This window comes from Bradyrhizobium sp. cir1 (assembly GCF_014198245.1).
Lineage (GTDB): Bacteria > Pseudomonadota > Alphaproteobacteria > Rhizobiales > Xanthobacteraceae > Bradyrhizobium.
This window is the reverse complement of record NZ_JACIHE010000022.1, coordinates 55874-108449: the sequence shown is the minus strand read 5'-3', so window position 1 is coordinate 108449 and position 52576 is coordinate 55874. Positions and strand designations below refer to the sequence as shown.

The following is a 52576-nucleotide window of genomic DNA, read 5'->3' as shown; positions in this document are numbered from 1 at the left end:
GTCCAGCGCAGCTCGCACCTGCGGTACGCTCGACCAGAATCCGAGTTCGATCGAGGGAAGCGGCGGCGCCTTTGGCTCGATCAAGGGTTTGCCCATGAAGAACGCGAGGCCCGTACCCAGCACGATCAGGCTGATGCCGATCGCGGTGTCATTGACGCGCTTCACGCTGCACAGCAGGCCATGCAGGAGCCCGAAGGTCGTTCCGGCAAGTCCGGCGGAAAGTACGCCGAGCCACGGCGAGCCGGAGAGGTAGGAGATCGCGTATCCCGCCATGGCGCCGAGCATCAGCGTACCTTCGAGGCCTAGATTGATACGGCCCGATTTCTCGGTGATCAGCTCACCGATGCTCACGAAAATGAAGGGTGTCGACACACGGATCGCCCCACCCAGGATTGCGAGCGGCAGCGCCAGCCAGCCGATTGATGTACTGTCCATGCCTTTACCTCTGCGTCGTTTCTCGGAGTTGTTGCGCAATTGCGTCCGCGACGAGAACGCATGACGATGGAATTGGAAAAATTTTCGCGGTCGGGGGGCCGGCTGAAAATTCAAAAGCGTGCCGACCTGGTTACCGAAGAGATCAAGCAGCTGATCACGCAGAAGAACCTTCGTCCGGGCGACAAGCTTCCCATGGAGAAGGAGCTTCAACGGCTGTTTTCGGTCAGCAAGAGCACAATTCGCGAGGCGCTCAAGTCCCTCGAGGTGCAGGGACTGATCACGATCAGCACCGGCCCGACCGGTGGGGCGACGATCATGGAGGTGCCGCTCGATCGCACTTTTCAGCTGTTGCAGAACTACTTGTTCTTCAAAGAGGTCAGCATGGAGGACATCTATGCGGCGCGACGCTTGCTGGAACCGGAACTGGCTGCCGGCTCTGTGCCATTTCTGTCGGACGAGCAGCTCGATGCTCTGGAGCAGAACATTGAAACGTGCCAGCCGGCCTCGCAGGAGCCGTCTCTTCTGGTTCGTCAACGCCAGGCGGATCTCGACTTTCACGACATCCTGGCTGCAGCAAACCCCAATCCCTTCCTGCGCTTTGCATGCGAACTGATCAACGAGATGCTGCGTCGGCTGGTTGTCTTCAGCACCCAGACGCCTCCGGAAGAGCACACGAGATTCGGATGCGCCAACGTCAAGATTCACACGGAGATCGCCAAGGCCGCCCGCGCGCGCGACAGCGAGCGCGTGCGCGCACTCATGAAAGCGCACATGGAGGAAGCTTCAGAATACGTGAAGCGGTTGGATGGACGACTCGATGGTCGACTGATCCTCGATTCGGAAATGGCGCCGCGCCCGCGACCGCTGTCGTGACGGACGCTACAGAAGACGGCAATTCAGCTCCCTCCGGCGAAGACACTTTGCAGGCAAAGTTGGTGTAGCCGCGGCGGGTTCAGATGAGCAACGATTTCACCAAACCACAACGAACCAGTTCAGCTCCCAAATAAGCGACAGCAATTACCAACCCAACGCGAAGCTGTCGAACCACAACTAGGCTCCGTGAGAGAGGCGCTGCTCTACGATGCGATCGGCCTGCTCCCAGCTGTCAGATACAGGAACAAAGAACTTGATCGTCTGGTCCCAATTTAACCAATACCACTGGCCATCCCGCTTCCGATAAGAATGCCGGTGAACGAAACAGCCCCAAACGGCCTTGCCTGATAGAACTGGAGTTTCCCATGCGCTCCAGTGACCGTAAGCCGTATCACTTCCGGGGCGCACATCGAATACATAATTGCCTGCATAGTGAAGGCAGAAGGTCTGCGCCAAATCTGCGAACAAGTCCTCCATTGCAGGCCTTCCAACGCACTTGAGATCGCCGCTCTCAAAGCAACCGTCTGGGAGGAATAGCGAAGCAAGCGCTTTCGGATTGTAAGCCTCGCCGGTCGAACCACCGGTGTCACAATGCTCGAAGAACTCGACGACCCTCTCACGAAGACGTTCAATATCTTCCAGTCTTGAGATGCGCGCCTCAAGCGACATTGGTGCCCTCACGAGACTCTTGATCCCAGGTCCACAATTTCGAAATTCGCTCTTCCGCCCATCCAACCCGGTAATCGGAAACGAACTTCACCGTCAACTCGGCGCGCGACGTCAACCATTGCGCATTGCGCTTCACGTATGCATCCTTGTAAAGACCAGCCATCAGCATCGGCTTGCCTCCGATTGTTAGCGGCGCCCAGGTCGTCCATCGAGCAGTCGCGCTGCCTCCATCCGGCGATATCTCGATAATCTGGTTCATCACGAAGTTGAGCGAAAACGAGATCTTATTTTTGCACGACGCCAAAAACTCCGACAGCTGAGCGTATCCCTGATAGACTCCAAAATGGAGCGACTCCCAGGTCGCATCCTCAGAAAAGGTATCAAGGACTGCTTGGGCAGGGCCGTTCTCGTTGATCATTGCATCCAGGCAGCGCGCATATTCACACTTGAGCTGTCGAACGGCTTCGATGTCTTCGAGCTGCGCGACGCGACGCTCGCTATCTTCAAGTTTGAGGATCACGAAATTACTCCAGGCAGTGGGCTATCTAAGGCGGACTCGAGAGAATTTGGTGCTCCAGCGTTGCGTTTCCCGCAGATGTGGAAATGCCGCAGGAATTCCGGTTGGCCGGGCCTAGGGCACGGCAAGGCCGACGCGGCCAGCAAGCAGATCCTCACGGCTTACTTCGCCCGTGATGCGACCTTTCTGGATGCTGAGCACGCGATCCGAGAGCGAAGCAATGAACTCGAGATTCTGCTCGACGACAATCATCGAGAGCGATCGGCGCTTCCTCAGCGCGAGCAGCGTCTCGATGATTTCCTCGATGATCGACGGCTGAATACCCTCAGTAGGTTCGTCGAGCAGAATCAATTTTGGATTCGCGCAGAGACATCTTGCAAGCGCCAACAGCTGCTGCTCTCCTCCGGAAAGTGCTCCGCCGGGCCGGTCGAGCAGACGGACAAGTCGCGGAAAGTCCGTAAGCAGGTCATCGATAACACCGAGATCTTCTTTCCGTGCGGCGGCGAGTCCCATCCGTAGGTTCTCACGCACCGTCAGGGTTGTGAATATTTCGCGCCCCTGCGGGACAAGACCAAGGCCCATGCGCGCACGCCCGTGAATGGGAAGTTTGGTGACGTCACCGCCGAGGAACCGCACGACACCGTCCATCGCCGGCAGATGCCCCATGAGAGACTTCAGCAGGGTCGTTTTTCCCATCCCGTTGTGCCCGAGGATGCCGAGATACTCGCCTTCCCCGACATCGAATTCGATTCCAGTCAGGATCGGCACAGGACCGTAGTTTGCGCGCAACCCTTGAACCTCGAGAACGTTCATCATGAGACGACCACCTTCTTGCCGAGATACACGTCGCGTACACGGGCATCAGCCAGGACGTTCTTGAGGGTGTCTTCCATCATGATCCGCCCCTGATGAAAGACGGTGACAGTGCGCGCAATCATCTTGATGAACTCCATATCGTGCTCGACCACGATGATTGCGCGCGCTTCATTGATCTCCCGAATGATCTCAGCAGTGCGCTCCGTCTCTTTGTCGGTCATACCCGCAGCTGGCTCGTCGAGAAGGAGGAGCTCAGGATCACCGGCAAGCACTGTACCGATCTCAACCCACTGGCGTTGACCGTGGGAAAGCTGCCCAACGATGGCGGACTGCTTTTCGGTCAGACGAACTCTCTCCAGAATCTCGTCTACAACAAGGTTTGCCATACGGGGCGTGTTCTTGCGGCGCGCGGATAGCCAGATATTCTCGCGCACGGAGAGGCCGTTGAACACATTCGGGATCTGCGTCTTTATGCCTAGACCGGTACGAGCGATCTCATGGCTCGGCAAGCCTGCAATCGACCTGCCGCGAAAAGCGATCGTCCCTGATGACGGCGTGATTTGCCCGGTCAGCATCTTGAAAAAGGTGCTTTTGCCGGCTCCGTTCGGGCCGATCAGGCACCGCAGTTCCATTTCGCCGAGGTTGAAGTCGACGCTGTCATTGGCAACGACGCCTCCGAAGTTCATTGTCAATTTTTCTGTCTTCAGCAATGGGACAAGTTCTGTCATGTCAATTGACCGGCATGAGGCGTGCTTTGAGCGCTGCCGTGTTCGGTCGTGCTCCGGTAGCGCTTACGCAGTCGCGCAAGACAGAGGAGGAAGGTCGGTGCGACACCTTTCGGCAGCAACAGGACGAAGCCGACGAGAATTGCGCCGAGGACGAGATTCGAGTTGAACGTCTGCTGTGATCCTATCAATGCAACGAGCCACTGGATCACAAAGCAACCTACGATCGGACCGAACAGACTGCCAAGTCCGCCGACGGTGATCCAAATGATGATTTCGGCTGATAGCGAGAGGGAGAAAATTGTTGGCCCGACAAACGCACCCCAATTGACGTAAAGCGCGCCGCCTAGACCTGCAATCGCACCGCCAAGGACAAACACGCCGAGTTTGACCAATCGCGTATCGTAACCGAGAAGAGCGGCGCGAGTCTCGTTCTCGCGCACCGCGACCGCAACGCGGCCGAAACGGCTGACCAGGATCAGCCTAAGCAGCAGATAGACCGCGATTAGCGTACCTCCTGTAACCCACCAGGAAGTCTCGGGAGACAGTGGAATTTCTGGGTGGAAGGGCATATTGAAGGTGGGCACCGAGGGGATCCCATTGAACCCCCCCAGCCGCGCGATGCCGATCCTATACGCTTCTCCTGCGGTCGAATTGACGACATTGAAGAGAATGAGCGTTACGGTGAGTGTAATAACACCGAGATAGACGTCGCTTATCTTGCCGTAGAACACGAAATAGCCGAGCGCTGTTGCAAAGAGTGCCGGAAGAACGACCGCGAGCAGGATTGCGTTTGTCGAGTCACCAAAATTGATGGCCGCTATTGCATAGACATAGCCTCCAAGTCCGAAGAAGGCAGTTTGCCCAAATGACAGGATGCCGCCGAAACCCCATATGAAGGCCACGCTCAGTGCGAGCACGCTCATAGCCGCGAATAGCGTTACTTGCATCAGCGCGAAAAGGTCGAGGTGGAGAGGCAGCAGGGCGACGCCTGTCGCCGCTGCCAGCACCAGAATAGACTGAAGGCCGGCATGTCGCGCATCGGTCATTACGACATACCTTTGAAGAAACGTCCGGAAATGCCCTGCGGCAGAATGCGGATCAGGAGGATCGCCGACAGGAACAGAATCACCTCGCCGTACACTGGGGTCGTGAAGTAGGCACCGAGCTGATTGACGAGGCCAAACAAGCCCGAAGCAGTCAGCGTTCCCGAGATGATCGTGGCACCGCCACCCACCACCGTTATGAAGCATTTCGCTATGAAAGCGGCTCCCATGACGGGGGTAATTCCTGACAATGGCGCAAGCAGCCCCCCAGCCAGTCCCGTCAGTCCGGCGCCGATGCCAAACGTGATCATATAGACGCGGCTGGGATTGACGCCGAGCGTCGCCGCCATGTTCGGATTCTGCATCACCGCGCGGGCGATGAGTCCAAATCGGGTGAAGCGCAGCAGAGCATAGACCAGCGCCATAACGGACACTGCCATCCCGGCCAGGAACAGGGTGTACCAACTCGACCGGTACTCACCGACCTGGAAGCCGCCAAGCGGCGTCGGCACACCGTTCATCGTGTTGCCGTAGATCGTCGTGACAAGTCCGATCAACAGGAGGCTCAGCCCCCACGTTGCGAGCATTGAATCGACGAGCCGCCCGTAGAGAAAGCGGATCAAGCAGCGCTCGATGAGCAATCCGACCAAGCCGACAAACAGTGGAGCAACGATGATCATCGAGACCCAGATGTTCATGCCGGCATTGGTCGCGATCACCGTTGCGTAGGCACCGAGCATAACGAATTCGCCATGCGCGAGATTGATGATCTTCATCATGCCGAAGATGATGGCCAGGCCGACACAGAGCAGGAACAGTGACGCAGCGCCATTTAGAACATCCAGCGCGAGGATGATTGCCAAATCCATGGATTGCTCCGAGAAGCGGGAGATGGAGTGGCGACGCCGGCGAGCCTAGGCGGCGCCAAACCCGAAGGCGTTAGAGCGAGATCTCGTATTGCTTGTTGTCGTTCGGGTTCTTCACCAGATCGCAGACTGCGGCAGTGTCGAGTGGCTGCGCGTCCGGAAAGGTCTCGGTGACGACCCATTTGCGATCCTTCACCACGGCGAGATACGTGTTGCGCGAGACGTGGTGCGTCTTATGATCGACCACTACCTTGCCGCTCGGGCCGTCGAACGCGATGCCGGTCTCAAGCGCTTCGATCACCGGCAACCGCTCGATCGTTTTTGCCTTTTTGACACCCTCCACCCATAGGTTGAAGCCCTCGTAGGTCGCTGCGGCGAGCTCGCTGATATAGGGTATGCCCCGTGAGAGCTTCTTGAGCTTGTCGACGTATGCCGTGCTGGCCGGGGTGGTCAGTTCTTCGAAGTAGCCGAAAGTGCCAATAATGCCGTCGCTTTCGGCCGCGGAAAGGGTTGCTGGTTCATTGAACAGCCCGAAGGTGGTAGAGGCAATTTGAATGCGGTCCTTCATTCCGGCCGCGGCCCATTGGCGGTAGAAGGCAACGTGGTTTCCGCCGACGAGTGCGGAGAGAATCAGGTCCGGTCTTGCGGCCTGGATCTTGGATATAGTCGGACCGAAATTAGTGACATCGAGGGGGAAGAAGTCGACGGATAATGTCTCGCCGCCATTTTCCTTGACGTACTTCTGCATCCATTTGGCGGTGATCTGCCCGTAATTATAGTCGGCCGCGATGATATACACTTTCTTGCCGCCCTTGCTCATCGCGTAGGGCACAAGTTTCGCAACCGTCTGCGCTGGCGTAGTCCCAGTGATGAACATGTTCCGATCGCAGACACCTCCTTCATAGAGCGTGTTGTAGACATAGAGGGTACGAAAGCGATCGAAAGTCGGTCGGATGGCCTCACGGGATGCCGAAGTGATGCCTCCAACGATTACCGATACCTTGTCCCGAACGGACAATTGCTGGGCGTATTGCGAATACAGTTGGATGTTCGACTGTGTGTCGTAGTGGACGAGCTTTAGGGGGCGCCCGAGCAGACCACCAGCCGCATTCACCTCCTCGACCCCAAGCTTGAGACTGTCCACCATTGGCGAGCCCGAGGCCGCCATCGTACCCGACTGATCATGGAGCGATCCGACAAGGATCGGCTCAGCCGCGAAGGCATTCCGAATGAACACGGGGGAAGCGAGAGCCGTGACAGACGCGGCAGCGGCCGTCGAGCGCAAGAAATAGCGACGAGTAAGACTCATGGGGCGAAACTCCGGGTGGGGCGCGGGTGATTAGCTCCATGAAGTTGATATTACAATGATTGAAAAAGCAACTACTTTTCTCAGACGCTAAATTTGAGCTTTCTGGTCCAAAAATGGAAGGAATTCCTCGAAGTTATTTCTTTCCATGCGGCTCAAGATCGATGTAGAGAGCTTATAGAGTCGCAAATAGTTGAAATTTCAAATGTCAGATCGCCCCCTAAACGAGCATTTGTCTCATCTACTGTCCCAAGCGAGCAGGCATTTTGCTCGCCATCTAAATGCAGATGGCATCGCCCTCGATGAGTGGCGTTTGATGAAGGCGCTGTCGGAGCGCCGAGGAATGACGATGCGCGCCATCGCCGATGAATTGGCCCTGAGCGCTCCGACCACCACCAAAATTGTCGATCGCATGGTGCAGGAAGCGCTCGTCTACCGCGCTCCTGATCCGTCCGATCGCCGGAAGGTCGTCCTCTTCCTGTCAGAGAAGGGAGCGGAGCGCCTTGCGGCCCAGAGCGCGCGAGTCAACGAGCAAGAGACCAAGGCTGAAGACGCCTACGGCAACGAGCACGCCGAAAAGCTGAGGGCCATGTTGGAAAGCTTCATACGCAGGATGGAATGAGTGGGGCTAGGGGCTTCGCAACTCTTCCTTCGAAGTGCGGAGTCCATCCCTCGATCGTCGATACTTCTGTCATCGATCCCGCCAAACGAGAGAGAGCATGAACAATTCCGAATCAGGAGCACGCCTAGGAATCCGCTTGCAGGATGTCGACCTGAGCGCGCTAAAGATGCCCTTCCACTCCCAATGGACATACGGTGCGGAATGGAGCAAAGCGCGAATTCTCGCCAGCGACCGCACGGACGCACGCATTGAACAACCTGTGGACGACACTGAAGATCTCAAATTCGAGGTTCACTACAGGTCATGGTTTGGCATCGCCTATTTCGGCCTGGGACGGAAAGCTAGCGCCGAGCAATCGCTCCCAAAGCTTCTGGCAACGCTGGAATCGACGGTTTCCGGGAGGATGAGTGCGGCAGCTGCCGCAAAGCTCGTCATAGGTGACAAGCTCAGCGAGTGCGTATTCAGTGAGTGCGTTTTCGGTGTGCCAATGCCTGGCTCGAAAACCCGCGCTACACGGTCGCCCCGGCAAAACCTTTGTCGCTTGCGGCACTGGAAAAGAGCGCAATGGACGTGCACGGCATCTTCTCAACTGGCACGGCCAATCCCATCATGTGCGAATTGATCGATCCAAGGCTAGACGTTTGGCTTGCCATACAGATTTCTGAAACCAGGCGCGACCAGCACTTTGTCTCTTCCGAACTTGCTCGGCGCGTCTTCACCCAGGTTTTCTTGCTAAAATAGGGGGCAGCATTCTCAGTGCCTAACAACTATAGATTTCGCGAAACACCGAATCGGGACTAGTTGCAGGGGCAAAATCCAGCCGTCTACCGGCACGGAGTTTGCATCTGATCCTAAGCTTTGCCGTAAGCGACTGCAGATAGTTCATTCTGCAGGATGGAAACGGACGGCAAATGGAGAGGGTCGGTTGCATGATCAAGCTTGGTTTGCTCGTAGCCGAAACGGGGGCGACTGCGATCTGGACCCCCTCAGCCATTGCTTGTGCACAACTGGCAGTCGCGGAGCTCAATCAGGCGGGAGGCGTGCTCGGTCGGCACATCGAACTCACCACGATCGACAGCGGGCCTACGGGAGAAACGGCGGCTGAAGCGGCATCCAATGCGGTTGCCTTCGAAGGTATCGACGGCATCGTCGGCATGGTCCCGAGCTATTGCCGTAGACCAGTGACGCGCGCTGTCGGCCGCACAGTACCCTTTATCTATACGCCGCAGTTCGAAGGGTTCGAGAATGACGCGAGAGTTGTGACAACAGGCGAAACATCTAGTCAACTTCTCGCACCGGCGCTTCGGATGTTCCAGGGCGGCCACCGTGACCGGCGCTATTTTCTCTGCGGGAACGACTACATGTGGCCACGTGGAAGTATAACGATCGCACGAGCAATGATTCAGGAAGCGCGCGGAACCATAACGGGTGAAATGTATCTGCCGTTGGGCAGCCGCGACTATGATGAAATTTTGTCCCGTATCGCCTCCACCCGATCCGACGTTGTTCTCCCATTTTTCCTGGGATCCGACGCGATCCATTTCAATCGCGCGTTCGCGGCCGCAGGGCTCACGTCGCGAGCGGATCGCTTTGCCTGCGCCGTAGATGAGACGATCATCTATGGGCTCGCCGAACACGAAACCGAAAACCTCTACATTTCGTCAGCGTACTTCTCCAGCCTTCGATCGCATAACAACGGCGCATTCCTCGAGCGCTATCACACACTCCATGGCGATAGTCCGCCCCCCGCCAACGCTTTTGGCCAATCTTGCTACGAAGGCGTGCATTGCTTTGCGGCTTTGGTCGCTGCGGCCGAGACGACGCGCGCCGACTCAGTTCGAGGTAAAGTCGGCCGCGCGCTTCAAGCGCGCACAGCCCGCGGCAAGAAGGGCGGCACGCTCGCCGGTTCGAGCCAACCGATCTATCTTGGCCGCGTGGACGGCTATGAGGTCTCGATACTCTCCCATCCCGTTTGATTGCCGATTCCGTTCAAGACGAGCCTCGCTGATTTACGGCTCGCCTTGCCTCAGCAATGGGCACACTAATGCGGCCCCTCTGGGCCGACCAGGGCCGCCACCTCGCTATCGTAAATTCGACGACCCGAATAAATTGGCTCGTCCAGTCCAGCGCCATTGCTTCGCCTCAGCCGTCGAGGCACAGCCCGGCAGCCGGCCTTTCCGACTGAACGCGGTTAAAATGATGCCAGAAGTCGCGAGACATTGTTTTCGAAATTGTTGTAGGCATCGACTGACTGAAGGCGATTGATCCGGTCGAGAATACGGCGCCATTGTTGGGCGCGGTGAAGTACACCGTGTCCGCGAAGAGTCAGTAGTCGTGTGAACCGGACAGGCCTGGATGGATACAGGATTTCCTCGACGACCATCTAATAGTTTTTACTGTGGCCACCCGACGAGGCCACTATCAGCGCGTGCGGCGGCGTGCCAAGCGAGATCGTAATGATCGATCTCCAATCCTCCAGCCGCGATAGGCGAGTCCGAAGTCTCCGGAAGAGACGGTTACCCCGCTCTGCTCCCCCGGGACGCGTTTGATATCGCTTATAGGGCGAACGAGAGGCTGGACGGAGTCAGGGGCCAGCCACGGCCAGAAGCAAGCGTCGGCTGCGCGACTGGAAGGGACGCTGCAAACGTACCGACGACGGAACAGCTGCGCTGCAGCGAAGCTTTCCAACTCGCTCGTTGTGGCTGTTCGTTGCTAGTCGTTAAACGCAATGCCTGTTGCAGCTTCACCAGGTGGACCGGGTTCAGTAATTTCGGAACAGTTGCTTCGCGGCTTTTCTCCGGCGAGCACGCCACGGAAGAAGGCCAAGGCATCGGGAAAGGCAGCGTTCAAGCCGCCATTGTGCGTAGCACCGGGATAGGTCTTCCAATTGACGTCGTTTCCAACGGCGCATAGAGCGGCGACCTCCGCATATTGGCGCATCGGCACCAGCGTAGTGTCGGCGAGACCGGTGCCGAGGAGCATGGGCACATGAAGCCTTCTCGCTCTCATGTCGGTGACAGGCGTCAGCCGCGCCAAAACCTGGACCATCGGCTGGACATAGACGTTATCCGCAGTAATGCCCTCCCGACGTGCGACATCTCGCATTTCTGGGGCGCAGCTCTCACGGGCTGCCTTTAGAATTGGCTTACCCTTGTCCGAGACGAGATCGTCGACCGTGGGAGCCCCTTCGGCCAGCGAACCGCCGAGCATCATCAAGGTCGTATAGATAGGGGACGCTATCGCGGTCGTGTCCGGCCTGTATGGTCCATCCGGGAACGTCGAGACGAGTCCCGTAGCCACAGTCGCAAGCAGCGGCACATCTGCAGCGTAGCTTTCCGCAATCATCGTCGCTCCGATCGCGGCACCTGAGCCTTGCGACTGCCCCGTGATAAAGACTTTCGGTGCGATCCTGTCCGGATACGCCGACAACGCGGCTCTCACCGCATCGAGCACAGAGCGGCCTTCCGCCTGCCAGACCAGGTAAGGATGTGGGCCTGGCCCGCCGAGCCCCTGGTAGTCCGTGGCGACAACTGCGAAACCGTTCTCAAGCCATCGCTGGATATAGGTTGCATCACGCGGCTTGTGTCCGGTCCAAGATGGGGCACATGCATCAGATACGCCGAGCGTGCCATGCGCCCAGGCGACCAGTGGCCAGCCGCCCGCCGGTGACTCCCCCTTTGGCAGATAAAGATCACCGGAACGATGCGGGCACTCCACCGCAGATCGTTGGATGTGTATAGGATCCGCTCGGCGCGACCTGCGCTTATGATTTCGGGCTGCGGTGGCACGGCCTCCTGCCGCAGCATCAGCCCCGGTCGTTCCGGCAGAGTGCCGGACCAACGATAAAAAGGTGAAAGGTCCAAATCCCCGACCCTCGCTCCGATCGGAAGTAGGGAGGGCTCGGTTCGCCCCGTCGAGGTTCCAACACCTATGGCCGCTGTGAGCGCAAGAAGCGAAATCGCGACGGGGATTCCACGCATAAGCTTCTCCATCAGTGCTGACGTCGGTTGGTGTCGTGTGTTGACCCATGGCAGCTTGGATCAATAGTTTCCCGGCGGCGCGAAGATCATCAAGACAGGCCTTCGACTAGCGGGCGCTGCAGGTGCCGCGTCATCAGTTCAGCTGCTTCCGGATAGTGGCGGGCTTCCAACAGGTCGAGCAAGCGTAGGTGCTCGCGCACGTGTCGGCGCATGCCCTCACGATCGGCGAAGCTGCGATAGGCGAACAGGCGACGGATCGAGTTCACGCGCTTGAGCGCCTCGAGGAAGAAGGGATTGCCCGCGCCGCGGATGATCTCCTCGTGGAATTCACAGCCGGAGTGAAAGATCTCGCCGATCGTCATCTTCTCGATTTCGCCATCGAAGACCCGCTGTTGGCGCTCGCGCAGGCGTGTGATCACCTCTTGGGGCAGCGCAAAGCCGGGCTGCGCGATCGCCGCCGGCTCGATCACCGCGCGAAACGCCTTGGCCTGCACTTGCGCTTCGGGACTCGAGACCGTCTTCGCGAAACGCCAGCCATAGCCCGGTAAGCGAGCGATCCAGCCCTCGGCGGCGATGCGGTCCAGCAGCCGCTGCAATTCCGCGCGGCTCAGATCATAGCGGCGCAAGAGCTCCGCCTCAGTTACGTCGGGCGGAAGTCGGCTCGCGAGCACGTCGCCTGCGATGGTCGTATAAACTTGCTCGCTGCGCCTGACGGCCGCGAGCGCCGGCTGGACGGCGCCACTGGTTGGATTCTTCGCCAGCACGAAGCCGCGATGGGGTTCGCCGCGCGCCAGCCCTGCCGCTTCCAGTGCCTTCAGGCCGAGCCGGATCGGCGCGCGTGAAAGGTCCAGCGCATCCGCAAGCCTTTGTTCGACCAGGCGGTCTCCGGCCTTCATGCCTTCGCGGCGAGCGAGTGTCATGATCAGACCGGCGAGGTGCTCGGCGCGCTCGGAGCCGTTCTTGTCGCTGCGCTGTCGGGAACTATCGGTGGCTCTCATTGCAGTGCACGCAGGTTTTAGGGCTTGACAGTTTTAGGGCTTGACAGAATGTCCCATGGATTGTTCTTTTATGCAACAATATACAATCAACCCAGGGAGGCCCACATGGCCCGCGAGCCCGATGTCCACATTTGCGAGGTCGCGCCCCGCGATGGTCTCCAGAACCTGGACATCTTCGTTCCGACCGAAGCCAAATGCGCCTTGATCGACATGATCGCGGCCGCGGGCGTCCGCGAGATCGATGCCGGGTCGTTCGTCCCGCCGAAAGTCGTGCCACAATTCGCCGACGTCGATGCGGTGATGGCGCATGCGCTCACGCACAAATCGACCACCATCGGCGCGCTGGTGCCGAACCCGAAGGGCGCCGAGCGCGCCATCGGCGCCGGCGTCGACTCCCTCTATTTCGTCATCTCGGCCAGCGAGACGCACAACCGAGCCAACGTGCGCCGCTCGATCGACGAGCAGGTCGAGGGGTTTCGCGCGGTCCGCGCCGCGATCGACGCTCGGCCGGTGGGGCGGCGGCCGCAATTGATGGGTGCGATCTCCACCTCCTTCGGCTGCTCGCTGGAAGGCGAAGTGAGCGAAGCGGCGGTATGCCGGGTCGCGCGCGCCTTTGCCGAAGCGCGGGCCGACGAGATCGGCCTTGCCGACACCGTCGGTTATGCGACGCCCAAATCGATCCGGCAGATCGTCACCGCCGTGCAGCGTGAGGTCGGAACGCAAATGACGCTGCGGCTGCATCTGCACGACACGCTCGGTGCGGGCCTTGCCAATGCCATCGCAGGCCTCGAGGCCGGCATCCGCCGTTTCGATGCCGCAGTGTCCGGCCTCGGCGGCTGCCCCTTCGCTCCCGGCGCGCGCGGCAACATCGTCACCGAGGATCTCGTGTTCATGCTGGAGCGCATGGGGCTCTCCACCGGCATCGACCTCGACCGCCTGATGCAGACCCGCGAGATTCTCGCCCGCCACATCCCGGCAAACCATCTGACCGGCCATCTGCACGAGGCCGGGATTCCCAAGGTCCTGCGGAGCGCCGCATGACTGCGGCTGCGCACGAGAGGGCATCTGAGCTGCGTCCGTTGGCGGGCGTTCGGGTGATCGAGTTCAGCCAGATGGTGATGGGGCCGAGCTGCGGCCTGATCCTGGCCGATCTCGGAGCCGACGTGATCAAGGTCGAACCGCCGAAGGGCGACCGCACCCGCACCTTCAAGGGGCCTGCCGCCGGCTTCTTTGCGACCTACAGCCGCAACAAACGCAGCATCGCGCTGGACACGTCGGGCGCGCAGGGCCAGGACGTCGCACGAAGGCTGATTGCCAGCAGCGACGTCCTGATCGAGAACTTCCGGCCGGGCTTGTTGAAGCGGATCGGCCTCGACTACGACAATGTCGCGGCCTTCGCACCACGCCTGATCTATTGCTCGCTCAAGGGCTATCTGCCTGGCCCTTACGAGAACCGCCTCGCACTCGACGAGGTCGTGCAGATGATGGGCGGCCTCGCCTACATGACCGGTTTGCCCGACAGACCGATGCGCGCCGGCGCTTCGGTCAACGATGTCATGGGCGGCATGTTCGGCGTGATCGCGATTCAAGCTGCGCTCGCCGAGCGGCAGCGCACCGGCCGGGGCCGCTACATCCAGAGCGCCCTCTATGAGAACAACGTGTTCCTGATGGCGCAGGCCATGATGTGCGAGGTGGTCAGCGGCCAGCCCTCGATCCCGTACTCGATCAAGGACAGCCCATGGCCGGTCTACGACCTCTTCGATACCAGGGACGGCTCAAAACTGTTCGTCACCATCGTCGGCGAAGAACAATGGGAGGCGTTCTGCCGCGCCTTCGATCGCGAAGCCTGGCTTACCGATCCCCGCTTTGCGAGCAGCAACGACCGGGTCGATCATCGCAGCTGGCTGATCCCGGAGATCGCGAAGATCTTCAAGCAATGGGACAAAGCCGATCTCGCTGCGCGGCTCGAGCAGCTCGATCTGCCCTATGCGCCGGTGAACAAGCCCGGCGATCTCTTCGACGATCCGCATCTCAACCGGTCCGGTGGCCTGACCGACATTCGGCTTCCTGACGGCCGCGAGGCCAAGACGCCGCTGTTGCCGATTTCCATGGACGGAATGCGCCTGCCCAATCGCTACGATCCTCCCGGGATCGGTCAGCACAGCGGCGAGATCCTGAGCGAGATCGGCATGTCGCCGGACGAGATCGAAGCGCTGCGGCAGCAGGGGACGATCAAGGTTGCGCCGTCCTGACCGGTCGGCGCAATCAAACAAGATCAAGGGAGGAGCAGCACATGAGCATGAACAGGCGCCAGGCGCTGATCGCGGGCTCCGCATGGGCCGGTGCATCGCTGCTGCCGGGGCAATTGCGTGCGGAGGCCAAGCAGGTCTCGCTCGCATTCGGGCCGGTCTCGCCGGTCTACGCCATCGGCATGATCGCCGAGCTCAAGGGCTACTTTAGGGACGAAGGGCTCGATTCCAAGCTCGTCACAGGTAACGCCGGCACGTTCGGCCGCCAGACCTTGGCGGCGGGGCAGGTGCTGTTCGCGCATGGCGATGCCAGCCATCCGCTCCAGCTCGGTGCGCGCGGCAAGCCCTGCAAGATCCTGCTCGCGACCGAGATGGTGTGCTCCTATGCCAACATCATGGTCCGGCAGGACCTCTACGACAGTGGCATCACTTCGGTCGAGAAGCTCGCGGAGTACAAGCGCCCCGACGGCGCCAAGCCGATCGTTGCCGCGACCGCGATCGGATCGGGCACCTGGGTGTTCGGCACCTATGTGTTCGAAGCGCGCGGGCTCGGCAGCAAGGTGAACTGGGTCGCGGGCGGCGGGCCCAACACGATGTTCCCTTCGCTGCAGACCAAGCAGTTCGACGCCATCATGGCGCCGCCGAGCTGGATCGTCGAGGTCGAGAAGAAGGGCTTTGGCCGGACGATCTACGACACGTCGAAGCCTGGTGTGTTCGACAAGGATTTCGGCGGCACGCTGCCCGTGCTCGTGATCTACGCACTCCAGGACACGGTCGAGCAGGACAAGCCGATGGTGCAGGCCTATGTCAACGCGATCTACCGTGCGATGGCTTTCGTGAAGGCGACGCCGCTTGCGGAGGTGCAGGCGCTGGTCACGCCGAAATATTTCTCAGGGATCGATCCCGATGCGGTCAGCGCCGAGCTCGGCTTCGACAAGTCGACCTGGGCCTATGACGGCGCCATCGACAAGGCTTCGTTCGAACGCGGCGCCAAGCCCTGGTACCGCAAGGGAACGGACATTCCGGAGACCAAATACGAGGATGTCGTCGACATGAGCTTCCTCCAGGCGGCCAGGGCGAAGTACAAATGATCGCCGCGCCAAGCCAGGGCCTGGCGCTCGCGCGCGACGAGGAGCCAGCAGCGGCGGCGCGCACGCGCATTACCGTGAAGGGGCTCGTCAAGCGCTTTAACGCCTCCGGCCGCGAGTTCGTGGCGGTGGATGACGTCTCCTTCGAAGTCAAGCAGGGCGAGTTCGTCGCGCTGCTCGGTCCATCCGGTTGCGGCAAGAGCACCATCCTCAACATGGTCGCGGGGTTGTTGCCGCGTTCGGGCGGACGCATCCTGATCGATGGGGATACGGTCGAGACCGGCAAGGTCAATCCCAGGGTCGGTTATGTCTTCCAGCGCGATACGCTGTTCCCCTGGCGCACCGTGGAGCAGAACATCGGCTATGGGCTGGAGATCGCGGGACTGCCGAAGACCGAGCGCGCCGGGCGCGTCGCTTCGGCGGTCGAGAAGGCCGGGCTCTCGGGTTTTGGGCAGAGCTTTCCGCGCATGCTGTCCGGCGGCATGCGCCAGCGTGTCGCGTTGATGCGCACGCTGATCCTGGAGCCCGAGATCCTGCTGATGGACGAGCCGTTCGGCGCGCTCGACACCCACACCAAGCTCGAGATGCACAAGACGTTGCTGGAGATCTGGGAACGCGAGCGGCAGACCGTGTTGTTCGTGACGCACGATCTCGGCGAAGCCTTGACGCTGGCGAGCCGCATCATCCTGCTCTCGGCGCGCCCCGGGCGCCTCAAGGAAGATTTCGACGTCGCAATCCCGCGTCCGCGTGATCCGGTGGGCGTGCGCGAGACGGCCGAGTTCGGCCGGCTCTATTCCCACATCTGGCATTCCCTCGGCGAAGAATTCCGCCGCACCAGGGCCGACTGATCATGTCCCACAGCCGCACCGTCATCCTGTTCTGGCAATTGGCCATTCTCGCGGTGGTTCTCGTCGTCTGGCAGTGGGGTTTTGAATGGAGCAAGGCGTTGCTGCCGAAGGCCTATGTGCCAAAAATCCTCGATCCCTATTTCATCGCCAAGCCGTCGCTGATCTGGCAGAGTTTCTTGCGGCTCGGTTGCTTTTCCGATGCCGCCGGCTTTACCGCCTGCATCACGGGCAGCGACAATAATCTGTGGCTTGCGACGCTCGTCACCTTGAAGAACACCTGGTGGGGCTTTCTGTTCGGCTCGGCCAGCGGGATCGCGGCCGGCCTCGTGCTCGGCCGATCGGACTTCCTTGCCCGCGTGTTCGGACCCTACATCGTGGCGCTCAACTCGATACCGCGCATCGCGCTGGTGCCGCTCGTCATCCTGATCTTCGGCCTCGGTGACCTCTCCAAGATCGCAACCGCCTGGCTCGTCGTGTTCTTCGTGGTGTTCTTCAACACCTTCGAGGGCACGCGTGCGGTCGACCGCGACCAGATCGCCGCCGCCCGCCTGCTCGGTGCCAGCGAATTCACGGTGCTGCGCACAGTCGTGATCCCGTCCGCGCTTGCCTGGGTGTTTGCCTCGCTCCTGCCGGCCGTCTCCTTTGCGTTGATCGGCGTCATCGTCGGCGAGTTCATCGGCGCCGAACGCGGCCTCGGCAAGCTCATCATCGAAGCCGAGGCGCGCGCCAACGCCAGCGAGATGATGGTCGCCATCTTCGTCATGATGTTCGTCGGCATCCTGCTGGCGATCGCGGTACGCTCGCTGCAATCCTACCTGCTGCGATGGCAACCGCAGTTTGAGCATTAAGGGCGAGGACCACCACCGAGATCTGACTGCCTATTGACGGGTTTGTCGGCCACGCATCGCGGATCGGCAAGGACCGAGGTCGGTATCGTCATCAGCGATTAACCTGATTGCCGGTATGAACGACTTTAAGCTAGCCGAGAGAATCCAGGCGTGCGGCTTGACCGTCCGATCCTGATTGCCTCCGCCTCCTGAGCCGTTCAGCCAGCAAGAACTGCGACACGCCGACTCTCGCGATGCTGAACCAGCCGGAGCGGCACGACACGAACGTGCACACGCTGTGAGATCGGCAGCCTTAGCTCAACAGGTCGCGTGTTCGAGTGCAATGCTGGGAAGCGTGGCGCTCAGGAAGTTTGGCGCGCGCATTGCCTCTGGACAGTCCTGTAAGCCTGTTCTCCAGCCGAACGACCGCATGGTCGACTCGTTTTGCTTCGCAGACACCTCAGCAGATAGGTGACTGCGATTCATCGATGCTTGCAAAGTTCTCATTTGTCGGCCAGTTCCACCTCGACGCAGACTAGCCCCAAAGTCAACGCTCTCGAGCGTTTTGGGGAGGGTACGTGCTTCTACAACGCCAACTGGCGTCCATTCAGGTTGCGGGCGACAAGCCCGGACCCGCGATGCGCCTGCGCTGCAAATCTCGACATAGATGAATTTGTTTCTCTCGGCCCGGTCACCACCGACGGCGTCCGTTCACGCCGGCGGCTGACTAACCAGGCCATGATCACGTGAGAAGCGCTCCGAAGCCGGCTCTTCCGGACTCCGGACGCCCAAGAGGAGGAGGAAGGGATGAAGTTCAGGACGTTTCTCGGCGCGGCCGCAGTGCTAGCGCTGGCTGCAGGTTCGGCGCCGGCTGCAGACAAGGATGCCACCGACACAGCGGTGGAAGCCGCGAAGAAGTACGCGGGCACAACGATCAGCATCGTCTGGGAGGCCGGTCTCCAATCTCTGGACCCGTTGAACTATTCGGGCCCGCAATGGGAGAAGCTCACCGGCATCAAGGTGAAGGTGGTCGAGGTACCGACCGACCAGATGTTCACCAAGATCATGCAGGATTTTAAATCAGGCGCCGGAGCGTACGACGCGCTGAACGTCATCCCATCCTGGATGCCTGACCTGGCGCGCGCAGGCGCGCTCGAGCCGCTCGACAAGTATGTCGACAAGTTCGGCTATCGCGACGAACTGCAGGACATCGCGGCGGCCTATCGCGACAATCAGATGCAGTATGACGGGAAGATCTACGGCTTTCCGGACGATGGCGACGTGATGCTGCTCTACTACCGGAAGGACATCTTCGAGGATCCGAAGATGAAGGACGAATTCAAGGCCAAGTTCGGCTACGAGCTCGCGCCCCCGAAGGACTGGAAACAATTTGACGAAATCGGCCAGTTCATCACCGACAAAATGGCGCCGAAAGTCTACGGCGCTGGCTTCTTCCGTACCGCACCCTATCCGCAATACATGTTCCAGGAACGCTTCCGCATGGAAGGCGGCAAATTCTTCAATGCGGATACCATGAAGGCCACGGTGAATGGCGACGTCGGCCTCAAGGTGTTCAAGCAGATGCTGGCGGAAAACAAGTTCATGCCGCCCGGCGTCGAGCAGTGGAATTTCGTCGACAATCTCGCCGCCTTCCTTCAGGGCACGACCGCGATGACGATCTCCTGGCCGCCCTACGGCCGCTGGGCCGCGGGCTACGGCTCCGGAGAGGACGCTTTGAAGTGGGTGCCGAAATCGCAAGTCGCCGGCAAGGTCGGCTACGCCCTCACCCCTCTCGGTCGCCCCGAGCTCGGCGTCGGTTTCGATCTATCTGTGTCGGCCACCAGCAAAAACAAGGAGGCCGCCTATCTCTTCATCCAGTGGCTGAACAGCAAGAAGACCAGCCTCGAGCGCGTCCAGCTCCCCTATACGCTGCGCGATCCCTTCCGGCTCTCGCACTATGCGAGCGAGAAATATCGTGCGCTCTGGCCTGACGCTGCCGCCTATCTCGACAACATCAAGACGTCCGGGGAGAAGGGCCTGCTCGACCTGTCGTTGCTGCAACAGGACAAGTACGACGAGGCGATGACCAAAGCGATCTCGAGCCTTTGGGCCGGCGAAGATCCCAAGGCCATTCTCGACCGCATGGCGCAGCAATTCGATGCGATCACCGAGAAGGTCGGCATCGAGAACCAGAAGGCCGCCTACAAGGTCTGGGCCGCAAAGCCCGGCGCCTACCCGCAATGATTGGCTGGATACCGCACGGGAGGCATCGCTCTCCCGGCGGTGCCGTTTCCTGGACTGACAATGACGCTTTCCGCAAGTCTCAACGCAGCCGAGCAACGCCGCCCTAGTCGCTTTGGGCGCATGCTCGAGGACCGCCTGCCCTATCTCATCGTCGCGCCGGCCATTCTGATCCTCCTCCTGGTCGGGCTGTTTCCTTTGATCTACTCTCTGATCGTGAGCTTCCAGCGCATCACGATGACCGAGAACGACACCTCCTTCGTTGGCCTCTTGAACTATGCGGAGCTGTTCAGGGATACCCGCCTCTGGGCTTCGCTCGGTCACACCGCCATCATCACCGCGATCGCCCTCCCCTTGGAGCTGTTGGTCGGATTCCTGATGGCGCAGCTCTTCATCGATCGCATGCCGGGCAGACAGATCTTCGTCGCGCTGCTGGTGCTTCCGACGGTGATCTCTCCGATCGTCGCGGGCGCGACCTGGCGCCTGATGTTCGACGTCCGCTTCGGCCCAATTGGCCAGATCCTGAGCTTCATCGCTGGAGAACCGGTCCGGATCCTGTGGACCGTCAATCCCACCTACGTCTATCCGGCGATCATCATCTGCGAGGTCTGGCAGTGGTCGCCGTTCATGTTCCTCCTGCTGCTTGCCGCCCTGTCGAATGTCGACCAGTCGCAGCTCGAGGCCGCGGAGATCGATGGGGCATCGTACCTGCGCGTGCTTCGGGCGATCGTTCTGCCGGCGATCGCGCCCGTGATCGCCGTTGCCTGTCTGATCCGCGGCCTCGATCTCGTTCGCATCTTCGACATCATCTGGGCCCTCACCGAGGGCGGGCCGGGCTCGATGACCGAGACCATCTCGCTTTACACCTATGTGCAGGGCTTCTCGCAATTCGAGACCAGCTACACAGCCGCGATCTCCTTCCTGGTGATTGCGCTGCTGACGCTGCTAACGACCCTAGTGCTCAAGCGCATGGAGCTTGCGCGATGAGGATCGGCAAGCTTCCGGCCAGAAAAGCCCGCATTCTCGCCGTCCGGTATCTCGGCGCCGGCACCGTGACCCTGCTGTTCCTGTTTCCGGTCTACTGGCTGTTCATGATTTCGTTCAAGACACCGGACGAGATCTACCATGTGCCGCCGTTGTGGATTCCCGGCCAGATCCAGTTCTCGAACTATTACGTCCTGTTCAAGGATGGCGACGTCCTGGCAATCCTGAACAGCCTGATCGTCGCCGGCGTCAGCTCCGGCATTGCAATCGTTCTGGGAACACTTTGCGCCTACAGTCTCGCACGGTTCGGCACCGGCGGCGAGAACTTGGCGATGTGGATCATCTCCCAGCGCATGATCCCGCCGATCGCGGTCGTCTTCCCGATCTTCCTGATCTATGTGTATCTCGGTCTCGTGGATGGCTATTTCGGGCTGATCCTCCTCTACACCGCATTCAATCTTCCCTACGTCATATGGATGATGCGGGGTTACATCGTCGACGTTCCCCTTGAGCTCGAGGAAAGCGCGCTGGTCGATGGCCTCAATCGATGGGAGGTGATCTGGAAGGTCGTCTTCCCGATGGTTCGCCCCGGTCTCATGGCAACGTCGGTATTCACCTTCGTGTTCGCCTGGAACGACTTTCTGTTCGCACTCGTGCTCACGCGTACCGAGGTCATCACGTTTCCGGTCATGTTGACGCACTATTTTGGCGGTCAGTCGAATTTCTGGGCGAAGATTGCGGCGATGTCCGTCCTGGGGACGTTGCCGATCTTCGTCGCGGTCTCGGTGATGCAGCGCTATCTCGTGCGCGGCATCTCATTGGGCGCAGTCAAAGGTTAGGGAGAGCAGAGTGGCTGACGTCAAGCTATCCGGCGTGCATAAATATTATGGCAACGTGCACGCAGTTCGGGGTGTCGATCTCACCATTGCCGATGGCGAATTCGCCGTGCTGGTGGGGCCGTCCGGCTGCGGCAAGAGCACGCTGTTGCGAACCATCGCCGGTCTCGAGGATCCGGACGACGGAACGATCAACATTGGGGGCGCAGTGGTCAACGACCTGCGCCCGCGCGAGCGCAACATCGCCATGGTGTTTCAGAATTATGCGCTCTATCCCTATTTGACCGTCGGCGAGAACATCGCCTTCGGTCTGCGCGCCCGCAAGACTCCCGAGATCGAGATTAGGAAGCGGGTTAGTGAAGCCGCCGAGATGCTCGGCATCGGCAATTTCCTGCAGCGCTATCCGCGGCAGCTCTCCGGTGGACAACGCCAGCGGGTCGCGATCGGCCGCGCCATCGTCCGCAAGGCCGACCTGTTCCTGTTCGACGAGCCGCTCTCGAATCTCGACGCCCAGCTGCGCGACGAGATGCGCACCGAAATCAAGCGCCTGCATCACGAGATCACGACGACGATGATTTACGTGACCCACGACCAGGTCGAGGCCATGACGCTCGCTGACCGGATCGTTCTGCTGCGAGACGGACTGATCGAGCAGCAGGGCGCTCCGCTCGAGCTATTCGAGCAGCCGCGTACGGGCTTCGTAGCCGGTTTTCTCGGCTCTCCCTCAATCAACCTCATACCTGGGATCCTCAGAACGGACAATGGCGGAGCAGCAGTTGCATTTCAGGCCGGCGAAGGCTTGAATCTTCCGAGTGCAAAAGCCAGGTTGCTGCGCGGCGCCAATGGCCAACAAGTTCTCGTCGGCATTCGCCCCCAGCATTTCAGCCGCGCTGGCGGCGGACCTCTCCGCGACGGAGTAGTCCCCTATTCGGCCGTCGCAGATCTCATTCAGCCGACCGGGACCCGTACATTTACCACGATCAAAATCGGTGGTGTGGATGCGGTTGCCGAGTTGCAGGCTCATGACGTCAGCAGCCATGGCGAGCGGATCGACCTCGCCATCGATCTCAATCGCGTGGTGCTGATCGATCCGGCCAGCGGCCTGGTCATCGCCTGAGGAGCGCCGACAATAGGAGAACAGGAGGAAGAAATGGCGTCGAGAATGTTTGCCACCGGGATCGGAGCCCCCGAGGGCCCGGTGTGCCTGCCGGACGGATCAATGTATGTCACGGAGATGTCCGCGTCGACCCTTTGCGTTACGCGACTTGATCATCGCGGCAACCGCCGCGTGATCCGGACGACCGGCGGGCGTCCGAACGGATTGACGACTGATGGCCACGGCCGGATCTGGATCGCAGAGGCAGGCCTCAAGGCGCTGATCTGCATCGACGAGAGCGGAAACGAGATCCGGCGCATGCAAGGCGAAGGCGCGGACCGGTTTCTGTTTCCGAATGACCTCTGCTTCGGTCCGAACGGATTGCTCTACATGACCGATTCCGGAATGGCCGCCGAGGATTTCATCAATGGCCAGGCCTTCGTGGACGGTTATATGGATCTCGATTGGGACGGCCGTGTGTATGAGATCGATCCGGCAGCCATGAAGGTGCTCCGCGAAATCGATCGCAAGATTCGTTTCACCAACGGCATCGCTTTCGGTCCCGACGATCACCTGTATGCCAACGCGTCCTTTACCGGCGAAATCTACCGATACGACGTGTTCGGCGAAGCGGCGCCAAAGCGCGTCGTCTTCGGCAACGTCCTGCAACCGGATGTGAACCCCGACTTCAAAGGACCGGATGGAATGGCTTTCGGCACCGACGGTCGGCTATATTGTACCGTCTACAATCAGAAGAACGTCACTGTGCTGGACCGCCGAGGTAAGCTCGCCGATCGCTTGATCCTGGATGGACCGCAGCCGACGAATTGTGCCTTTACGATGGAAGGCAAGAAGTTGCGCGTCACTGAAGTCGGCAAGGGCCAGGTCGAGGAAATCGATATGCCGTGTGACGGCCTGCCGCTGCATCTGCCGAAATTTGCCTGATCAGTGTTCAATGCCGATATCGTGATCATGGCGGGCTTGCTGATCGTACATGTGCTCTGGCGCTCGGTCCTGAGGGACGGATCCTATCCTCTGCGCTGACAAAGAGCTAAAACATAAGCCCCAAAAGTGCGAAGGATTCTCCGGAAAGATGATGCTCAACAATGGGCTAGATCACGATTCATTCCAATCTCATCGCAGTTGTTCTTAGTGAAGTCGCGTCAGCAGCTCGTCCAGCGACTTCTTGGCGTCGCCATAAAACATTCGGGCGTTGTCCTTGTAGAACAGCGGATTCTCGATGCCCGAGTAGCCGGTGCCCTGACCGCGCTTTAGGACCAGCACGTTCTTGGCTTTCCAGACTTCGAGGACGGGCATACCAGCGATCGGCGATGTCGGGTCCTCTTGTGCCGCCGGATTGACGATGTCGTTCGATCCGATGACGATCGCGACATCGGTCGACGGGAAATCGTCGTTGATTTCGTCCATTTCGAGCACGATGTCGTAGGGTACCTTGGCTTCGGCGAGCAGCACGTTCATGTGCCCCGGCAGACGGCCGGCGACCGGATGGATACCGAACCGCACTTCCTTGCGTTTGGCCCGCAGCCGCTTCACCAATTCGGAGACCGGCTGCTGTGCCTGCGCGACGGCCATCCCGTAGCCCGGCACGATGATGACCGATTCGGCATCCTCCAGCATTGCTGCCACTCCGTCGGTATCGATCGCCACCTGCTCGCCCTCGATCGCCTGCGCCGATCCGCCGGATGCGCCGAAGCCGCCCAGGATGACGCTGAGGAAGTTTCGGTTCATCGCCCGGCACATGATGTAGGACAGAATGGCACCCGACGAGCCGACCAGGGCCCCGGTGACGATCAGCAGGTCGTTCGACAAGGTGAAGCCGATCGCCGCGGCAGCCCAGCCCGAATAGCTGTTCAGCATCGAGATCACCACCGGCATGTCCGCGCCGCCGATCGCCATGATCAGATGCCAGCCGACCGCCCCCGCAATGAACGCAACGAGGATCATCGTCCAGATCCCAAAGCCATAGAAATAGAGGATGCCAAGCAGCAGGCAAGCGATGCCGGCCGCGATATTGATGGCATGCCGGCCCGGCAGGATGAGCGCCTTCGATTGAATCTTGCCCGCGAGCTTGCCGTAGGCAACGATCGAGCCTGTGAACGTGACTGCACCAATCAAGATGCCGAGGAACAGCTCGACCCGCATGATCGACAGTTCGACCGGCGTTTTGTGCGCTAGCGTCGCCGCGAAGCCCGATAATTTGTCCGCGCTGCCGTCACTCAGGGCTCTCGTCGCCGCTCCTGCCTCGATGTCGGCGTTCAGCCCTATGAACACAGCCGCAAGCCCGACCAGGCTGTGGAAGCCGGCGACAAGCTCCGGCATCTGCGTCATCTGCACTCTCTGCGCGGCGATCGCACCGCCGACCCCTCCAAGGGCGACCATGATGAGGACCAGCCAGACCGCGCCGACCCCGCCGAGAACCGTCGCAGTTACGGCGATGGTCATCCCGACGATGCCATACCAGATCGCGCGCTTCGCCTTCTCCTGGTTGGAGAGGCCACCCAGTGCGAGAATAAAGAGGACTGCCGCCGTGATGTAGGCGGCTGTGATCAAAGCCGAATGCATATGCCCCCCGATCAGCTCTTCTGGAACATGGCTAGCATTCGCCGTGTCACCAGGAATCCGCCGAATATGTTGACCGACGCCATCAAAATGGAAAACGCCGCAAGGACACCGACGATCAGGCTCGATGAGCCTACCTGCAGCAGCGCGCCCAGAATGATGATCGATGAAATCGCGTTGGTGACCGCCATCAACGGCGTGTGCAGCGAATGCGCGACGTTCCAGATCACCTGGAAACCAATGAAAACCGACAGCGCGAAGACCATCAAGTGCTGCATGAAGGTCGGCGGCGCGACGCTGCCGATCAGGAGCGTGACGATCGCGCCGGCAGCGAGCATCCAGGTCTGACGCCTGCCGGCGGTCCTGAACTCGGCGAGCTCACGCGCCGCCCGTTCCTCGGCGGTCTCGACGACAGCCTTCTTCGGCATGGCCTTGGCGATCGCCTGCACCTTGGGTGGCGGCGGCGGGAAGGTGATCACGCCGTCCTTCGTCACGGTGGCGCCGCGGATCACGTCGTCTTCCATGTTGACCACGGGCACGCCGTTCTTGGCCGGCGTTAGGTCATCCATCATGTGACGGATATTGGTGGAATAAAGCGTTGAGGCTTGCGTTGCCATGCGCGACGGAAAATCGGTGTAGCCGATGATCTTGACCCCGTTCGCAGTCTCGATCGCCTGGTCCGGAACGGTCAGTTCGCAGTTGCCGCCGCGTTCGGCCGCGAGATCGACGATCACAGAGCCAGGTTTCATCGCTTCGACCATATCCTTGGTCCACAGCGTTGGCGCCGGGCGGCCGGGAATCAGCGCCGTGGTGATGACGATGTCCATGTTCGGCGCGAGTTCTCGGAATTTGGCGAGCTGTTTGGCCTGGAATTCCGGTGAAGACGGAGCCGCATAACCGCCTGTGGCTGCCGAATCCTGGGTTTGCTCGAATTCGAGGAACACGAATTCGGCGCCCATCGATTCGATCTGCTCGGCGACCTCCGGCCGCACGTCGAAAGCATAGGTGATCGCGCCAAGCGAGACCGCAGCACCGATCGCCGCCAAGCCGGCGACACCCGCGCCGACCACCAGCACCTTGGCGGGGGGTAACTTGCCGGCGGCAGTGATCTGGCCGGTGAAGAAGCGTCCGAAATTGTTGCTCGCCTCGATCACTGCGCGGTATCCGGCGATGTTGGCCATGGACGATAGAACGTCCATCTTCTGGGCACGGCTGATCCGCGGCACCATATCCATTGCCAGCGCCGTCAAGCCCCTGGTCTTGAGCGCTTCGAGGAGCTCGGTGTTCTGACCGGGATACAACAGCGAGATCACGACCTGCCCGGCATGGCCCATCTCGACTTCGGTCTGCCCAGGAGGACGGATCTTCGCGACGACATCGGCTTGGGCCCAAAGGTCCGCCGCGTCGGCCACCACCGTCACGCCGGCATCGCGATAGGCTTGATCCGAGAAGCGGGCCGCCGATCCGGCTCCTGATTCGATGAGGCAGTCATAGCCGAGTTTCTTCAGTGCGATTGCGGATTGCGGCGTCATCGCCAGGCGCTTCTCGCCTTCGACGCGCTCCCTGGGAGTACCGATCTTCATGGGCGGTTCGTCTTTCCGTTGCTCAGTGACGCGGTGAACAGGATTTTGATCTGGTGCGGGACGATCCCTGGTCAATGGAGCTTGACGTGGGGCTCGGTGCGCCGGTTGATCAGGCGGGCCAGCGTGTTAAGCGTCACCTTTACCAAGCCATGCAATGCGTATTCATGCATTTTATAGAGAGACAGGTACATCATTCTCGCGAACATACCCTCGAAGACCAGGTTGCTGCCTATAAGTGCGCCCAGAATCGAGCCCACGGCACTGAACTCACCGAGCGATACCAGGGATCCGAAGTCCCTGTACCGATAGGCATCTAGCGGCTTGCCCTGCAGAAACCGTGGAAGCTGACAGAAGAGATGCGCTGCCTGCTGATGCGCCGCCTGCGCACGAGGCGGCACGTTGCCGCGCTCCCCCCATGAACAGGCAGCACAATCCCCAATCGCAAAGATGCCGGCATCACGCGTCGTCTGTAACGTCGGGCGAACGACGAGTTGATTGATCCGGTTCGTCTCGAGACCAGCAATGTCTTGCAGAAAATCGGGTGCTTTGACCCCCGCGGCCCAGACGATCAGTTCGGCGGGGATCGTCCGGCCATCCGTCAAGCTGACGCGATCGGCACCAACCTCGGCAACCTTGGCGCCGACCAGCACCTCGATTCCGAGCCTAGCCAGCAACTTCTCGGTCTCCTTCGAAACTCGCTCCGGCAAAGCTGGAAGCACCCGTTCGGCGGCTTCAATCAGCGTAATCCTGATGTCTTTCTGAGGGTCGACCTGGTCGAGGCCATACGCCACCACCTCATGCGTCGTTCGCTGGAGCTCGGCAGCAAGCTCTACACCGGTCGCGCCGGCACCAACGATTGCGACTTTCAGTTGGTGAACTCCCAGCGGCGAAGATTGGGCATGTGCACGAATGCATGCATTGACCATTCTTTCATGGAATAGCCGGGCATCCGCCTGCGTCTCAAGCTTCATGGCATGGTCTGCGACGCCAGGGGTGCCGAAGTCGTTGTTCTGGCTTCCGACAGCCAGCACCAGAACGTCATAATCGAAAGTCCGCTTCGGCGTCACTTCGCGACCTTCTGCATCGAGATGTGGCGCCACCTGTACCTGACGGCGATCCCGATCAATCCCGATCATCTCACCGACGCGATATCGGAAGCCATGCCAGTAGGACTGCGCGAGATAATCGACCTCGTGAGCGCCGATATCCATACTCCCGGCTGCGATCTCGTGAAGCTTCGGCTTCCACACATAGGTGCGGTTTTGCTCGATCAATGTGATTTCGAGCTTTCCTTTGCGTCCATACTTGTCACCAAGACGCGTCGCAAGCTCCAATCCGCCGGCCCCGCCTCCGACGATGACAATCCGGGATTTTTCGAACTGCCGCTTACTCATGATCGCCCTATCCGACCGCGCCCAACCAGTCTACAGCAGGCCAAGCTCCTCTCAAAAACCCCATCCGCGGCAAATCATCCGTCATGTTCGCAATGACTTGCCGCCACAGGAAATCGCCGTAGAATTTCGACCGCCCCAACGAGCTCAAAACGCAACCAGCCATGAGGCCGACCTGCCAATCCGCAATGATGCTTCCTGACGATTGCAATTGGAAACCCTGCCCGCACCAACATCAGATGAAGCGTCGATTGTTGCCTCGGCTAAATCGGAAGCCGTCCGGGGCAGGTGCGATGCTCAATTCGACTTCTGCTTGACGTAGCTGCCCGGCGCCGGCTCGATCACCTGATAAATCCTGTTGCCGGGCTGGGCCGGGGCCGGGACAGTTCCACTCGAATGTCGCCTCAGCCAAGCGCTCCAATCGGGCCACCAGCTGCCGGGCTTCTCTTCGGCCTCAACGAGCCAATCCTCAGCCACGTAGTTCACATCATCGTTTATCCAGTGACTTCGCTTATTGCGTGCCGGCGGATTGATCACGCCCGCCACGTGACCGCTCGCGGCCAGCACGAAGCGTGGCTCGCTGCCGATGATCCGCATCGAACGATACGCAGTCTGCCACGGAACGATATGGTCCTCGCGCGAGGCGAGCACGTAGAGGGGCGCCTTGACCTTGGAAAGATCAATCGGCACGCCACACTGCGTCGTCGCCCTCGGATCCTTGATCTTGTTCTCCACATAAGTGTTACGCGTGTACCAGCAGTACATCGGTCCTGGCAGGCTCACGGTGTCGGAATCCCAATACAGCAGATCGAACGCATCGGGCGGCGCTCCCTTCAGGTAGCTGTCGACGACATAGCGCCAGATCAGGTCATTGGCGCGCAACGTGCCAAACGTGAACGCCAAATCCTTCCCCGGCAGAATGCCACCGTTGCCGATCGTCGCCTCGCGTAACGAGACCGACCGCTCGTCGATCAATAGCCCAATGTCGCCGGCGTCGGAAAAGTCCAGCATGGTCGTCAGCAGGGTGAGACTTGCCAGCTGGTCTTCGCCGCGCCCTGCCAATACCGCCGCCGCGCAGCTAAGAATGGTGCCGCCGACGCAGAAACCCAGCGCATGGACCTTGTCCACATTCGTGACATCGCGCACGATATCGATCGCTTTCAACGGACCAAGAGAGAGATAGTCGTCCCAGGTCAGATACGCCGTCTCGGGGACGGCGCTCCGCCAGGAAATCAGAAACACGCGATGCCCTTGGGCGACGGCGTATTCGACCAGCGAATTATCTTTCCCGAGGTCGAGCAGATAGTATTTGTTGATGCACGGCGGCACCATCAGCAGCGGCGTCTTCTCCACCTCGGCCGTCTGCGGCGTGTACTCGATCAACTGGATCAATTCGTTCTGGAATATGATCGCGCCGGGCGTGATTGCGAGATTGCCGCCAACTTCGAAGGCCGATTCATCGACGCGCGTGATCCGGCCTTTCCTGACGTCCTCGATCAGGTTCATCATGCCTTGCACAAGGCTCGCCGATCGCGTTTCGATGGCTTTGCGGACGACTTCGGGATTTGTCGCCGGGAAATTCGACGGACTGATCGCATCCATAAACTGGCGTGCGTAGAAGCGAAGCTGCAACTTCGTTTTCTCATCGACCTGCGCCTGCTCGACCTGATCGAACAACTGCTTGGCCGATAGCAGGTAGGATTGCCTCAGGAGGTCGTAGAGGGGCGCGGCCTGCCACGCCTCATCTTTGAAGCGCCGGTCGCCGCGTACCGGCTCGATCGCGGGCTTCGCGCCGAGCGTGGCAGCCCTTATGGGAGCCGAGGTCCAGAAACGCCAGAGCTGCATCAGGTACTCGCGCTGCACATCCATGGCGAGCGCAAAAGGTGAAGGCGCCTCGCCTGCCGCCACACTCTTGCCCTGCACTCCCATCGCCGCCGCGAGTGCATCGTCAAACCGCTTGGCCGACTGCTGACCGGCCTGCATCAGCTCCTCCAGATATCCGGACAGATCGTTAGGCAATGTGTCACTGTTCATCTTCCCCTCCAGTCGTCCGTAAGAGAGCCTCTCCAATACTTCTCAGGTGATCCGGATCCTCACCCCTTTTCCACGTGGGGTCATCCGATCTGCTTTTCTGGTCGTTCGTCGGTTGCTCCGGCCTTGTCTACCTCGATAGCTGACTCACGCCATGTATTGGCCGCCATTGGCGGCGATGGTCGCCCCTGTGATGAAGCCCGCGTCCTTCGATGCAAGAAAGACGACACAGCGCGCGATTTCCTCAGGTTCACCCAGCCGGCCGACGGGAATCTGCGGCAGGATGTTCTTGTTCAGCACTTCTTGCGGGATCGCCTTCACCATGTCCGTGGCAATATAGCCAGGACAGATCGCATTGACGGTGATCCCCGAGCGGGCACCTTCTTGAGCCAGGGCCTTCACGAAGCCGATGTCGCCGGCTTTGGCGGCCGAGTAGTTGACCTGACCCATTTGGCCTTTTTGCCCGTTGATGGACGAGATGCAGATCACTCGGCCGAATTTTCGCTCTCGCATGCCGACCCAGACAGGGCGCGTCATGTTGAAGAGCGAGTTGAGGTTGGTGTTGATGACCCCATACCATTGTTCCTTGCTCATCTTGTGGAACATCCCGTCCTTGGTGATGCCCGCGTTATTGACGAGCACGTCGACCTGTCCGATGTCGCCGAGCGCCCTGGCGCACGCGTCATAATCGGACACATCCCATTTGCGGACTTCGATGCCGGTCTCGGCCTTGAATTTGGCCGCAGCTTCGTCATTGCCGGCATAGCTCGCCACGACATTGTAGCCGGCGTCTTTCAGCGCCTTGCTGATCGCTGCGCCAATGCCGCGCGTGCCCCCTGTAATCACCGCTGTACGAGCCATTATTACCTCCGTTGAAACCGTTACCGTTGTGACCGCCGCGATCAGCGCTCCACAGTCAGCGCGATGCCCATGCCACCCCCGATGCAAAGCGTGGCAAGGCCCTTCTTCGAGCCGCGACGCCGCATTTCGTGAAGAAGTGTGACGAGCACGCGTGCACCGGATGCCCCAATCGGATGGCCGATCGCGATCGCGCCGCCATTGACGTTGACGATCGCCGGATCCCAGCCCATGTCCTTGTTGACCGCGAGCGCTTGCGCAGCGAAAGCCTCGTTGGCCTCGACGAGCTCCAGGTCCTTGACCTTCCAGCCTGCTTTCTCCAGAGCCCTTCGTGAGGCAGGGATTGGGCCCGAGCCCATGATCGCGGGATCGACACCGGCGGTCGCCCATGAGGCGATGCGAGCGAGCGGCGTCAGACCACGCGTCTCGGCCGACTTGGCCGTCATGAGCACCACCGCCGCCGCGCCGTCATTGATGCCTGAGGCGTTGCCCGCAGTCACTCCGCCGTCCTTGGAGAAGGCTGGTTTCAGTTTCGCAAGCGAATCGAGCGTTGCGCCGTGACGGATATATTCGTCATTGTCGATGACGATGTCGCCTTTCCTGGTCTTCACCGTTACCGGCACGATCTCCTCCTTGAAGCGGCCGGCCTTCTGCGCGGCCTCGGCCTTGTTTTGCGAGGCGACCGCGAACTGGTCCTGCTCGTCACGGCTTATCTGCCACTTGGCAGCGACGTTCTCGGCCGTATTGCCCATGTGATATCCGTGGAACGCATCGAGCAGCCCGTCCCTCAGCATCGAGTCGGCGAACTTGAAATCGCCCATCTTCACCCCGCTGCGCATGTAGGCCACATGGGGGGCCAAGGACATGGATTCCTGTCCGCCCGCAACGATGATGCTCGCGTCGCCATTGGCAATCTGCTGCATGCCCAGAGCCGCGGCGCGCAAGCCCGAACCGCAAAGTTGGTTCAGGATCCACGCCGTCTTCTCCTGCGGCACGCCGGCTCCCATAGCGGCCTGGCGACCCGGGTTCTGGCCTTGGCCGGCGGCGAGCACCTGACCCATGATCACCTCGTCGACTTCCGCACCGTCGACCTTCGCCCGTTCGAGCGCGCCCTTGATGGCGGCCGCGCCCAGATCGTGAGCAGGCGTGTTGCCGAAGCCTCCGTTGAAAGACCCGACCGCAGTACGGGCCGCCGATACGATCACGGCATCAGTGGACATGAAAATCCCTCTTTATTGCTCTCATCCGGTCGATGTGAGTACGAAAACTGCTTCGCTATTTCTTCTTTTGCGGCGGCAAATCGGTGCAATGGCCTTCGAAGAGCTCGGCCGCCATACCGACGGATTCGCACAATGTCGGATGCGGATGGATCGTCTTGCCCAGATCGGCGGACTCGCATCCCATCTCGATCGCCAGGCAGAGTTCGCCAATGAGGTCGCCGGCATGGGTACCGACGATCCCGCCGCCGACAATCCGGTGCGTCGTCTCGTCGAAGATCAGCTTGGTGAAGCCCTCATCGCGACCATTGGCGATGGCGCGGCCAGACGCGGCCCAGGGGAACACAGCCTTGCCGATCTTGATGCCTTCGTCCTTGCATTGCTCTTCCGTCTTGCCGGCCCAGGCGATCTCCGGATCGGTGTAGGCTACAGACGGGATCTGGCGTGCGTCAAAAAAAGACTTCTCACCTTTTGCTACCTCGGCTGCGACATGGCCTTCGTGCACGGCCTTGTGCGCCAGCATCGGCTGCCCGACAATGTCGCCGGTGGCGAAAATATGAGGGACATTGGTCCGCATCTGCTTGTCCACCAGTATGAAACCGCGCGCGTCGACGGCAACGCCCGCCTTCTCCGCTCCGATCTTCTTTCCGTTGGGTGAGCGACCAACCGCGACAAGGACGAGATCGTAGAGTTGCGGGGTGGTAGGCGCCTTCGCGCCCTCGAAAGAGACCTCGATGCCCGCCTTTGTCGCCTTTGCGCCGACGGTCTTCGTCTGCAGCATCACATTGTCGAAGCGGTGCTCGTTCTTCTTCTCCCAAACCTTGACGAGATCACGATCCGCGCCCGGCATCAGCCCAGGGAGCATTTCGACGACGTCAATGCGTGCGCCCAGCGTCGAGTAGACGGTCGCCATTTCCAGACCGATGATGCCGCCACCCACGACCAGCATGCGTTTCGGGATCGAGCGAAGCAGCAGCGCGCCGGTCGAGTCGACGATGCGCGGATCCTCCGGCAGGAAAGGCAGCCTCACCGCCTGCGAACCCGCCGCGACGATCGCCTTGCCAAAGCTGATCGTCTTTTTGCCGGCCGCCGTCGTCACTTCGACATGATGCGAATCGAGAAAGGAACCTATGCCGGTGACAACATCGACCTTGCGCGCTCTGGCCATGCCGGCGAGGCCGCCCGTCAGTTTGGCGATCACCCCGTCCTTGGAGGCCCTCAGCTTGTCGAGGTCGATCTGCGGTGGCCCGAAAGTCACCCCGTGCGCGGCAAGATGGGGGATTTCGTCCATTGCAAAGGCCGTGTGCAGCAGGGCTTTGCTCGGAATGCAGCCGACATTCAGACACACGCCGCCGAGCGTAGAATAGCGTTCAACGAGCACGGTTTTCATGCCGAGATCGGCTGCGCGGAAGGCCGCCGAGTAACCGCCCGGCCCCGCGCCGAGCACGAGCATATCGCAGTCGATGTCGGCCTTGCCACCGTAGCCCGCGACCGAAGCCCCGGGCGCAGAAGGAGCCGGAACCTCCTCGCCCTTCGCCGCTACGCGCGCCGTCGCGGCTGCGGCCTCGATCGTGAGGATCACGGACCCTTCGCTCACCTTATCGCCGACCTTGACCCTGATCTCCCTGATGATACCGGCATGCGATGAAGGAATCTCCATCGACGCCTTGTCGGATTCCACCATGATGAGGCCGGTATCCACCGCAATGGCCTCGCCGGGCTTCACCATCACTTCAATCACCGCGACATCCCTGAAGTCGCCGATATCGGGAACTCTCACTTCGATCTGGTTCGCCATCATGATGCTCCGACCATCAGAACAGCACTCGCCGCATATCGGCGAGCAATTTGGCGAAATGGACATTGAACCGTGCGGCGGCGGCCCCGTCGATGACGCGATGATCCCAGGAGAGCGACAACGGTAGCGTCAGACGCCAATTGACCGTCTTGCCGTCCGGCGAATGCTGCTTCCAATAGCTCTTGCACACGCCCATGATCGCGACTTCGGGCGCATTGATGATCGGGGTAAAAAAAATGCCGCCGATCCCGCCGAGCGAGGAGATGGAGAACGTTCCTCCCTGCATGTGCTCGGACTTGATCTTGCCGTCCCGCGCGAGTTTGGCGAGTTCGTTCATCTCCTTGGCGATCTCGGGGATCGTTTTCTTGTCAGCATCGCGGATCACCGGGACCATCAGCCCGTTGGGCGTGTCGGCGGCAAAACCGATATGCCAGTAATTTTTGTGGACCAGCGTGTCACCGTCGAGGCTCGCATTGAACTCCGGGAATTTCTTGAGGCTCGCGACCGCCGCCTTCACCATGAACGGCAGAAGCGACAGCTTCACGCCGCTCTTCTCCAGTTCCTTGTTCATCTGGACGCGGAACTGTTCGAGATCGGTGATGTCGGCTTCGTCGTGGGTCGTCACATGCGGAATGACGACCCAGTTGCGATGAAGGTTGGCCGCGGAGATTTTTTTGATGCGGCCCATCTCCTTGTGCTCGACCGGGCCGTATTTCGCGAAATCGACCTTTGGCCAGGGCAGAAGCTCGATGCCGCCGGCACCACCATCCACCCTCGCGGCGGTGGTTTGCGCTCCGCCTTTGACAAAGGCCTCGACATCTTCGCGCAATATGCGGCCGTGATTGCCCGTCCCTTTCAGTTTTCCGAGATCGACGCCTTTTTCGCGCGCAAGCTTGCGGACAGCCGGGCTTGCATAGGCGAGTGCAAAGCTCTCTTCGTCAAAAGCGCCGACCACCGCCGCTTCCACGGCGGCGGTCGGCGAGACAGCAGGCGACCTGGGAGGACCGTCGGCCTGCATGGTAGAGCCAGCCGTCACGAGCGAGAGAATGATCGCGCCCTCGCTGACCCTGTCACCGATGTTCACCCTGATCTCGCGCACCGTTCCCGCGAGCGGCGCGGGCACTTCCATCGTCGCCTTGTCCGACTCAAGTGCGATCAGCGGATCTTCGGCTTTCACCTTGTCGCCGGGCTTCACGAAGATTTCGATGACCGGAACGTCCTTGAAGTCACCAATGTCGGGGACGCGCACGTCAGCGACACCGGCCGGCGCGCTGACGGGCGATGGCGGCGCGCTGACGACCGGGCGAGCCTCGGCCTGCTCCGCGCCGGCACCCTCGAACTGCACAATTACGGCCCCTTCGCTCACCTTATCGCCAACCTTGACGAGGACCGATTTCACGAGGCCATCCCGCGGCGACGGCACCTCCATGGTCGCCTTGTCGGACTCCAGCGCGACCAGCGGATCCTCGGCCTTCACCTTGTCGCCCGGCTTGACGAACACCTCGATCACCGGCACGTCCTTGAAGTCGCCGATATCGGGAACCCTGATGTCGATCACGCCGCTCATCGCTCTGCCCTGGGCTCCCTGCATCACACGGTCCAGGGCGCGGGACGCCGGCCGTCGATCTGATATTTGCCGATGGCCTCGGCGACGACAGCAGGCTTGATTGCTCCCTCGTCGGCGAGTGCCTTGAGGGCTGCGACCGCAACGTAATGCCGGTCTACCTCGAAAAATCGCCGGAGTTTCACACGATAGTCACTGCGGCCGAAGCCATCCGTGCCGAGCACGACGTATCGACGTCCGGCCGCCTGCACATATTCCCGGATCTGGTCGGGGTAGTTACGCATATAGTCGGTGGATGCCACGACCGGCCCCGGATGCCCCTCGAGTTGCGCTTCGACCCAGCTCTTGCGACGCGGCTCCGTCGGGTGCAGCAGATTCCAGCGTTCGGCCGCCATGCCGTCACGACGCAGTTCGTTAAAGCTGGTCGCGCTCCACACGTCGGCGCTCACGTTGAAATCCGCCGCGAGCAGGTCCGCTGCCGCGATGACTTCGCGCAGGATCGTCCCCGAGCCGACCAATTGGACGCGAAGACCCTTCTTCGCCGTCTCGCCGCCGCTTTTCAGGAGATAAAGACCCTTGAGAATACCCGCTTCCGTGGTCGGTCCTGCTGCCGCCTCTCCCATGGCGGGATGGACGTAGTTCTCGTTCATCAACGTGACGTAATAGTAGACGTCCTCCTGATCCTCATACATGCGTCGCATGCCGTCGCGAATGATCGTCACGACTTCATAGGCAAAGGTGGGATCATAGGAGATGCAATTCGGGATGGTGCCGGCTATGACGTGGCTGTGGCCATCCTCGTGCTGCAATCCCTCGCCGTTGAGCGTGGTGCGGCCCGCGGTGCCACCGAGCAGGAAGCCGCGAGCGCGCATGTCACCGGCAAGCCAAGCCAGATCGCCGACGCGCTGAAGCCCGAACATCGAATAGAAGATGTAGAACGGGATCATCGGCACGTTGTTCGAGGAGTAGGACGTCGCGGCGACGATCCAGCTCGACATCGCGCCGCCTTCGTTGATGCCCTCTTGCAGCACCTGACCGTGCTTGTCCTCACGGTAATACATTAACTGGTCGGCGTCCTGCGGCCGATAAAGCTGTCCGACGGACGAATAGATCCCGAGCTGGCGGAACATGCCTTCCATGCCGAAGGTGCGGGATTCATCCGGCACGATCGGCACGATGCGCTTGCCGATGGCCTTGTCGCGCACAAGACTGCCCAAGAATTGCACGAACGCCATGGTGGTGGAGATCTCGCGTTCGCCGGTGTTCTCCAACAGGCGCTGGAACGAAGACAGCGGCGGGATCTCGAGCGGCTGCGATTTGCGGCGACGCTGCGGCAGAGAACCACCCAGTCGAGCGCGCTGAGCTCGCAGGTACTGCATTTCAGGGCTGTCTTCCGGTAGCTTGATGAACGGGATATTTTCCAGATCCTCGTCCGAAACCGGGATCTCGAACCGCTCGCGGAAACCCTGTAGGGCACTCAAGGTCATTTTCTTGGCTTGATGGGCGATCATCTGTCCTTCGCCGGACTCGCCCATTCCGTAGCCCTTGACGGTCTTCGGCAGGATCAGCGTCGGCTGACCCTTGTGGTTCACGGCGGCGTTGTAGGCGGCAAAGACCTTGTCCGGGTCATGCCCGCCGCGCGTCAGTTTCCAGATGTCGTCGTCGCTCATATCGGCGACGAGCTGCTTCAGCTCGTCATATTTGCCGAAGAAATGCTCACGCACATAGGCGCCGCTCTTGCTCTTGAAATCCTGGTACTCGCCGTCGACGCACTCTTCCATGCGTTTGAGCAAGAGGCCGCTCTTGTCCGTTTCCAGGAGGCGGTCCCAACCCGAGCCCCACAGCACCTTGACGACGTTCCACCCCGCGCCGCGGAATACGCTTTCAAGCTCCTGGACGATCTTGCCATTCCCGCGCACTGGCCCGTCGAGACGCTGCAGGTTGCAGTTGATCACGAAGATCAGGTTGTCGAGCTTCTCGCGGCCGGCCAGAGAAATGGCGCCGAGCGATTCCGGCTCGTCCATCTCTCCGTCGCCCATGAAGGCCCAGACCTTGCGGTTTGAGGTTGCGGCGAATTCCCGGCTTTCCAGATACTTCAGGAAGCGCGCCTGATAGATCGCCATCAGCGGGCCGAGACCCATCGAGACCGTCGGAAACTGCCAGAAATCCGGCATCAGCCAGGGATGCGGATAGCTCGACAGACCCTTGCCTTGCGTCTCCTGCCGATAGTTGAGCAACTGCTCCTCGGACAGACGCCCTTCAAGGAAAGCGCGAGCATAGATGCCGGGCGAGGAATGGCCCTGTACGAAAATGAGGTCGCCTCCATGAGTCTCCGTCGGAGCGTGCCAAAAATGACCAAAGCCGATGTCGTACAGGGTCGCCGCAGACTGAAAGCTGGCGATATGGCCCCCAAGTTCCGAACTGTGCTTGTTGGCCCGCAGGATCATGGCGAGGGCGTTCCAGCGGATGATCGAGCGCAACCTGTGCTCAGTCGCGCGGTCGGCCGGCAGCGGCGGCTGCTCTCTGACGGGTATGGTGTTGCAATAAGAGGTTGTTAGGGACTGCGGCACATAGAGCCGGTCACGCCGCGCTGCGTCGACAACGGCATTGACGATGAAGTTGGCGCGTTCCGCACCTCGGTTGGCGCTGAGCGCCGCGAGCGAATCTAGCCACTCCTGCGTTTCAAGGTAGTCTGTGTCGGTCTGCTCACCCATGGCCTCTTCCTGATACTCGTATTCGTTTCAGCTCTATGATCTCGGTCAACCGACACCGGCCAAAAAGGGCGACCGGCTGGTCATAGTTGCAATCGCGCGGCTTTTGTTGAAGCCGAGCTCCAAGGTAGTGAGCAGTGCTGAGCGAGGTCCTCAGCAATGAGAGCCAATGCGCATGCCAACGCAGCGGGCATCAGGCAAACAGCAGCCCCCAACTTGGTTTAACAATGGCCGCCACGACATATTTCCTTTCCTATCTTTGCGCATGTTATTGGAAGCTCTCAGAGTTGAGACTGCAAGGGACGCCGACGTGCTCTTTTCAAAGGAATCCTATCGAAATCCACGGTATTACTGCGACGATGATGGTTCCAATCAAGAGCGCGATCATATAGCCAACGATTGGCTTCATTCCCTCATCGGGATTGATGCGACTGATTGCACAGGCAGCATAGTAGCCGACGCCGAATGGGGGCGCGAAAAGGCCAATGCCCATCGCAAGAACCACCACCATCGCGTAGTGCACATCATGAACGCCGACCTGGCGCGCGATTGGGAATAGCAGCGGTCCAAAGAGCACGATGGCCGGGATGCCCTCCAAGACGCTCCCCAGGACAACGAACGCGATGATCGTCACGGCGAGAAACATCGGCACGCCTCCAGGAAGCGAGGTCATGAACTTGGCCAGCGAGGCTGAGAAGCCCGACTGGGTCAGTGCCCACGCCATTCCAGTTGCCGCGCCGATGATGAGCAGGATTGCGCCGGAAAGCGACGCCGTCTCCACCAGCATCGGATAGATCCGCTGCCAGGGGAATTGCCGATAGATCACGAGGCCGGCAAAGACGGAATAAACAATTCCGATGGTCGACACCTCGGTCGCGGTTGCGATACCCTCGACTACCGCCGTGCGGATCACGAACGGCAGCGCAATGGCAGGAAGCGCGATGATGAAGGTACGACCGATCTCCCGCTTGGTTGCCCGCTGAACGTGCGACAGATCCTCGTGACGATATCGCCACCAGACCACAGCCGCCAGCATGATTGCAAGCACGACACCGGGAAGAAGCCCGCCCGTGAACAAGGCCGAAATCGACACGCCCGTTACGGAGCCTATCGTGATCAAGACCAGCGACGGCGGAATTGTCTCCGTTTGCGCGCCTGTTGCGGCTAGAAGTGCTACCAGATCGCCGGGCTTGGCTCCCCGCTGCTTCATCTCGGGAAAGAGAACAGGAGCAACAGCGGCCATATCGGCGGCCTTCGAACCGGATATGCCCGAGACAAGATACATCGCGCCGACGAGAACATAATGCAGGCCGCCCCGGACGTGCCCCAACAGGCTCGCCAGGAAGCCCACCATCGCCCGGGCCATACCGGTCATCTCTATCAACAGCCCGAGAAACACGAAGAGGGGCACAGCCAATAGGATCAAGTGGCTCATGCCTTCGTCCATACGCCCAATGATCACGACGTCGGGCGTGCTGGTCGTCAACGTCAGATAACCGACGGTCGCCAGGCCAAAGGCAAAAGCGATGGGCACCGCCGCAAACACCATGGCGCCAACGACGAAGACGAAGAAGATCAGCAGATTGAGATTGCCGAGAGGTTTCAACGTCGGCGCCAGCAGCGCAAATAGGGTGATGATGACTGCGACCAGCGCCAAGGCCTTTAGCAGGCTCCGCAAGCTCGCGATGCGGATGAGACGCAGAACCGCCGCCACCAACATCAGCCCGATACCAACGGGCAAGGCTGCGGCGCGCCAGCTATTCACGATACCAAGCGCCGGCGTGGTAACGAATACTTCATCGGCGGCGAACTCGTAAGCCGGTTGGATGACCAGCAGAAGGAAGGCCATTGAAGCCGCTGCTGCAACGACATCCAGAAAGGCGCGGGTATCCGCCCTGAGCATACCGATTATCGCGGTCATCCGCATGTGCTCGCCACGCTGGAAGGCGATCACCGATCCCAACATGGCGAGCCACAGGAATAGGATCCCGGCGAGCTCGTCAGACCAGATGATGGGAGAATGAAACACGTATCTGCCGATGATACCGGCTGACAGCACGGCGATCTCGGCGAGCACCAGCAGGGCCGCCGGAATCGCGACCACATGACCGAGCACCTTGTTGGCGTTTGCCGCCCATAGGCGCGCGCCGCTTTGAGATGCGCCCACTTCAGCGTCAATATTCGACGCATGATTGACGGCGCTCATGATAGTTGCCCGGCGGCTTTCTCGAGTTGTGCCCAGGCTTCCTCTCCGAACTTTGCCTTCCAATCGGCGTAGAAGCTGGTCTTCGACAGGGCCAGGCGGAAAGCGGCCCGATCAACGTCGATGAATTTGAGACCTTTAGCCGAGAGATCCGTACGAAGTGACTGACTGAGTTTCGCGATGTCGGCTCGTTGATCGGCCGCCGAACGGTCGAACTCCCGTGCGACGATCTCCTGCACGTCTTTCGGTAGCCGCTCGAGCGCACGCTTATTCCCCAAAATCCAATAGCCGTCCCAAACGTGACCGGTGAGACTGCAAGAGGTCTGCACCTCGTACAGCCGGGTTGTCGCAATGATCGGCAAGGGGTTTTCCTGCCCGTCGACGACCTTGGTTTGCAGGGCGGAGTAGAGTTCGTTGAAGTTAATCGGCGCAGGGCCGGCCTCCAATGCTTTGAACACGGAAGTGAGAATTGGCGCCGGCGGGACGCGGATCTTGAACCCCTTGAGATCGTCCGGTGTCTTGATCTCACGCGCCGACGATGTGACGTGACGAAAGCCGTTGTCCCAGATCTTGCCGACCGTCACGATCGGAGTCTTCGCCACCTGCGCACGAATGTAGGTTCCGAGATCTCCATCCATCGCCTTCCAGACGGAATCATAGTCTTGAAATGCGAACCCCGTGTTCACGATGCCCGCGACTGGCACGAAATTGGCGAGAATGGACGAGGACTGATTGAAGAACTCGACTCCGCCGTTGCGCACCTGGGTCAAGAGGTCGCTATCGGACCCGAGTTGGTTTGCAGGAAACAGCTTGATTTCGAGCCGCCCGCTTGTTGCCTCGCGGATGCGATCGATCGCCTCCTGCGCCCTGACGTTGACCGGATGAGCAGGGTCCTGGCCCGTGGCCAGCTTATAATTAAACTCCGCCGCGGATGCGCGACCACCAAAAATGCCGAATAGAGGGACCGCGGTGGCTCCGACGATCAACTTCCGGCGACTAATCCCGACCTGCTTGCGGTTCGTCATTGTTTCCTCCTTGAAATCGGGGTCAATTCAGGCTGGGTTCGCGGTATGGCGATTCAGGCCAGTTGACCACTCATTGGGCCGTTTTCCGCCGACAAGGCGTCAGCGATCCTTCTCGCGACAAAGCTGCGAGCGATAGGTGCGTATAGATTGAGTGAAGGCTAAGCCTTCACCGCCCCAGCCATTCTTTGATTTTTCTCGTCACCTCTGTGGTCGAGATGCCGTAGCGGTCATGCAAGGTCGGCAGCGCCCCGGCGGCCAGGAATTCATCAGGCAGTGCGATCTGATGGAAGGCCGGATGAACGCCGGAGCGCATCAGCAACGCAGCGATCGCTTCACCGAGACCGCCGATTACCGTGTGGTTCTCGGCGACGACGACGAGCCGACCGGCTTTCCCGGCTTCGCGAACAATTCTTTCATCGTCGAGCGGCTTGATGGTAGGAACATGCAGCACGGCCGCATCCACGCGATCCTTCTCAAGCGCCTTCGCCGCCTCAAGCGCCCGCATCGTCATGATGCCCGACGAGATGATCAAGACAGCCGAGCCGTCGCGGATCATCGCGGCTTTGCCCAGACTGAACTTGTAATTGTATTCGTCGAGCACCAAGGGCACGTTGCCACGAAGGAGCCGCATGTAGACCGGCCCCTGGTGTTGAGCGATCGCAGGAACGAGTTGCTCTGTCTCGTGCGCATCGCAGGGATCGATCACTGTCATGTTTGGCATGGCCCGGAACAGGGCCAGATCTTCCGCCGCTTGATGACTTGGACCGTAGCCCGAGGTCAGACCGGGCAATGCACAGGCGATCTTCACGTTGCGATCTTCTTCCGCGATCGTCTGATGGATAAAATCGTAGGCCCGGCGGGAGGCGAACACGGCGTAGGTCGTCGCAAACGGCATAAAGCCCTCCGCCGCCATGCCCGAGGCGGCGCCGAACAGGAGCTGCTCGGCCATGCCCATCTGATAATAGCGTTCGGGAAACGCTTTCGAGAAGATGTGCAGATCGGTGTACTTGCCCAGATCGGCCGTCATACCGACCACGTCGGGCCGGCTTTGGGCCAGTGCGACCAGCGCGTGTCCGAACGGCGCCGATTTTGTTTTTTGCCCTTCGGTCGCGATCGAGGCAATCATTGCCGAAGTGGTCAGGCGCGGCTTACCCGGCGCCGGCGGCGTTGTGGCGGGCTTCATGACTGCCTCCCGGCTTCAAGTGATGCGAGTGCAAGCTGCCACTCGTGTTGCTCGACACGGATGAAGTGGTTTTTCTCGCGTTGCTCAAGGAATGGAACGCCCTTGCCCATCAGCGTGTCGGCGACGATCATCCGCGGCTTTGGCTCAGCGTGAGCCTTGGCGGCATCGAAAGCACTCACGACTGCGTCGAGATCGTTGCCATCAACGCGCTGGACGAACCAGCCGAAAGCTTCCAGCTTGTCAACCAAGGGCTCGAAAGCCATCACTTGAGTTGAGGGGCCGTCAGCCTGCTGATTGTTGACGTCGATGATACCGACGATGTTATCGAGCTTGTGGTGGCCTGCGGACATGATCGCTTCCCAGACGGAGCCCTCATCGAGCTCACCATCGGAAAACAAAGTGAACACTCGGGCGCTGGACTTCTTGCGCTTTAGTCCAAGCCCCATCCCGACTGCGATCCCAAGACCAAGCCCGAGAGATCCGCCCGACATCTCCATTCCTGGTGTGTAGGAAGCCATGCCCGACATCGGCAGACGGCTATCGTCAAAGCCATAGCTCTCGAGCTCCGCCTCGGGGACAATCCCGGCCTCAATCAGCGCCGCGTAGAGCGCGATCGCATAGTGGCCATTGGAGAGGAGGAAGCGGTCGCGCTCCTCCCACGAAGGATCTTCCGGCCGGTAGCGCATGGCATGGAAGTAGGCCACCGCTAGCACATCCGAGATATCCAGCGCCTGCGCGATGTAGCCCTGTCCCTGAACCTCACCCATGCGAAGCGCATTGCGGCGAATGTTGTAGGCGCGTTGCGCCAGCGTAGGCGCATTGGCAAGCGGCTTCGTATCGGTGTCCATGACGATCTCTCTGCTATAGCCGCTCAATGGATGAGCATTCCGCCATTGACGTCGATGACTGCCCCCGTGACGTAAGCCGACAAGTCGGAGGCAAGGAACGTATAGATGCCCGCAACGTCGGCGGCCTCACCGAGACGCCCGAGCGGAATCCCTTCCAGTATCTTCGCCTTCATTTCCTCGGTGAGTTTCCCGGCGGTGATGTCTGTCCCGATCAATCCTGGCGTGACGCAGTTGACGCGAATGCCATCGGGGCCGAGCTCGCGCGCCATCGCTTTGGCCAGTCCGAGAACGCCCGCCTTCGCCGCCGAGTAGTGCGGACCGCCGAAGATACCGCCTCCGCGTTGGGCGGAAACGGAAGACATGCACGCGATTGATCCGGACTTGCGCTGGCGCATATGCGGGACGACCGCCTGCGACAAGAACAGCACGCCCTTCAGATTGACGTCCTGAATACGGTCCCAATCGCTTGACGTGATCTCAAGCAGCTTCACCGGCTGGGAAATGCCAGCATTGTTGATCAATATGTCGATACGGCCAAAGACGTGCGCTGCCGCGTCAACGGCCTTGGCACAGGACTCTCGATCGGCGACGTTGCACGCAAGACCGAGATGCGCTTCTCCGGAAATGGGCTCAAGGCTTTTTGCAGCCGCTTCGGCCGCCGCGCCATCGATATCCAGGATCGCGACCCGGGCACCCTCGGACACAAAGCGCCGAGCTGTCGCGAGACCGATACCACGCGGCGAAGCCGCACCTGAAATAATGGCTGTCTTGCCGCTCAGCAGCATTTCACCCCTCCCTAAGGTTTGGCTACAGCTGGTCGGCACCAGCTTTGTTGATTTACTCTCTACGTCCTCGAGATGCCCTTTTACAAATGCGCAGTTGTCACCAATTGCTGAATCTGTTTCATTCAAGCCCATGCTGTCGAACATTCCGATATCGGCAATTCGAATCTTTGAGGCTGCCGCAAGAACCGGGTCGTTCCGCGATGCAGCGAATGAACTTCGCCTGACATCCAGCGCAGTCAGCCACGCAATTACCAAGCTGGAAAAGACGCTGTGCACCACTCTGTTCGAGCGAAGTACGCGCGCGGTTCGACTGACGCCTGCTGGCGAGAATTTAATGCGGCACGCGGGTACGGCGTTCGATGAGCTACGGCGCGGTCTTGAGGAAGTGTCGGCCCGCGGACCGCAGCTTGTACGAGTTCATTCCGCACCCAGCTTTGCCGCTCAGTGGCTCGCGCCGCGGCTGTCGCGCTTCCTTGCTGCTCAACCAAAGCTGGATGTGCGGCTCGCCGCAAGCACCGATTACGCGCGGTTCAACAATGATGACTACGACATCGATATCGTTTACGGGGAGCCGCGCGCCGAAGGGGTTGAAATCACACCGCTCAAGGAAGAGACGGTTGTTCCCCTCTGCTCGCCAGCAGTGGCTTCCGCTATTCACAAACCGGCGGATCTGCTCCACCAGTCGCTGATCCGGTCGGACGTCAAACGCGTTCAATGGCATCAATGGTTCGCGGCCAACGGCATCGAGGCACCGGCGCTTCACCGCATGCGTTTCGATCGGAGCTTCCTCGCGATTGCAGCTGCGGTAGAGGGACTTGGTGTGGCGCTGGAATCGACACTGCTCGCTGAGCGCGAGTTGGCAGCAGGTCGGCTCGTTGCGCCGCTGGCGGGACGATCAACTGATGTTCGGTATATTGGCCATCATCTCGTTTATCCACGCGCTAGCCGACGACGCGCGGCGGTGCGAGCGTTCGCCGAGTGGCTTACGTCTGAACTAGACTATTGAAGTGCGTGAAGTTGAGCCACCTTACCTCATAAGCGGCACCGGCTGCCGACACGCCGGCCTTCATCTGCAGTGAGTATGACCTTATGGCACGCCGGTCGTCCCTGAGCTCGGCGACTGCGCGCGGGATCGAGCAGCTCTCCTGGCCGGAGCTATTGGGCTGTCGGCCATGAGCAGGGCGGCTGCGATGGGTTCCATTCAGAATGGCTCTGAGTTGAACTTGCAGATCGCGCAAACATAAGCTGCGTTGCGGCAGACTGGTCTGCTCATCGTGTCAGTCCATTTTAAGTAAAGATAGTCTTTCGCGCTTGCATTCGCGATCGCCGCTGGCGTTGGACCATGCTGTACGTTCGGCCTGCTGGCGGCACCGTCAAGGCCGCTGCCTGCCAAGTTCAATCGTTGACGACATCACTAGGATGGGCAACGCGCCCCTTAGGAGCCTCGGTCATAGGAAAGTTGAGATTGATGTTCTTCGGCGGGATCGCGGCCATGAACCATTTGTCGTAGATTTTGGTGAACTCGCCGGACGCCATGAGTTTGGAGAGAACGTCATCGACCATTTTTTTGAAGTCGGGATCGTCCTTCGAGAACATCAGGCCGTAATAGTAGATCGTGCCGTGAGAGCGGAACGACGCTTACCGTCGATTTCGCCAGTCGCCTTCCTACCCTGAGTGAAGTCGCCGGCTGCTTCAGGTCTGAAGCAAAGGAGGCGCTGAAGCAGCGCATGCAAATGGAATGGCCTGCTCAAGAAAACAGCCGCACACAAGCAACTCGCCATAAGCTTCGACTCTGCCAGTAGAATTGCGAGAGCCGCCAGGCGATTGCCGCGTCCCAGCACCGAAGCTTGCTTTCGCAGCGCTCATTAGTTGCGGGGATAGGATTTGAACCTATGACCTTCAGGTTATGAGCATGAATCACCATCGGAAATAGTTGAATGAATTCAATGTGACGTACCGAATTTTGTGCCAGTTTTGTGCCACGGAACTCGTGGTACTGGGGGTCGAAGGTTGGTAATGGGGCGTCGCGCCTGGGAAGACGCCCTACCCGGCGTTGCCAGCGTGGGTGCGAGACTACTTCCCATCGATGAGGCCCTCGCGTTCCAACACGCGGCGAACCTCCTCGAAGGCGGCCGCGATCTTTCCCTTCGGGAAACGAATTTGTCCTAATCCCTGCACATTGCTGAACTCGGCGCAGCCCTCCTCCAGCAAGAGAATGGCCCTTGTGAAACCGAGCCGGCCCTGAAAAAGGCCGGCTTCATGCACCACGTTCATTCGCGCCTGGACGGCCCCATCGGCCATTTCGTCTTCGGCCGTCATCACCAACAGGGCGATGGCCGCAGCATCAAGCATCTCGGATAATCGCGCAATGTTTGTCACGCCAGCCACAGGCACGCGGTTGAACTCATCCCACGGCAGGCCGAGCCGATCCTGCACGAAGTCCTTGAGCTCTCGCCACATAAGCGAGCGACCATGGCCGATAAAGACATTTGTCCCCACGCGATCAGCCGCCATTTTCCTGCGTCCTTTACGTTCGAGATGCGAGGCCGCCTTTCGCGCGACGTCGGCTGCACCGCGGCACAACGCAAAAGCATTATTGATTGCGGCAATCTCCGCCAGGATATCAATATGTGGCGGAACTTGAGTCCTCTGTCCCAACGCCGTGGTATCGCGCGTCATGATTTGGCCCTTCGGCCTCCAGTGTTCCGCGATATCCATTTTTGATGCAGCTTCCATTTTCTCAAGATCCGTCTTGAGCTTTGTTAAGAATGCATCGTCGTGATCCGACAACTCGCTTTCTAAGAGGGATTCGATCTCCGACTTCGAGGTGTCGAACAGTGCATTGGCCTCGCGCGCCGCCTTGCGCGCCGGTTCAATGTCTGGATGCGCGGCATTCGCGAGAATGTGTTCGATCACCTCATCGAATCGATATTCACGCCAGGCGCCCCGCGATCCCAAGCTTGTGAAGCTGACATCCTTCAAGCCCCACTCTTGGCTAAAATGCGCCCCCGCAGGCGGCGCCGTTAGCCCATCGTAATAGACACGCGAATGATACCCTAGCCACGACCCGGAAAATGATTGCTGCACCGTCTCGGCGGCATCGCGCAGCGATTTCAAGGGAGTAGAAATGCTTTTCGCATCGCCGGCCGCAGCGGCAGCTTGCAACTTCTTGGCAATATCGAAGAGCTCTTCGAATTCATTCATTGGCGAACTTTCCGGCGACTCGCTGACTAGTTTACGAGGGTATACATTCGATCTCTACGCGTCGATGATCGTGTCCCATGTCGTGGTGCAGACTGCCGGCAAGGCACGCATTCGCGGTCAAGAGCCAGGCAGATCACCTTTGGCAAGGATTAGAGTGGATTGCGCTCGATGGACGCGATCGCCGCTGTATCAAGGGCGCTATAGTTGCCGTTCCTGATGGTACGAACCCTGGCCAGATCGCCGAGGCTCAACTTGATGCCATGGTAGGCGGGGCCGTCATGTAGAAGTTTGACCGCTTCGCCGACCACCAGGCTCGCGGCGGTGGTGCCCACAAAAGGGACTGCTACGGACTTGCCCGCGAGATCTCGGCGGCCGCAAATGTCCTGCGCGAGCTTCTGATAGCCGCAATTTTCGCTAGCAACACGCTCTTGCTCGGCTTCGATCTTTGCTAGCTCTGCCTTCGTTTGGTCTGGCCACAGATCGTCGGGGCTGCGAGGATTGGGGAGCGTGTGGAAGCTGATCGTATCGAAGTTGTTCGCGGTACCGCCAAGGCCGCTTTCGATTACACGGGCAAACCCTCCGTTGGGAAGGTCACGTCGCGCTGGATTGGTGTCAAAGCCGCAAAGCGCTAGCGTGGGCTCATCGCCCTGAAGCCTGAACGAGGCATCGAACCTTCGTTCGACTAGCCGCACTTGCTGGAAGCCATGCCGGTTAAGCCAAATATCACATGCGTGTGGCTTGAACTTGTTGACGAAGCCCGTCTCGAAGAGAACGCCAGTCTCGACGTTGTCCTTTATGACCTTGTCGAAATCGAAGAGGGCAAAGTCAGCGTCCGTCGGTCTGGCGTAAGGCAAAGTCGCAAGTGCCCATAGATATGCATTACCGAGATGGCCCAAACCCAAAAGCCAAAAGCTGCGCGGCAGAAAACTGACGGGTAGCCCCAATGCATCGGGATGATCGATCGGCAAATCGGGTCGCCACAAGGAGAGACCGACGGGCCGGCGTGTTGCGAGAAGGTCTATTCCGGCAAAAGAGAGAAATAGTTCGGACATCGCCAGTGAGGCGGCGAGAATCCCGACTGCCGAAAAATACTGGCGTTCTGACAATCGCATAACCTTATCGGCCGGGCCGGCCTTCGCCGTCCACCCATCGAATGTCACACGCAAAGCGCCCTTCGTTTCCGCCGCGGCGCCAAAGACCAATACGCGGGATGCTATGGGCACTTCGGCCGCGACGGCGTCAGGGCCAATTATTTGCGCGAGCGCTTGTCCGAAGCTGAGGCCGAGCCAAGGCCAAACTCGAAGGGGTGCTGCAGCCAGCACTGGAGAAACGACGGCCCGGATTGCTCCGGGGAAACATCGTATTCCGATGATGGCCGCCGTCAGTACGGCGAGTTGTAACGTGTAGGATGGGGCGACATCATCGCCGCAGTTAAGCGCGACCATGTAAGTCTGCCGACGCCTGAGCACGGCATCAGTGTCGGCCTGTTCAAGATCAATGAAAAGCTTCGATATTCGGGAGATTTCTCCGTCGAATGGAGCCATGCGTTATTTCACCAGAGTGAGAGTTTGACGCGCCTGTTGCGCGCGGCCGCCAAATGCGTACGCCAGTTGAATCCCCCGCGATACTCATAGACACCGATCTGCTTGAGCGACCACCATGACGTATTCGCGAAGTAGGGAACGATCATCGCGGTATGGCCCACGACCGGTAAAGTAGGGTTGCGGATATCGATGTAGCTCTGTCGAACATCCTGGCCTGGATGGGTATGAACATCGATCAGCAACTGTACTTGGTGCTCACGGCAATATTGCCAGAGGGCGGCACAGCCCGAGGCGTGGAAGGCGATGGCGCCGAGTTGATAAGCGTCCGCATCGACATCGTCATAGCAAAGGTAGGATGTCACGCGAGGATGGTCATTATCGAGACGGCCGAGCAAAAATGCGCCGCTTTCGCGCACACCGCCGCCGCGACGACGCAGATCGCGGATGACATTCGCCCACAACAGTATGGGCAAATTGATGGTCTTGATATCTGCGTCAGATGCCAAGGTAGTCCTCGCTCATCAGCAGCGATTGAAATTCTTCCAGATAGTCAACGATCGTGTGGGAACTCGTCCACATAAGGTGCGGCAATTCCGCCTTCCATTGGGGGTGATCGGACATGGGTGCCCGGTCATAGGGGTGGTAGAAGGCCCGCCCCTGGAAAGAAAAACCGGTGGTTCTAAACACGACGGAGAACCGGCTATCCGGCTTGCCCTTTGGCCACTGGCTCAGATCAAGCGTGGTCCTTGTAAGAGGGTCCCAAAAGCAACCCGTTGGTGAAGCTGCTCGATAGCCCTTCACGTCAAGCGCTACATGGTAGCGGTCGGGCGCGCCAACCCGCTTTGCCGCAGCCATCCAGAAATAGACTTGGGGCCACGCCGTCGCCTCGGGCAGGTCAGCCGTGGCGACCTGCCCCCATAGACCTTTCGCTGCCCCGTCGCGGTATTCCGTGGACTGTAGGTCGGCTTCGAAGAGGCGCTGATCGGGTGGTAGCATGCGATCAGCCCTTTGGCGTTACTTCCTTGACGAGATCAAAACAGATCGAGCAGGTGCCTGCCGGCACGATATCACCAAGGTGTTCCGTCGAACGTGGCTGGACGGTGCTCTTGCAGAGCTGCAACACGTATTCGCCGGCCAGCGCGGCATCGATCGGAAATTTCGACCTAGCCCAGTCGGTGACGACTGCAACTGTCGTATTCGGAGCGAACCTGTGTTTTTTCGTCTGGTTGCTGAAATTCACCTCCACCGCGATACGGTGGCACTTGTGTGCGTGGACGTGACGGTGTCGCTCGAGATCGAGCACGGATAGCTTCAGGTCTATGTCGACTGCGGCGTGCTCGTCGACACCATCATCGATCTCGACCGCCTCTGTCAGGGATTCGGTGCACTCGCCAACAAAGAGGTGATATCCTTCTAGCGATTCCACGGTCTGAATGCGGCCCAATACGTCGCGCAGGGTTTCCTCGGCCGTGGCGAGCACCACGTCGGGCTTGAGACCTGATACGTGAATGAATAGCTCGAGGTCGTTCCGCGCCTGCTCCGGGCCGCCGCTGGCCGTAGGAACCGACGCGGCGAGGACATTCGGCGGCGAGTCTTGAGTTTGGTCGGTCATTTTTATCGTCTCCAGGATTGCGTGGTATTGTGCGCTCCGCGAATAATAGTGCGCAATGTACGCCCGATATATCATGCACTGCCCGATCGAGTCAAATAATAGTTGCCATTGCCCGATATTTCGGGCAAACTGAGCCAAATCAAAGACTTGAACGTGGGAGAAGTCGTGAGTCTTTCCAAAACACTCCGCGAAATACGTTTGGTGCGTGGGCACAGCCTGCGGGAGGTGGAGGACGCCACCCGCATTTCCAATACCTATTTGTCGCAATTGGAACGTGGTGACGCGTCGAAACCATCACCGGACAAACTGCAGGCCTTGGCTGAGTTCTACAAAGTCCCCTACACCGATCTCATGCGCGAGGCCGGCTATTTGCAGAAGACGGAGCGCGCCGATGGTAAACCACGCCTAAATCCGAGTGCGGTCCAGTCAGCACTCATGACGGCGAATTTGTCGCCTGACGAAGAGGAACAGGTGGTGAAATATATCCAGTTCCTACGTTTTAATAACAAGAAGTGAGGCAAAGCGAATGGCCTTACCGAAACAGAGGATCGCGGTAAGGCCCGAGTCGGAGTCGAGAATTTCCGATCTCGTTCGGAAGCTTGTACGAGAGGCTAATGCCGAAGGCGTGTTGCCGACGCCAATCGACCGCTTGTTTGAAATCGCCAAAGTCACCAATATCGCGGAATTGCCGGACGAAGGCTTCCTGAAGACCCTTCCGGAGAAGGCAAAGGGCTTTTTTCGGAGCGCGATGCAGAAGATTCGTGGCATCGCAGACATTAGAACGCGCGAGACTTACATCCCGCCTGATCCGCGCAACGGTCGCGAGCTTTTCGTAAAGGCCCATGAACTGGGCCATCAGGTGATGCCCTGGCATGCGGTTGATCTCGCCTATCTTGACGATGGTGAGTCGCTGTCGCCGGACGCTAGAGCCCTCTTTGAAATTGAGGCCAACTTTTTCGGATCCGAGACCATCTTTCAGGGAAGTCGGTTTCGATCCCTCGCCCGAGACTATCAGCCAAACTTCCCAGCGGTCTTCAAACTTGCCGAGCAACATGGCGCGTCTAAGCAAGCGACGGCTTGGCGTTTTGTCGAGGAGCAAGATGAGGCTCTCGCGTTGCTCCTTTACTATCCGGCGAACGCGATTGATCAGGAGGGCAACCGGGTGCTGGGAATCTGGCGTTCGGTCGGTTCACCCGCATTTAACAAGCGGTATGTCGAAATCGACATTCCCCCAACCATCCATACAGGCCACCCGTGGGTTGCGGCAAGGGACATAGGCCGCCCGTGCGATGGAAACGAGAGCCTATTGGTTGATGGTCAAAGTGTCGTCTTCCAATGGCATGCTTGGTGGAACGGCTACACTTTGCTCGTCTTTCTGCGTCGTAAGCCGGTAGTCAGATTGGTTACCGATTGGCTG

The 52576-nt window shown here is 59.8% G+C and carries 47 protein-coding genes (1 of these 47 only partly in view); 17 read left to right on the top strand and 30 right to left on the bottom strand.

Features of this window, described 5'->3' with window-relative positions; genetic code table 11:
• Positions 1-435 (bottom strand): ABC transporter permease subunit (locus GGD63_RS32220; protein ID WP_409334108.1); only part of this gene is annotated, 435 nt, incomplete at its 3' end.
• Positions 436-495: 60 nt separating this feature from the next.
• Between GGD63_RS32220 and GGD63_RS32215 the strand changes: the two genes are divergently transcribed.
• The gene (locus GGD63_RS32215; RefSeq protein WP_210316055.1) at positions 496-1308 is read left to right on the top strand and encodes a FadR/GntR family transcriptional regulator; all 813 of its coding nucleotides are present in this window, start codon (positions 496-498) and stop codon (positions 1306-1308) included.
• 177 nt (positions 1309-1485) lie between these two features.
• Here GGD63_RS32215 and GGD63_RS32210 read toward each other — a convergent pair whose 3' ends face one another.
• The 7 genes from GGD63_RS32210 to GGD63_RS32180 all read right to left on the bottom strand — a co-directional run bounded on the left by GGD63_RS32210 (position 1486) and on the right by GGD63_RS32180 (position 7256).
• Positions 1486-1977 (bottom strand): nuclear transport factor 2 family protein, encoded by a 492-nt coding sequence (locus GGD63_RS32210; protein WP_183248045.1) that lies wholly within the window; start codon positions 1975-1977, stop codon positions 1486-1488.
• A complete protein-coding gene (locus GGD63_RS32205; protein ID WP_183248043.1) occupies positions 1967-2497 on the bottom strand; it encodes a nuclear transport factor 2 family protein in 531 nt (176 codons plus the stop codon). Before GGD63_RS32205 ends, GGD63_RS32210 begins: the two co-directional genes overlap by 11 nt.
• 111 nt (positions 2498-2608) lie before the next feature.
• Complete coding sequence (locus tag GGD63_RS32200) at positions 2609-3310, bottom strand: ABC transporter ATP-binding protein (RefSeq protein ID WP_183248041.1); 702 nt, start codon at positions 3308-3310, stop codon at positions 2609-2611.
• Positions 3307-4038: an ATP-binding cassette domain-containing protein gene (locus tag GGD63_RS32195; RefSeq protein ID WP_183248039.1), complete on the bottom strand. Its 732-nt coding sequence runs from the start codon at positions 4036-4038 to the stop codon at positions 3307-3309. The genes GGD63_RS32200 and GGD63_RS32195 overlap by 4 nt, the downstream gene beginning before the upstream one ends.
• Entirely contained in the window at positions 4035-5084 is a 1050-nt protein-coding gene (locus GGD63_RS32190) for an ABC transporter permease subunit (RefSeq protein ID WP_183248038.1), read from the bottom strand. Before GGD63_RS32190 ends, GGD63_RS32195 begins: the two co-directional genes overlap by 4 nt.
• On the bottom strand, positions 5084-5950 hold the full coding sequence (locus GGD63_RS32185; RefSeq protein ID WP_183248036.1) for a branched-chain amino acid ABC transporter permease: 867 nt from the start codon (positions 5948-5950) through the stop codon (positions 5084-5086). The genes GGD63_RS32190 and GGD63_RS32185 overlap by 1 nt, the downstream gene beginning before the upstream one ends.
• 70 nt (positions 5951-6020) lie before the next feature.
• A complete protein-coding gene (locus GGD63_RS32180; RefSeq protein ID WP_183248034.1) occupies positions 6021-7256 on the bottom strand; it encodes an ABC transporter substrate-binding protein in 1236 nt (411 codons plus the stop codon).
• Between the two features lie 313 nt (positions 7257-7569).
• Between GGD63_RS32180 and GGD63_RS32175 the strand changes: the two genes are divergently transcribed.
• From GGD63_RS32175 to GGD63_RS32165, 3 genes are all read left to right on the top strand, one after another.
• Positions 7570-7875 carry a MarR family transcriptional regulator gene (locus GGD63_RS32175; protein ID WP_246785748.1) on the top strand — a complete coding sequence of 102 codons (306 nt, stop codon included), beginning with the start codon at positions 7570-7572 and terminating at the stop codon, positions 7873-7875.
• Positions 7876-7972: 97 nt separating this feature from the next.
• Complete coding sequence (locus GGD63_RS32170; RefSeq protein ID WP_183248029.1) at positions 7973-8497, top strand: hypothetical protein; 525 nt, start codon at positions 7973-7975, stop codon at positions 8495-8497.
• 307 nt (positions 8498-8804) lie between these two features.
• Positions 8805-9851 carry a substrate-binding domain-containing protein gene (locus GGD63_RS32165; RefSeq protein ID WP_183248027.1) on the top strand — a complete coding sequence of 349 codons (1047 nt, stop codon included), beginning with the start codon at positions 8805-8807 and terminating at the stop codon, positions 9849-9851.
• Positions 9852-10587: 736 nt separating this feature from the next.
• On the opposite strand, the gene GGD63_RS32160 is transcribed toward GGD63_RS32165, so the two are convergent.
• Both GGD63_RS32160 and GGD63_RS32155 read right to left on the bottom strand, forming a co-directional pair.
• Positions 10588-11904, bottom strand: coding sequence for a lipase family protein (locus GGD63_RS32160; RefSeq protein WP_246785754.1), 1317 nt, complete (start codon positions 11902-11904; stop codon positions 10588-10590).
• 40 nt (positions 11905-11944) lie between these two features.
• On the bottom strand, positions 11945-12751 hold the full coding sequence (locus GGD63_RS32155) for a GntR family transcriptional regulator (RefSeq protein WP_246785747.1): 807 nt from the start codon (positions 12749-12751) through the stop codon (positions 11945-11947).
• Positions 12752-12958: 207 nt separating this feature from the next.
• Between GGD63_RS32155 and GGD63_RS32150 the strand changes: the two genes are divergently transcribed.
• The 10 genes from GGD63_RS32150 to GGD63_RS32105 all read left to right on the top strand — a co-directional run bounded on the left by GGD63_RS32150 (position 12959) and on the right by GGD63_RS32105 (position 23967).
• Positions 12959-13894 (top strand): hydroxymethylglutaryl-CoA lyase, encoded by a 936-nt coding sequence (locus GGD63_RS32150; RefSeq protein WP_183248026.1) that lies wholly within the window; start codon positions 12959-12961, stop codon positions 13892-13894.
• Positions 13891-15105: a CaiB/BaiF CoA-transferase family protein gene (locus GGD63_RS32145; RefSeq protein ID WP_183248024.1), complete on the top strand. Its 1215-nt coding sequence runs from the start codon at positions 13891-13893 to the stop codon at positions 15103-15105. The genes GGD63_RS32150 and GGD63_RS32145 overlap by 4 nt, the downstream gene beginning before the upstream one ends.
• Before the next feature lie 41 nt (positions 15106-15146).
• On the top strand, positions 15147-16193 hold the full coding sequence (locus GGD63_RS32140) for an ABC transporter substrate-binding protein (RefSeq protein WP_183248022.1): 1047 nt from the start codon (positions 15147-15149) through the stop codon (positions 16191-16193).
• The gene (locus tag GGD63_RS32135) at positions 16190-17038 is read left to right on the top strand and encodes an ABC transporter ATP-binding protein (protein WP_183248020.1); all 849 of its coding nucleotides are present in this window, start codon (positions 16190-16192) and stop codon (positions 17036-17038) included. The genes GGD63_RS32140 and GGD63_RS32135 overlap by 4 nt, the downstream gene beginning before the upstream one ends.
• 2 nt (positions 17039-17040) lie before the next feature.
• Positions 17041-17886, top strand: a complete 846-nt coding sequence (locus GGD63_RS32130) for an ABC transporter permease (RefSeq protein ID WP_183248019.1) — start codon at positions 17041-17043, stop codon at positions 17884-17886.
• A gap of 786 nt (positions 17887-18672) precedes the next feature.
• Positions 18673-20109, top strand: a complete 1437-nt coding sequence (locus tag GGD63_RS32125) for a sugar ABC transporter substrate-binding protein (protein WP_183248017.1) — start codon at positions 18673-18675, stop codon at positions 20107-20109.
• 60 nt (positions 20110-20169) lie between these two features.
• Positions 20170-21093, top strand: coding sequence for a carbohydrate ABC transporter permease (locus GGD63_RS32120; RefSeq protein WP_183248014.1), 924 nt, complete (start codon positions 20170-20172; stop codon positions 21091-21093).
• On the top strand, positions 21090-21929 hold the full coding sequence (locus GGD63_RS32115; protein WP_183248012.1) for a carbohydrate ABC transporter permease: 840 nt from the start codon (positions 21090-21092) through the stop codon (positions 21927-21929). The genes GGD63_RS32120 and GGD63_RS32115 overlap by 4 nt, the downstream gene beginning before the upstream one ends.
• Positions 21930-21939: 10 nt before the next feature.
• Positions 21940-23043, top strand: a complete 1104-nt coding sequence (locus GGD63_RS32110) for an ABC transporter ATP-binding protein (RefSeq protein ID WP_183248010.1) — start codon at positions 21940-21942, stop codon at positions 23041-23043.
• A 297-nt stretch (positions 23044-23340) separates the two neighbouring features.
• Positions 23341-23967, top strand: a complete 627-nt coding sequence (locus GGD63_RS32105; RefSeq protein WP_312013458.1) for an SMP-30/gluconolactonase/LRE family protein — start codon at positions 23341-23343, stop codon at positions 23965-23967.
• 204 nt (positions 23968-24171) lie between these two features.
• Here GGD63_RS32105 and GGD63_RS32100 read toward each other — a convergent pair whose 3' ends face one another.
• The 14 genes from GGD63_RS32100 to GGD63_RS32035 all read right to left on the bottom strand — a co-directional run bounded on the left by GGD63_RS32100 (position 24172) and on the right by GGD63_RS32035 (position 44799).
• A complete protein-coding gene (locus GGD63_RS32100; RefSeq protein WP_183248007.1) occupies positions 24172-25605 on the bottom strand; it encodes an NAD(P)(+) transhydrogenase (Re/Si-specific) subunit beta in 1434 nt (477 codons plus the stop codon).
• Positions 25606-25616: 11 nt separating this feature from the next.
• Entirely contained in the window at positions 25617-27185 is a 1569-nt protein-coding gene (locus GGD63_RS32095) for a Re/Si-specific NAD(P)(+) transhydrogenase subunit alpha (protein WP_183248006.1), read from the bottom strand.
• A gap of 71 nt (positions 27186-27256) precedes the next feature.
• Complete coding sequence (locus GGD63_RS32090; protein ID WP_183248004.1) at positions 27257-28579, bottom strand: NAD(P)/FAD-dependent oxidoreductase; 1323 nt, start codon at positions 28577-28579, stop codon at positions 27257-27259.
• A 294-nt stretch (positions 28580-28873) separates the two neighbouring features.
• Complete coding sequence (locus GGD63_RS32085) at positions 28874-30610, bottom strand: alpha/beta hydrolase (protein WP_210316054.1); 1737 nt, start codon at positions 30608-30610, stop codon at positions 28874-28876.
• Positions 30611-30754: 144 nt separating this feature from the next.
• Positions 30755-31468, bottom strand: coding sequence for an acetoacetyl-CoA reductase (gene phbB / locus GGD63_RS32080; RefSeq protein ID WP_183248002.1), 714 nt, complete (start codon positions 31466-31468; stop codon positions 30755-30757).
• A 41-nt stretch (positions 31469-31509) separates the two neighbouring features.
• Positions 31510-32685, bottom strand: a complete 1176-nt coding sequence (locus GGD63_RS32075) for an acetyl-CoA C-acetyltransferase (protein ID WP_183248000.1) — start codon at positions 32683-32685, stop codon at positions 31510-31512.
• A 55-nt stretch (positions 32686-32740) separates the two neighbouring features.
• Positions 32741-34480, bottom strand: a complete 1740-nt coding sequence (gene lpdA, locus GGD63_RS32070) for a dihydrolipoyl dehydrogenase (protein ID WP_183248059.1) — start codon at positions 34478-34480, stop codon at positions 32741-32743.
• A 16-nt stretch (positions 34481-34496) separates the two neighbouring features.
• The gene (locus tag GGD63_RS32065) at positions 34497-36047 is read right to left on the bottom strand and encodes a dihydrolipoyllysine-residue acetyltransferase (protein ID WP_183248057.1); all 1551 of its coding nucleotides are present in this window, start codon (positions 36045-36047) and stop codon (positions 34497-34499) included.
• 23 nt (positions 36048-36070) lie between these two features.
• Positions 36071-38758, bottom strand: coding sequence for a pyruvate dehydrogenase (acetyl-transferring), homodimeric type (gene aceE / locus GGD63_RS32060; protein WP_183247998.1), 2688 nt, complete (start codon positions 38756-38758; stop codon positions 36071-36073).
• Between the two features lie 316 nt (positions 38759-39074).
• A complete protein-coding gene (locus tag GGD63_RS32055; RefSeq protein ID WP_183247996.1) occupies positions 39075-40961 on the bottom strand; it encodes a TRAP transporter large permease subunit in 1887 nt (628 codons plus the stop codon).
• Entirely contained in the window at positions 40958-41983 is a 1026-nt protein-coding gene (locus GGD63_RS32050) for a TRAP transporter substrate-binding protein (RefSeq protein WP_183247993.1), read from the bottom strand. Before GGD63_RS32050 ends, GGD63_RS32055 begins: the two co-directional genes overlap by 4 nt.
• A gap of 166 nt (positions 41984-42149) precedes the next feature.
• Positions 42150-43166: a transketolase family protein gene (locus GGD63_RS32045; protein WP_183247990.1), complete on the bottom strand. Its 1017-nt coding sequence runs from the start codon at positions 43164-43166 to the stop codon at positions 42150-42152.
• Complete coding sequence (locus GGD63_RS32040; RefSeq protein ID WP_183247988.1) at positions 43163-44014, bottom strand: transketolase; 852 nt, start codon at positions 44012-44014, stop codon at positions 43163-43165. The genes GGD63_RS32045 and GGD63_RS32040 overlap by 4 nt, the downstream gene beginning before the upstream one ends.
• A 23-nt stretch (positions 44015-44037) precedes the next feature.
• Positions 44038-44799 carry an SDR family NAD(P)-dependent oxidoreductase gene (locus tag GGD63_RS32035; RefSeq protein WP_183248055.1) on the bottom strand — a complete coding sequence of 254 codons (762 nt, stop codon included), beginning with the start codon at positions 44797-44799 and terminating at the stop codon, positions 44038-44040.
• Positions 44800-44929: 130 nt separating this feature from the next.
• On the opposite strand from GGD63_RS32035, the gene GGD63_RS32030 reads away from it, so the two are divergent.
• Positions 44930-45805, top strand: a complete 876-nt coding sequence (locus GGD63_RS32030; RefSeq protein ID WP_183247986.1) for a LysR substrate-binding domain-containing protein — start codon at positions 44930-44932, stop codon at positions 45803-45805.
• A gap of 389 nt (positions 45806-46194) precedes the next feature.
• Here GGD63_RS32030 and GGD63_RS32025 read toward each other — a convergent pair whose 3' ends face one another.
• From GGD63_RS32025 to GGD63_RS32000, 6 genes are all read right to left on the bottom strand, one after another.
• Complete coding sequence (locus tag GGD63_RS32025; protein WP_312013456.1) at positions 46195-46395, bottom strand: transporter substrate-binding domain-containing protein; 201 nt, start codon at positions 46393-46395, stop codon at positions 46195-46197.
• A gap of 477 nt (positions 46396-46872) precedes the next feature.
• Positions 46873-48003, bottom strand: a complete 1131-nt coding sequence (locus GGD63_RS32020; RefSeq protein ID WP_183247984.1) for a TIR domain-containing protein — start codon at positions 48001-48003, stop codon at positions 46873-46875.
• A 149-nt stretch (positions 48004-48152) separates the two neighbouring features.
• Positions 48153-49547, bottom strand: a complete 1395-nt coding sequence (locus GGD63_RS32015) for a hypothetical protein (protein ID WP_183247982.1) — start codon at positions 49545-49547, stop codon at positions 48153-48155.
• A gap of 8 nt (positions 49548-49555) precedes the next feature.
• Positions 49556-50053, bottom strand: coding sequence for a hypothetical protein (locus GGD63_RS32010; RefSeq protein ID WP_183247980.1), 498 nt, complete (start codon positions 50051-50053; stop codon positions 49556-49558).
• Complete coding sequence (locus GGD63_RS32005; protein WP_183247978.1) at positions 50043-50543, bottom strand: hypothetical protein; 501 nt, start codon at positions 50541-50543, stop codon at positions 50043-50045. Before GGD63_RS32005 ends, GGD63_RS32010 begins: the two co-directional genes overlap by 11 nt.
• A gap of 4 nt (positions 50544-50547) precedes the next feature.
• A complete protein-coding gene (locus tag GGD63_RS32000; protein WP_183247976.1) occupies positions 50548-51159 on the bottom strand; it encodes a hypothetical protein in 612 nt (203 codons plus the stop codon).
• 165 nt (positions 51160-51324) lie between these two features.
• Here GGD63_RS32000 and GGD63_RS31995 point away from each other — a divergent pair, with 165 nt between their 5' ends.
• On the top strand, positions 51325-51675 hold the full coding sequence (locus GGD63_RS31995; protein WP_183247974.1) for a helix-turn-helix domain-containing protein: 351 nt from the start codon (positions 51325-51327) through the stop codon (positions 51673-51675).
• A gap of 10 nt (positions 51676-51685) precedes the next feature.
• Positions 51686-52576, top strand: the 5' portion of a protein-coding gene (locus GGD63_RS31990; RefSeq protein WP_183247972.1) for an ImmA/IrrE family metallo-endopeptidase. The gene runs 9 nt beyond the window's last position; the window shows 891 of its 900 coding nt (coding positions 1-891); it begins with the start codon at positions 51686-51688; its stop codon lies beyond the right edge, outside the window.

Bases quoted from the DNA above. Each gene is read 5' to 3' on its own strand.
- GGD63_RS32125 (WP_183248017.1), top strand. From the start codon at position 18,673: ATGAAGTTCAGGACGTTTCTCGGCGCGGCCGCAGTGCTAGCGCTGGCT.
- GGD63_RS32015 (WP_183247982.1), bottom strand. From the start codon at position 49,547: ATGGCTCCATTCGACGGAGAAATCTCCCGAATATCGAAGCTTTTCATT.
- GGD63_RS32105 (WP_312013458.1), top strand. From the start codon at position 23,341: ATGCAAGGCGAAGGCGCGGACCGGTTTCTGTTTCCGAATGACCTCTGC.
- GGD63_RS32215 (WP_210316055.1), top strand. From the start codon at position 496: ATGACGATGGAATTGGAAAAATTTTCGCGGTCGGGGGGCCGGCTGAAA.
- GGD63_RS32210 (WP_183248045.1), bottom strand. From the start codon at position 1,977: ATGTCGCTTGAGGCGCGCATCTCAAGACTGGAAGATATTGAACGTCTT.
- GGD63_RS32065 (WP_183248057.1), bottom strand. From the start codon at position 36,047: ATGAGCGGCGTGATCGACATCAGGGTTCCCGATATCGGCGACTTCAAG.
- GGD63_RS32150 (WP_183248026.1), top strand. From the start codon at position 12,959: ATGGCCCGCGAGCCCGATGTCCACATTTGCGAGGTCGCGCCCCGCGAT.
- GGD63_RS32045 (WP_183247990.1), bottom strand. From the start codon at position 43,166: ATGAAGCCCGCCACAACGCCGCCGGCGCCGGGTAAGCCGCGCCTGACC.
- GGD63_RS32040 (WP_183247988.1), bottom strand. From the start codon at position 44,014: ATGGACACCGATACGAAGCCGCTTGCCAATGCGCCTACGCTGGCGCAA.
- GGD63_RS32190 (WP_183248038.1), bottom strand. From the start codon at position 5,084: ATGACCGATGCGCGACATGCCGGCCTTCAGTCTATTCTGGTGCTGGCA.
- GGD63_RS32185 (WP_183248036.1), bottom strand. From the start codon at position 5,950: ATGGATTTGGCAATCATCCTCGCGCTGGATGTTCTAAATGGCGCTGCG.
- GGD63_RS32035 (WP_183248055.1), bottom strand. From the start codon at position 44,799: ATGCTGCTGAGCGGCAAGACAGCCATTATTTCAGGTGCGGCTTCGCCG.
- GGD63_RS32075 (WP_183248000.1), bottom strand. From the start codon at position 32,685: ATGTCCACTGATGCCGTGATCGTATCGGCGGCCCGTACTGCGGTCGGG.
- GGD63_RS32030 (WP_183247986.1), top strand. From the start codon at position 44,930: ATGCTGTCGAACATTCCGATATCGGCAATTCGAATCTTTGAGGCTGCC.
- GGD63_RS32160 (WP_246785754.1), bottom strand. From the start codon at position 11,904: ATGGGTCAACACACGACACCAACCGACGTCAGCACTGATGGAGAAGCT.
- GGD63_RS32050 (WP_183247993.1), bottom strand. From the start codon at position 41,983: ATGACGAACCGCAAGCAGGTCGGGATTAGTCGCCGGAAGTTGATCGTC.
- GGD63_RS32055 (WP_183247996.1), bottom strand. From the start codon at position 40,961: ATGAGCGCCGTCAATCATGCGTCGAATATTGACGCTGAAGTGGGCGCA.
- GGD63_RS32155 (WP_246785747.1), bottom strand. From the start codon at position 12,751: ATGAAGGCCGGAGACCGCCTGGTCGAACAAAGGCTTGCGGATGCGCTG.
- GGD63_RS32175 (WP_246785748.1), top strand. From the start codon at position 7,570: ATGAAGGCGCTGTCGGAGCGCCGAGGAATGACGATGCGCGCCATCGCC.
- GGD63_RS32000 (WP_183247976.1), bottom strand. From the start codon at position 51,159: ATGACCGACCAAACTCAAGACTCGCCGCCGAATGTCCTCGCCGCGTCG.
- GGD63_RS32005 (WP_183247978.1), bottom strand. From the start codon at position 50,543: ATGCTACCACCCGATCAGCGCCTCTTCGAAGCCGACCTACAGTCCACG.
- GGD63_RS32130 (WP_183248019.1), top strand. From the start codon at position 17,041: ATGTCCCACAGCCGCACCGTCATCCTGTTCTGGCAATTGGCCATTCTC.
- GGD63_RS32020 (WP_183247984.1), bottom strand. From the start codon at position 48,003: ATGAATGAATTCGAAGAGCTCTTCGATATTGCCAAGAAGTTGCAAGCT.
- GGD63_RS32085 (WP_210316054.1), bottom strand. From the start codon at position 30,610: ATGAACAGTGACACATTGCCTAACGATCTGTCCGGATATCTGGAGGAG.
- GGD63_RS32170 (WP_183248029.1), top strand. From the start codon at position 7,973: ATGAACAATTCCGAATCAGGAGCACGCCTAGGAATCCGCTTGCAGGAT.
- GGD63_RS32135 (WP_183248020.1), top strand. From the start codon at position 16,190: ATGATCGCCGCGCCAAGCCAGGGCCTGGCGCTCGCGCGCGACGAGGAG.
- GGD63_RS32140 (WP_183248022.1), top strand. From the start codon at position 15,147: ATGAGCATGAACAGGCGCCAGGCGCTGATCGCGGGCTCCGCATGGGCC.
- GGD63_RS32025 (WP_312013456.1), bottom strand. From the start codon at position 46,395: ATGTTCTCGAAGGACGATCCCGACTTCAAAAAAATGGTCGATGACGTT.
- aceE (WP_183247998.1), bottom strand. From the start codon at position 38,758: ATGGGTGAGCAGACCGACACAGACTACCTTGAAACGCAGGAGTGGCTA.
- GGD63_RS32100 (WP_183248007.1), bottom strand. From the start codon at position 25,605: ATGCATTCGGCTTTGATCACAGCCGCCTACATCACGGCGGCAGTCCTC.
- lpdA (WP_183248059.1), bottom strand. From the start codon at position 34,480: ATGGCGAACCAGATCGAAGTGAGAGTTCCCGATATCGGCGACTTCAGG.
- GGD63_RS32120 (WP_183248014.1), top strand. From the start codon at position 20,170: ATGACGCTTTCCGCAAGTCTCAACGCAGCCGAGCAACGCCGCCCTAGT.
- GGD63_RS32195 (WP_183248039.1), bottom strand. From the start codon at position 4,038: ATGACAGAACTTGTCCCATTGCTGAAGACAGAAAAATTGACAATGAAC.
- GGD63_RS32180 (WP_183248034.1), bottom strand. From the start codon at position 7,256: ATGAGTCTTACTCGTCGCTATTTCTTGCGCTCGACGGCCGCTGCCGCG.
- GGD63_RS32095 (WP_183248006.1), bottom strand. From the start codon at position 27,185: ATGAAGATCGGTACTCCCAGGGAGCGCGTCGAAGGCGAGAAGCGCCTG.
- phbB (WP_183248002.1), bottom strand. From the start codon at position 31,468: ATGGCTCGTACAGCGGTGATTACAGGGGGCACGCGCGGCATTGGCGCA.
- GGD63_RS32090 (WP_183248004.1), bottom strand. From the start codon at position 28,579: ATGAGTAAGCGGCAGTTCGAAAAATCCCGGATTGTCATCGTCGGAGGC.
- GGD63_RS32145 (WP_183248024.1), top strand. From the start codon at position 13,891: ATGACTGCGGCTGCGCACGAGAGGGCATCTGAGCTGCGTCCGTTGGCG.
- GGD63_RS32115 (WP_183248012.1), top strand. From the start codon at position 21,090: ATGAGGATCGGCAAGCTTCCGGCCAGAAAAGCCCGCATTCTCGCCGTC.
- GGD63_RS32165 (WP_183248027.1), top strand. From the start codon at position 8,805: ATGATCAAGCTTGGTTTGCTCGTAGCCGAAACGGGGGCGACTGCGATC.
- GGD63_RS32200 (WP_183248041.1), bottom strand. From the start codon at position 3,310: ATGATGAACGTTCTCGAGGTTCAAGGGTTGCGCGCAAACTACGGTCCT.